The sequence below is a fragment of the Gordonia terrae genome, assembly GCF_001698225.1.
Lineage (GTDB): Bacteria > Actinomycetota > Actinomycetes > Mycobacteriales > Mycobacteriaceae > Gordonia > Gordonia terrae.
Genome location: NZ_CP016594.1, coordinates 1,721,010 through 1,778,680 on the forward strand (window position 1 = coordinate 1,721,010; position 57,671 = coordinate 1,778,680).

The window sequence follows — 57,671 nt, forward strand, 5'->3', positions numbered from 1 at the left end:
CAGCGCATCGGGGTCGGCGGAGGCGGGCAGGGTGCCCTTGATCGGCGACGACGAGATGATGTTGCCGGCCCGGCGCAGGTACGTCTCCGGCGACAGGCTCGCCACCGCCCCCCAGTCACCTTGCAGGAAAGCGGCTTTCGCCGGCGCGGTGGCGCCGGCGAGTCCGGTGAAGAACTCGACGGGCCGGCCGCTCAGCGTGCCGGTGAAGCGGGTGCACACGCACGCCTGATAGACCTCACCGGCGCGGATGGCGTCGAGGCACTGTGCGATGGCATCCAGATGTGAACTGCGTTCGGGCGCATGCCATTCCACCGTCGGTGCAGCGGTGGATCCGCGCCGCGTGACGGGGTCCGCCCGGTCTCCGGCGGCGCGCACGGCCGCCTTCGCCCAGTCGGGTACACCGGTGCCGGTGCAACTCCAGCGTCCATCGCGGAGTACGAGCACGCCGTCGGTGTGTCCGCCGACGTTCGGCGGCAGCGACGCGTCGTGCGGCCGCACCGGAAACCCGAGGTACCCGAACCAGAACCGGTCGGGGTCATCCGGGGGCAGGCAGCCGGGTGTCAGTTCGATCGACGGTGCGATGACGGCGTCGGCGTCGTACCAGTCACCGATCAGCGCGGCCGGCGGCGGCAGGCGACGGGCGGCGGTCTCGGCGTGCAGTGCACGCAGTACGTCGAGTGCCGGCGCCACCGCGTCCGGGCCGAGCGAGTCCGACCCCACCCCGTCCCACGCGACCATTCTCGATGTGCGGGTTCAGTTCTCGTACCGGGGGAACACCGGAGTCGGCTTCGGCAGCGCGGTACCGGGTTCCAACCGGGTGGCGGCTGCGGTGAACTGCCGATCGTCGCCGACGACGAGGAGGTCCAGGATCTTGTTGGACGACTCCGGCATGACCGGTTGGCTCAGCAGCGCGACGATGCGCACCACCTCGGCGCAGACGTAGAGAACCGTGCCGGTGCGGTCGAGGTCGGTCTTGGCGAGCTTCCACGGTTCCTGTGCCGAGATGTACCGGTTGGTCTCGGCCAGCGTCGACCAGAGCGCCTCGAGCGCCAGGTGGATGGCCTGGTTGTCGATGTGGGCGCGCACGATGTCGAGCAGGGAATCCGCACGTGTCAGCAGCGCGGTGTCGGTGTCGGTGAACTCGCCCGGTGCCGGCAGGGTGCCGTCGAAGTACTTGCCGATCATCGACAGGGTGCGCTGCGCCAAGTTGCCGAATTCGTTGGCGAGGTCGGCGTTGATGCGGGACACGATCGCCTCGGCCGAGTACGAACCGTCCTGACCATAGGACACCTCGCGGAGGAAGAAGTAGCGCACCGGGTCGAGACCGAACTCGACGATCAGGTTCTCCGGGTCGACGACGTTGCCGACCGACTTGCTCATCTTCTCGCCCTTGTTGAACAGGAATCCGTGCGCGAACACGCGCTTGGGCAACTCGATCCCGGCGCTCATCAGGAACGCGGGCCAGTAGACGCAGTGGAATCGGATGATGTCCTTGCCGATGATGTGCAGGTCGGCAGGCCAGAACCGCGCGAAGGTCTCCGGGTCGTCGGCGAACCCGACGCCGGTGAGGTAGTTGGTCAGGGCGTCGACCCACACGTACATGACGTGTTCGGGATGTCCGGGTACCGGGACGCCCCAGTCGAAGGTGGTGCGCGAGACCGACAGGTCGGTGAGGCCGCCCTTGACGAAACTGATGACCTCGTTGCGCCGGACGTCGGGACCGACGAACTCCGGCCGGGACTCGTAGAGCTCCAGCAGTTTGTCCTGATACGCCGAGAGGCGGAAGAAATAGGTCTCTTCCTCGGTCCAGGTGAGGACATGCCCGGTGTCGGTGGCGACGCGGTCGCCGGACTCGTCGACCCGGGTGTCGGCCTCGGCGTAGAACGTCTCGTCCCGGACGTCGTACCAGCCCGAGTACTTGTCCAGGTAGATGTCGCCGCGGTCGCTCATCCGCTTCCACAGTTCTTCCGAGGCGCGCTTGTGGTCCTCGTCGGAGGTGCGGATGAAGCGCTCGAAGCTGGACCCGAGGCGTTCCTGCAGCGACTGGAAACGGTCGGAGTTCCGCTTCGCGAGTTCGGCGGTGGGGATGCCCTCCGCGGCGGCGGTCTGCTGCATCTTCTGCCCGTGGACGTCGGTGCCGGTGAGGAACCGGACGTCGAACCCGTCGAGCCGCTTGAACCGCGCGAGCGCATCGGCGGAGATGTACTCGTAGGCGTGCCCGATGTGCGGAGCGCCGTTGGGGTAGGCGATCGCGGTGGTGATGTAGTACGGGCGTCCGTCGCCGTGGGATGCGCCGGACGGATCGGGGCTGGTCAGATCGGGTGCCATAGTGCCCAACAGACTACCGACCGGCCGGGACGGCACCCAATTGCGGTCCAGACGATTTCTGGTCGGCACTGTGTCGATCCTGCGCGCGGCGCTGGGTCTCCGGAAGGCTGCGGAGGCCGTGGGAGCTGCGGAACGGTCAGCACCAGCTCGCTGACCATCGTGCTGGTCCATGAACGGGCTCATGCGCCGACCCAGGTGCAGAACCATGCATTGTCCGAGGTGGCGAGGGCCAGACCCGCGTGGTGGCGGCACACACGACCGAGACGGTGACGGCTGAGGCGACCGGGACGGCGGCGACTGACGCGACCAAGACCGCGACGACTGATGCGTCAAGTAACGCGTCGAGTAACGCGGATTCGTTGCGGTCCATCTCCCGAAGATCCAGGAGACGGACCGCAACGACGCCCACGCCGTGCTCGGCTTTCACACTGTGGAGTTGTCAAGGAACGCCGCGACGGCCATGCCGTCAGGATCTGTGGTCGTGAGGTGTTGTCGTGTCGGGTGCTCGGTCCCGTCTGAGATGGCTTGTCCCGCAGTGCGTGCGGTGGCGCAGGACCTACACGAAGACGTCGTCGAGTCGCATCGTGCGTCGGTTGTAGGCGGGCCGCGGGCGGCGTTGTGGGTCGATGTCAGCAGGCGGGATCAGCCAGGGGTGGCGGTCATATCCCATCGTCACTTCCCAGCCGTGATGATGTACCTGCGTGTGGCAGCGTTGGCAGAGCAGGCACCCGTTGTCGAGGTCGGTGGGGCCGCCATCTACCCACGGCACTATGTGATGCACCTGCGTATGTGCCGCGGGCGCACCACATTTGATACAGCACAGGTCGCGGACGATGATGGCCTTGCGTAAGTGGGACGGGAAGAGTCGCCTACTTGTCCCCATCTGTAAGGGCACGCCTTCCCCGTCCAGGACGATTTCGCTCACAAGGGCGTCGCACGCGAGTCGCTTGGCGGTGGTCTGCGACACCGGACCGACCCATGGCAGTCGCGCCGGATCTTTCGCATCGGCCGGGATCGTCACCAACAGCTGGGTTCGAGGCGAACCGCTGGTGTCGAGGGTCGCTCCGATCGCCGCCTGATCCATCAACAACTCGAAGCCGTCGGCCCACCGCTGGTCCCGCGTCCGTCGATCCTCGCTGCCGTCGGGTTCGGGTCGCGGGCAGGATCGTTCGTCGATCATGGACAGGAACTTCTCACCGACCACAGCGGTGAGGTCGGCCTTGATCTCCACACGGCCATCGTCGGTGATGCGCGAGTTCACCACGTTCAGCGAGGCGTCCTCGGCAACCGGGATGGCGTCGTCGGCGGTGTCGGCGTTGCGGTGGGCGATGGTGCGTGCGTGGTCGGCGATCTCGGTGGGGGTGGCACCCGAGAATGCTTGAGCCAGCAGCTCGGACTCATACGCCGCCCGGTCCTCGTCGGAAAGTACTGTGGGTGTTTGCTTCTCGATGACGGTCAGGCCGCGGACAACCGCGTCGACGCATTCGGTCGCCAGATGCCCGTCGGAGGCGCAGTCGCCGAGCTTCGGCAACGAGTCGATCCGCTCTCCGATCCGTATGCTGCGGTGGGCGACAGCCGGCGCGAAACCCATCTCGATCAGCACCCCGCGTGTGGTCGACCCCACCCTGTCTGCCGCGCCGGTCGCTTCGAACGATGCTGCGTGCACGGCGATCTGATGACCGACGACGTTGTACAGCAACCGAAGTTCGTCCAGGCGGTCGAAAATCTCCCGGCCGGTCGGGTCGGTGGGTGGTTCGAGGGTGATCACGAAGTCTCGCATCTCGGCGATCGGGGTCATGCCACCAAGGTACTCGACAATCCGTTCGAAGACGAGCGGTTTCCACAACTACATCCAGTCAAAGATGTTCTACGACAGCGATTTTCACATCAGAACCATCAGTGAACAGGAGCACCTTCAGTGAACCGCAGTGAACCGCAGTGAACCGCAGTGAACCGCGGTGAACAGAAGTCCCACGAGTCACACAGTTTTCGTCGACTTGTTGAGCTATCAGCCCTGCGGCCGCCGATCGAGCAATACGGTCGCGGTGCGCGCGACCATTTCGTCGGCGTCACCGGTGCACGCCCGCAGCGCCGAAGCTGCTGCGGTACCGGGGATCTCGGCGAGAGCCTGCACCAGGCGCGATCGAACGGACGCGTCGGGGTCGGCACCCAGGCGGTCGACGAGAAGGTCGACGATCCGCTCGCGGTGGGCTTCGTGGCCGGCGAGGACCTCGGCGGCCTCGACATCGCGGTCGCCGGCACCGATGAGCTCGACCAGGGCATCGACCGCGACCGCGGCACCGCGGCGTCCGAGGGTCAGGGCAGCGGTGCGTCGGACGGCGGGATCGGGATCGGCGAGCAGTCCCTCGAGAACCGACGTGACGTGTGTGGTCTCCTCGATCGCGGCGAGCGCGGTGACCGCCCGGCGTCGAACAACCGGATCGGGGTCGGCCGCACCGTCGACGAGGCGGTCGACACCGCCCGGTCTCTGCGCGAGCGCCCACCGAAGGGCACCGGCGACGTTGGGATCCGGCTCCTTCAGGAGTGCGTCCGCCAGCGAGTCCCCGGACACCCTGACCTCGCCGGCCAGCATCGCGGCAGTCTGACGATCGGCCGCGTTGTCGGACTGGACGGCACGGAGCAGTCTGACCACTCCCAGCACCGCGGACCACTCGGTGGGCCCGGCACCCCGCACGTCCTGCAGACGCGCGAGGAGCTGGGCATCGGCAGCCATCCTCGCCTCGGTGTCGTCGATGAGGCGGTCCATGAGCGTGTCCGGTGCGAACCCCGGCTCGTCGAGCGCGCGGCCGACGTCGCGCAGCGAGAGTCCGAGCGATCGGAGGCTCTCGACGTGCAGGAGCCGCTCGAGGTCGGCCTCGGAGTACTCCCGGTAGCCGCCCGACGTCCGGCCGGTCGGTCGCACGAGTCCGAGTGAGTCGTAGTGGCGCAGCATCCGGCTGCTTAAGCCGGTGTGCCGCGCCACCTCGCCGATCAGCACCGCTACGTTCCGTCCGTTGTTTCGACAGCCGAATCGTCGTCGGGGACAGTGTTGGTCGTCGGCGCGACGAAGTCCGACGCAGCGGCGAAGTCACTGTCCGGGTCGTCGATCAGCCGTTCGGTGGCCACGACGTGTGCGCGCACCGCGCTGTTGCCCCGCTGTTTCGCGACGGCAAGCGGTCCGACCGTGGCGTCGCCGAGTCCGGCCAGGGCACGGCTGAGACTCCGTCGGACGTCGGTGCTCCCGCGGCCGAGTTCGCCGGCCAGTTCGTTCGCGAGCCAGGCCTCCCGGCCCGCCGGGACCAGGACGACCGCGGTCCGCCAGGCGGCGCGAGCCACCTCGTCGTCCGCATCGTGCAGGAGCGCGGGTGTGATCGACGTCCACACCGACCGGTCACCGATCTTCGACAGGGTGTGTAGTGCCTGTGCCCGCGCCTGCGGAGACGCGGACGCCAGCTCGGGAATGAGGCCGGGCACCGTCAGTTCGGCGGGCAACCGCGTCAGGGCCCAGGTCAACATGTCCCGCACGAAGAAGTCCGGTTCCACGCCGCAGCGTCGGATCAGCTCCTCGGCATACCCGGGATGCGGGTTGCTGCCCGCCGCCATCGCGGCCCGCAGCCGCATCGACGCGTCATCGGCCGACAATGCTGCCATCAGGGCCGGATCGAGTGGGCGGGTTGTCTGGTCGGTCATGATCGACCACCTCCTTCACCACCCACCTGACCGCTTGACACCGTGTCAAGGTCAAGCGTCGGGGGCCTTAGATCTCCCGACGATACGGATCACACCCGGGCGGGGCCTTGGGCGGCTCGCGATATTCCAGTTCCGGGATGTGCATGGTCATCGGGGCGGACTCGAGAGTGAACTTCTCGCCGTGATGCGCGAGGTCGATCGGCGGGCCCGACAGCAACCGATAGGTCGCGTTGTCCTTGTCGACGGCCACGACGATCTTCGAGTCACGGATGATCATGCGGAACGACATGTAGGTCAGCCGCTTCGGGAGCCGGGGCGCGAACGTGATGTTCCCGCCGAAGTCGCGCATGCCGCCGAAGCCGGCCACGCAGTCGGTCCAGGCACCCGCGAGCGCCGCGATGTGCAGTCCGCTGCTGACGTTGTTGTGCAGGTCGTGCAGGTCGGTGAACACCGACTCGGCGAGCAGATCGTAGGCGAGATCGGGGTAGCCGACCTCGGCCGCGGTGACCGCCTCACAGCACGCCGACAGGGACGAGTCGCGGACGGTGAGCGGGTAGTAGTAGTCGAAGTTGCGCAGTTTCTGCTCGGGGGTGAAGGCATCGCCGAACAGATAGGTCGCGAAGACCAGGTCGGCCTGCTTGACCACCTGCTTGCGGTAGAGGTCGTAGTACGGATAGTTCAGCAGCAGCGGATACCGCCCGACCGAGGACTCGAAATCCCAGGCGCCCAGCAGGGTGAACGACTCGCACTGCTGGTGGACGCCGAGGGCGTCGTCGTAGGGGATCGTCATGTCGTCGGCGCACGCCTCCCAGTGCGCCGCCTCGGCGGTCGTGACCCCGAGATGCTCGGCGAGATCGGGCCGGCGGTGCACGGCGGCCACCGCGTCCCGCAGGTTCTGTTGCGCTGCGAGATTGGTGAAGGTGTTGTTGTTCACGACCGCGGTGTACTCGTCGGGACCCGTCACCCCGTCGATGCGGAACTTCCCGTTCACATCGTGGTGACCCAGCCCGGCGAACAGTCGCGCGGTCTCCACGAGCAGTTCGACGCCGCACTCGGTTTCGAACTGCTCGTCGTTGGTCGCTCGCAGGTAGCGAGCGGTGGCGTTGGCGATGTCGGCGGACACGTGCACGCCTGCGGTGCCGGCGGGCCAGTAGCCCGAACACTCGTCGCCGTTGATCGACCGCCACGGGAACATCGCCCCACGCTGGCCGAGCTCGGCGGCGCGGGACTTCGCCTTGTCCATGGTGGAGTGGCGCCACCGCAGTTCCTCGCCGGCGGCGGCGGGGACCGTGTAGGTGAGCATCGGCAGGATGAAACTCTCGGTGTCCCAGAAGGTGTGACCGTCGTAGCCGGGGCCGGTGAGGCCCTTGGCCGGGATGGCGCGGGACTGACCGCGTGCGCCGGCCTGCAACACGTGGAAGAGCGCGAACCGGACGGCCTGCTGCAGCTCCGGATCGCCGTCGAGTTCGACATCGGCGTCGCGCCAGAAGTCCTCGAGGTAGCGGACCTGGTCGGCCTTGAGTGAGTCCCAGCCGGTCTCCATCGCCATCGCGAGGGCCGCGTCGACCTGGGCGCGCAGTGCCGGCACCGAACGCCGCGCCGACCAGCCGTACCCCATGTACTTGGTCAGCGTGAGGCTCTTGCCCTTCGGCACGTTCGCCGCGATGGTGAGCCGGGCGAGGTCGCCGTCGGCGCGGATGAACGTGTCCGCCTTGTCCGGGAAGTAGATCTCGTGATCCATCCCGGCCGCGATGTGCAGGCCGGACTTCTTGGTGTGGTGGACCAGCATGCCCCAGTAGTTGCGGCATGTCGCGAGATCGGAGACGAGGGGTGCGTCGAGCGCGGCCGCCAGACGCGGGTCGTTCCCGGGGGCGGGCACCGGCTCGTTGGCGAGGAGGTCCGACTGCAGGACGAGCTTCATGTCCTCGTCGACCGGCTCGACCTCATACCGGATCGCGGCGATGGTGCGCTTGGTGAACGACACGAGCCGCTCGGATTTGATGCGCACCTTGCGGCCCGTGGGTGAGGTCCAGACGGTGTGGCGACGCAGTGTGCCGGTACGGAAGTCGAGGGTCCGCTCGTGTTCTTCGGTACGCCCGTACCGGAGGTCCATCGGCTCGTCCTCGACGAGCAGCCGGATGATCTTGCCGTCGGTCACGTTGACGACGGTCTGTCCCGACTCGGGGTAACCGTAACCGCTCTCCGCGTAGGGCAGGCCGCGCAGTTCGTAGAAGCCGTTGAGATAGGTGCCGGGATGATCGACGGGCTCGCCCTCTTCGAACGACCCGCGTAAACCGATGTGTCCGTTGGACAGTGCGAAGAGTGTCTCGGTCCGGCCGAGCATGTCGAGGTCGACTCCGCCGCGCCACTTGAGCTGCCACGGGTGGATCTCGAAGCCGAAGTCGTGGCCGTGCTCGGCGGTCATGCGGGGAGCAATTCGTCGAGGTCCGTCACGACGACGTCGGCGCCGGCCGCGCGCATCGCCTCGGCCTGCCCACCGCCGACACGGTCGACGCCGACGACGTAGCCGAATTCGCCCGCGCTGCCGGCCCGGATGCCGGAGATGGCGTCTTCGAAGACCGCTGCCGCAGCGGGTTCGACGCCCATCTGCTCGGCGCCCAGGAGGAACGAGTCGGGAGCGGGTTTGCCGTTCAGGCCCTTCGACACGATGTCGAGCCCGTCCACCCGGACCTCGACGAATCTCGACAGATCCGCTGCATCCAGCACTGCTGCTCCGTTCTTCGAGGAGGTCACGACCGCGATCCGGAGACCCGCGTCACGAGCCGCCTCGAGGTACCGCACCGAACCCGGATATGCCTGCCCGCCGTCCTCGGCCAGGGACACCAGGAACATGTCGTTCTTCCCGTTCCCGATGGCGGTCACGGTCTGCGGGTCGACGTCGTCGATGCCGCGGGAGGCGAGGAAGGCTCGCACGCCGTCTTCCCGGGGACGTCCGTCGACGTAGTCGAGGTAGTCCTGGTCGGTGAACTCGACGAAATCGGCATGGTCCGCGCCGCCCGCACGCGCGGCGAGGAAGGCGTCGAACGCCTTCTTCCATGCCTTGCGGTGCAACACCGCGGTCTCGGTGAGAACCCCGTCGAGGTCGAACAGTGCGACGGTGATCGAATCTGGCAATCCCAACACGCTTCGCCACGCTACCCGTCCCGGACGACTCCGGCGCGATTTGCGCGGCCGGGCGAACCGTTTTCCCGCGGTGGTGGTGCTCGCGGCGGCGGGCGACCGCTCGCCGTCCCGGGGTGACGGGCCCGAAAAACCTTTGACCGGGCTGCAACTGAGGGTGAGACGATGAACCGATGACCCGACGTTTCGCCCAGATCGATGTGTTCTCCGCCACCGGAACCGGTGGTAACCCGGTGGCCGTGGTGCTCGATGCCGCCGACATCCCCGACGACCGGATGGCGGCATTCGCCCGCTGGACCAATCTGTCGGAGACGACGTTCGTGCTGCCGCCGACCGACGCCGCAGCCGACTACCGCCTGCGGATCTTCACCCCGGACGGGGAGTTGCCCTTCGCCGGTCACCCCACGCTCGGTTCCGCGCATGCGTGGCTGACGACGGGCGGCCGCCCTGCGGGGGAGGACATCGTGCAGGAGTGCGGCGTCGGCCTGGTTCGACTCCGCCGTTCGGGTGCACGGCTGGCCTTCGCGGCACCGCCGTTGCGACGATCCGGCCCCGTCGAGTCCGCGGTCGTCGCCGAGGTCGCCGCCGCACTGGGGATCGCGGCCGGCGAGGTCCTCGCGGCCGAGTGGGTCGACAACGGGCCGGAATGGATGGTGCTGCAACTCGCGTCCGGGGAGCGGGTGCTCGAGGTGACGCCGGACATCCCGGCGCTCGGCGATCACAAGGTCGGATTGTTCGGGATGTACGACTCGGACGGTGAGGTCTTCGGAGAGGTCCGGGCCTTCGTGCCGGGCATCGGCGTCCCCGAGGACCCGGTGACGGGCAGTCTCAACGCGGGTATCGCGATGTGGCTGCGTGCGAACGGTCACGCCCCGGCGTCGTATGTCGCGGCCCAGGGCGCCGCACTTGGCCGTGCCGGACGCGTTCACGTCCACGACGACGGCGAGAACATCTGGATCGGTGGCGACACGACGACGGTGATCGAGGGCACGGTGACGCTCTGACCCGGATGCCCGGGTGTGAGGGCCGCAACCGGAGGGTGTCGGCGCGCTGTGCCAAGGTGGTGCCATGAGCGACGCCCCTGGCGCCCCGGACAAGAGCGATCCCGAGACGAGCGGCGACGAATCTCTGAGCAACAAGGCCGCCAGGAAGCGGCGTCGACGCGAACCACCGCCCGACCCGGCGCCCCTGCCCGGCCTCGTCGACGCCCACACCCACCTGGCCGCGTGTGGCGGGCGCGATGCCGAGACGGTCCGTGCGATCTGCGACCACGCGCAGACCGTCGGTGTCGACCATGTCGTCACGGTTGCCGACGACATGGTCGACGCGCGCTGGGCGGTCGCCGCCGCGGACTGGGACGACCGGGTGTACGCGGCGGTGGCCCTGCACCCGATGCACGCCGGCGATCTGAACGACGAGACTGCCGCCGAACTCGAGCAGATGGTTCGTCATCCGCGCGTCGTCGCCGTGGGCGAGACCGGGCTCGACTACTACTGGCCCGGGAAGTCGGACGAGTGCGCGCCGCCCGAGGTGCAGCACGAGGCCTTCCGCTGGCACATCGACCTCGCGAAGCGTGTGGGCAAACCCCTGATGATCCACAACCGCGAGGCCGACCGCGACCTGCTGGACATCTTGGCCGCGGAGGGGGCACCCGACTCCGTGATCATGCACTGCTTCTCCGGTGACCGAAACGTTGCCCGCGAATGTGTCGACCGTGGCTTCATGCTCAGCTTCGCCGGCACTGTGAGCTTCGCCAACGCCGACGAGCTCCGGGTCGCGGCCGAACTCGTGCCCGACGACCAGATCCTCGTCGAGACCGACGCCCCGTTCCTGACCCCGCATCCCTACCGTGGCCAGCCGAATCAGTCCTACTGCCTCCCGTACACGGCGCGAGCGCTCGCCGAGGTGCGCGGCGTGACCGATGTGGAGATGGCGCGTCTTCTCGGAGCCAACGCGCGACGGGTCTACGGCATCCCTTTGCCATAATCTGGCCGGTTCGTTATCGTACTGTGATCCGCCTGGCCGACGTGCTGATCCACTCGGCGGGCGTGGTGCCAGTGTTGCCTATCAGGATGTCGTGCCCTTGTCTTCCTTGCCCAATTCAGAGTCGTCCGAGCCGGTGTCGTCCAAGTCGGTGTTCGCCAAGATCAACGGATCGAACTCGTTGCGTGTCCGCGTCGCGGTCGGCGCCGTCTGCGCCACTGTCGCGGCCGGCGGGATCATGGGCGTCACCATGCACAAGAACGTCGCGATCGACGTCGACGGCGACGTCCGGCACGTGTCCACCATGGCGATGTCCGTCGAGAGCCTCCTCGAGTCCGAGGGGCTGGCGCCCGCCGACGGTGACAAGGTGAGCCCCGCGCCCGACTCCGGCTTCGGCGACGGCCAGACCATCCGGGTGAACAAGCTCAAGCAGCTCACCCTCGACATCGAGGGCAAGCGCGAGACCATCGTCACCAACGCCTCGACCGTGGACCAGCTGATGGCCGAGCGTGGGTTGACCCACGCCGCCGAGGAGACCGCGTTCGGCCAGGAGCTGCCGGTCGGCGGCGGCCAGATCGAGGTCGCACTGCCCAAGCCGGTGAACCTCGTCGACGGGCCGGCCAAGAAGCGTCCGACCGTCGCCGCGCACACCGTCAAGGATCTGCTCGAGTCGCTCGGGACGCCGCTGGGCGCCGAGGACAAGGTCACTCCCGCGGCCGACACCAAGGTCACCCCGAATCTGAAGATCGTCGTCACGCGGATCAAGACCGAGGACGTCACGCTCACCGAGCCGGTCGCGCCGCCGGAGGTCAAGAAGGAAGATCCGACCCTCATCCGCGATCGCAAGGTGGTCGAGAAGAAGGGCACGCCCGGTGAGGCGCGCGTGACGTACAAGGTCACCACCGTCAACGGCCGAGTTGTCAAGCGCGACAAGCTGACCAGTGAAGTGCTCACCGAACCGGTCGCGGCCACCGTCCGCATCGGCACCAAACCGGGCGCGCCGTTCGTGCCGTTCGGGTCCGTCTGGGACGCTCTCGCCGCGTGCGAGGCGACCGGGAACTGGGCCATCAACACGGGCAACGGTTTCTACGGCGGGGTGCAGTTCGACCAGAACACCTGGGAACGCTGGGGCGGTCTCGAGTATGCGCCGCGCGCCGACCTCGCCAGCCGCGAGGAGCAGATCGCCGTCGCCAGCAAGACCCAGGCGGTCCAGGGCTGGGGCGCGTGGCCGTCCTGCTCGTCCAAGCTGGGCCTGCGCTGATCGACGAGACGCCGGCACCTGACGAGACGCCCGCGGGCAAGCCCGACGAGGCTCCCCGTCTGCTCGGTCCCGCACAGATCCGGGAACTCGCGGCCGAGGTCGGCGTCCGGCCGACCAAGACGCTGGGACAGAACTTCGTCCACGACGCGAACACGGTCCGGCGGATCGTCGCCGCGTCGGGTGTCGGTCCCGAGGACACCGTTCTCGAGGTCGGTCCGGGGTTGGGCTCGCTCACCCTCGCGCTCCTCGGAACCGCCGGCAAGGTCGTCGCGATCGAGATCGATCCGGTTCTCGCCCAACGTCTTCCGGCGACGATCGTGGAGTACGCGCCGGGCCGTCAGGACAATTTTCAGGTCATTCTCGCCGATGCGCTGCAGGTGACGCGCGACGACCTCCCCGCGGTGCCCACCGCGCTCGTCGCGAACCTGCCGTACAACGTGTCGGTGCCGGTCCTGTTGCACCTGCTCGGTCTCTTCCCCGAGATCACCACCGCCCTGGTGATGGTGCAGGCGGAGGTCGCCGACCGCCTCGCCGCGGGCCCGGGCAGCCGGACCTACGGCGTGCCGAGCGTCAAGGCGCGTTACCACGGGCGCGTGAGCCGCGCCGGTGCGGTGGGACGCAACGTGTTCTGGCCCGAACCCAAGGTCGAATCGGGGCTCGTCCGTATCGAACGCACCGACGATCACTCCACCGATCCGGTCGAACGCGCGCGGGTGTTCGCGGCGATCGACGCGGCATTCGCCCAGCGCCGCAAGACGATGCGGTCGGCACTGGCCGGATGGGCCGGGTCGGCGGCCGAGGCCGAACGCCGACTGCGCGAAGCAGATATCGATCCCGGCGTGCGCGGCGAGAAACTCGACGTCGACGATTTCGTCCGGCTCGCCCGCACGACCGCTGGTCTCTGAACCAGCCAGGAGCGACGACTCATTCCGCTCGATGCACCAGCGCGAGCGACGTCTCACTCTGCTCGATTTGCCAGCGCGAGCGACGTCTGACTCTGCTCCCTGAGGTGCGAGGAGCGATAGCGACGAGCCTCGAAGGGTCTGGCGACTCACGCTGCGAAAAACCCTTCGTGACGCTCGCAAGCTCGCTCCTCAGGGAGCATGGAAATCGCGGGACTCAGTTCGACGCGGCGCGCAGTTTCTCCAGCAGCTCGGGAGCGGCGTCGCGCAGGAACTCCTCCTGGGTGTCGCCGCCGATCTGGACGAGCGCGATGTCGGTGAAACCGGCCTCCCAGAAGGGTTTCACCGCCTCGACGATCTGATCGAGGTCGGGGCCACACGGGATGTTGCCCGCCACGTCGTCCGGCGTCACGAACTGGGTCGCGGCGGCGAATCCCGCGGTGGTGCGCAGGTCGGCGTTGACATCCCAGCCGCCGGCGAACCAGCGGAACTGATCGTGAGCGCGCTCGATCGCCTTGTCGCGATTGCGATCCCAGCTGATCGGGATCTGTCCGATCGCGCGCGAGCCCTGCCCGTCGACGGTCGGGGTCGACGAATGGGCGTTCCAGGCGTTGATGAAATCGGCGTCGGGTTCGACGGCGATCAGGTGGTCGGCGAGGGGACCGAACGTCTCGATACCCGCGTTGCCCGCGACCGCGACACCGATCGGGACCGGCTGATCGGGGAGGTCCCAGATCCGGGCCGCGTCGACCTGGAAGAACTCGCCGCGGAAGTCGACGAGCTCGCCGGTGTGCAGCTTGCGGATGATCTCGATCGCCTCGGCGAGCATGTCCTGACGGTCGGCGACCGACGGCCAGCCCTCGCCGACGACGTGTTCATTGAGGTTCTCCCCGGAGCCCAGGCCGAGGGTGAAGCGACCGTCGGCGAGGATCTGCAGTGTCGCGGCCTTCTGGGCGATGATCGCCGGGTGATAGCGGATCGTCGGGCATGTCACGTAGGTCATCAGGTCGACCCGCTCGGTCGCGTGGGCCACGGCGCCGAGGACCGTCCACGCGTACGGGGCGTGTCCCTGGGCCGAGAGCCATGGGAAGTAGTGGTCGCTCGACACCTCGAAGTCGAAGCCGGCGTCTTCGGCGCCGACTGCGTACCGCACCAGCTCTTTCGGGCCGGCCTGCTCGGTCATCAAGGTGTAGCCGAATCGGGTTGCCATGGGGTTCTCCTCTGCGAGATCGGTCGCGTCGGTGTAGGCGTTGAGTCGTAGGTCCGAAACCTGGGCGCTCGAGACGGTGGTGCCCGGGCAGGCGGACATTCGACGACGGGGCGCGGTTCTCGACCCCGGAAACGAGGTGCAGATGCCTGACCACAGAGCGGATGGGTCGATCGACACCGTGCTTCTCGATGTCGACGGTACGCTCGTCGACTCCACCTACCTCCACGCGTTGGCGTGGATGCGGGCCTTCGCCGGCCACGACCTGACCCCGCAGTGGTGGCAGGTGCACCGGGCGATCGGCATGGGTGGTGATCGTCTGGTCGGCGAGATCCTCGGCGACGACGTGGAGGAATCGCTGGGGGACACCCTCCGGGACGAGTGGGAGAGCGCGTACCGTGACCTGCTGCCCGACGTGCGGCCGCTGCCGGGCGCTGCCCACCTGGTCCGCGGGTTGCTCGACGCCGGGTATCGGGTCGCTCTGGCGTCGTCGGGCAAGTCGGAGTTCACCGACGCGGCGCTCGAGTCGATGGGTTTGTCCCGGAACGACTTCGCCGCCGTGACCACGTCAGACGACGCCGATTCGTCCAAGCCGGCACCCGACATCCTGTCGGTCGCCCTCGACGAGGCCGGCGGCGGCAAGGCCGTCGTCGTCGGCGACACGGTGTGGGACGTGGCGTCGGCGCACCGACTGCCTGCGGACTGCGTGGCGGTGCGGTCCGGTGGGTTCGCGGAGGGGGAGTTGCGCGATGCGGGCGCGGTGCTCGTCGTCGAGCATGTCGGCGAACTCGTGGACCGCGGATGGCGCCCCTGACCGACCCCGGCTGGGCCCCCGACCGGTTGCGGCGGTGGGCACGGGGCCGACCCCGGGGCGCTAGGCTGGATCATTGTGTCGCGAACGTCGCTGTCGGTGGTGTCGGACTCCGTCACCGCGCGGGCTCCGTCGAAGGTCAATCTGCACCTCGGGGTGGGTCCGCGCCGCGATGACGGCTACCACGACCTGGTCACCGTCTTCCAGGCGCTGTCCCTGCACGACGACGTCAGGGTGGCCCGTGCCAACGAGATGACCGTCACCGTCCGCGGCGAGGGCGCCGCGTCGGTCCCGGCCGACGAGTCCAACCTCGCGGTTCGGGCGGCACTGGCACTGGCCGACTGGGCGGACCGTTCCGGCAAGGTCGCCATCGACATCGACAAGACGATCCCGGTTGCCGGCGGCATGGCCGGCGGCAGCGCCGACGCCGCGGGGGCGCTCGTCGCACTGGCCGCGCTGTGGAAACTCGACATCGGCCGGGACGACCTCGCCGCGATCGCCGCGGGTCTGGGCAGTGACGTGCCGTTCGCGCTGCACGGCAACACCGCACTCGGCACCGGACGCGGCGAGCGGCTGATGCAGGTCCTCTCCCGCGGAGAATTCCACTGGGTCCTGGCCCTCGCGCGGGAGGGGCTGTCCACGCCGGCGGTGTATGGCGAGCTGGATCGGTTGCGCGACAGCCGATCTGGCGAGTGCGCCGACGACGCCGGGCGCGATCTGCTGCGTCGTCCCGACGAACTGATGCAGGCGCTGGCGTCGGGTGACCCGCACGCGGTGGCGCCGCTCCTGCACAACGACCTGCAACCCGCCGCGCTCTCACTGCAGCCGACCCTCCGCCGGACCCTGCGCGCCGGGGTCGATGCCGGGGCGCTGGGCGGCATCGTCTCGGGCTCGGGTCCGACGTGTGCCTTCCTCTGCGCCGACGAGACCAGCGCGGTGAACGTTGCCGCGGAACTGTCCGGCGCCGGCGTCGCGCGCTCGGTCCGCACCGCCAGCGGTCCGGCAGCCGGGGCGCGAGTGCTCGGGGCCGACCGAACCTGACCGTTCGTGCCGGCGCCCGCACGTGACCCTTCGACGAGGCGCGGGCAACAGCCAGCCGTCGAGTTCGACGAGGACGGTTATCGTCTGTCGGTCTGCGTCGTGCTGTCCAGTTCGTGGGGCGCAGGTCGGGATTCGCGACCGATCAGTGACCGCAGATGTGCGAGTTCGTCGGCGAGTTCACGCACAGCGGGGTCGGGGGAGTGCGCTTCGCGTGCGGGTGGTGTCGGGGTACGGCGTGCGCGGTGCTCGGCGGTGACCTGATGGTCGAGGTCGGCGAGCTCGCCGGCGAGGACCGAGAGTTCGTCGGCGTCGGGGGTCGTCGCCGGTGGTGTCCGCGCTGCGGATGCGCTTGTGACCCGGTCGGCGACGCGCTCCGTCGCGCTGACCACCGGAATCCAGGCCCAGGCTTCAGCTCCCGCCGGGGGAGGCTCGGAGAGGGTGCGCTGCAACGAGGTTCGCGCATCCGATAGCCGTCGATACACGATCCGGCGATCGGCGGTCACGACGTCTGGTGACGCATTGCCCGCCACGTCTTGGGCGTACCGTGCGAGAACGGTCAGCGTGGCGCCGAATGACTCGACCATGTGCACGCGGCGAGCCCCCGGCCAGACGAGGTAGCCGACGACGATCACGATGACACAGCCGATCACCGTCGTGGCCACCCGCGCTTCACTGAGATGGAGGATCGATGCGTGGGGTACGACCACATCGAGCAGAATCATGATCAGCGGTGTGAGCACCAATGCTTGCCCCAGATATGACCGCGTCATGGCCCAGGGCAAGGTTGCCGCAAGGACCGCGATGACAAGCCCGGAGATGATCGGTTGATGAGGGAGAACACCGACCGCGACGGCGACGCAGGCGCCGCCGACGGTGCCGATGCCACGAAGGACCGCACGACCGAATACCGAACCGAGGTCGGGCTTCATCACCAGCGCGACGGTCAGCGCGATCCAGTACCCATGTGCGACGGGCAGGACGAAGTACATGGCGTAGGCGATGGCTGTGCACAAGGCCAGTCGGCCGGCCGACGCGAGCAAGGCCGGACCCGGCGGGGACGGCGTGGTGCGTTCGGGCGGTGCGGTCGATACCGGCGAGGGCGCGTCGCCGAAGATCGCGTCCTCCAGCATGCCGAGGCGGATCAACGTCCCGTCCGGTGGGCGAGCCCCGGGTCGGCGCCGATGGGTGAGTGCAGCGGCGCATTCGGCCAGCCGCGGCGCCGTCTGTACGGATAGGTCCCGATCTGCATCGTCGGCGAGCAGGCGGGCCATCAGCTGATCGGCAGCCCGCGAGATGGCCGCTGCCCGGTCGTACTCGGGGGTCGGTCCACCTGCGGTACCGCGCCCGGTGATGGCCATGTGATCGAAGGCGTCGAGCGCACTGATGGCCTGCGCCCGCTCCACGGCGAGATCGGTGTTGCCGGCAGCTTGTGCGCGAGCGAGCACGGACAGTGACCGCAGCAGGGTCACCAATGAGTCTCGCTGGGGCCGAGACCGGCTGATGGCCACCTCGACCGCAAGTCCCGCGGCATAGAGAACCGCCCCGGCGAGGAACAGTACCGCCGGTTCCCAATAGGGTCGAGCTGCTGGGACCCCGATCGCGATCGCCGCGATCACCATCGCCTGCATCGTCGCCACCGACACTGTTCCCGAGTACCCGCTGACGATGCCGGAGACGCCGGCGATCACGGCCATCACGGCCACGGTGACCGGGGCCGGTGCGGTGGACAGGACTCCGAGACAGTACGCGGCGGCCGCGAGTGGTGTGGTCGTCGCGAACTGTCGGAAGCGGGCCCGGTACGCCACCGACTTCTCGCCGGCCGCGAGCAGCAGCGTTCCCATGCTGATCCACATCCCGACCAAAGGGTGACCGGTCAGCGCACCGAGGGTCACCGGGGCAGCAACGGTCACCGCGCCCCGGATCGACCGGCCCAGCGGCCATGTCGCCGACGGTGTGGCGAGGAGGGCCCGCATCCACACCGTCGGCTGCCAGCCGGGCAGATCGGTGGTCACGACTGGTGCGACGGATCCTGCAGTGTGGCGAGTTGGGCGAGGAGTGCGAAGGAAAGGAACGTCATCGGACCCTGATCGGCGAACTGTCCGCTGACGTTGCCGGCGATCCCGCCTTCGACCGACAGTTTGCCCTGCAGGTCGAGTTTGAGTTGCGGAGAGTCCTCGGCGAAGTCGAGATCCGCGAGGTCGACCCAGACGATGTTCGGCCGTGTGGTCGACTCGAAGACGAAACGCTTGTTCGTCAGGTCGGTCACCGTCTGCCAAATCGTCTGGGAGGCATCGGGTTTTCCGGGATCGGGCAACCGGAAGGGTTGCGCAGCATTGCGGATGACGCTGAACATCCCGGCGATAGCCTCGACCTTGCTCTTCGGCTGGGGTAGTCGCCCGGAGTAGTACGCCGCGCGCGCGAATCGGTGCTCTGCCTCGGTGTCACCGGGGAGGGGCTGGTCGCCGCCGAGGCCCTCCCAACGCCGGAGAAGCTCGACCTGCTTGTCATAGGTCGGTGAATTCGTCATCACCCGGAAGGAGCTGTCGTGATAGACACGCGGCTTCCCGTCGATGTACTCGATGATCGCCGAGTCGCCGGTTGCATCGTCGAGCGCGAGATGAATGGTCGGCGGGTTCCCGCCGGTCGGATCCGGCATCTGGATGACCTGAACATTGGTGTCCTCGACCCACTGCACGGCATCGGCGACGGTTGCGAAGTTGTCGAGGAAGTACTGCAGCCAGACCGCCTGGCTGAGCGCAGGCCTGGATTTGTCGTGCTCGCCGTATGTGGATTCTGCCAGCCAGAGGACGTGACCGGCGAGTCCTGCTTCGTTGATGCCATCGACCGAGATGATGTCGAACGCAGCAGCGATCACGCTCCCGTACTTCGAGGTCCAGGTCAGCTCTCCCTCGACGCCGTCGTCGCGACTGATCCCACGGGGCTGGGTCCACAGGTTGGTCATCAAGTCCTTGTGGAAATCCATGTTGCGGCCCACGAGCACTGCGCCCGCGGCGTCAGGCCAAATGACTCGGGTGCACATACTTGATCACCACTTTCTTTATAAGACGAGCGAATTGACTCGAAGGAGCTGGCGGTACGCGAAGATGTCAACGGGTGATGTCGCTGAATGGATGCGATCAACCCTGCAAGGTATCGACTTTCGCGAATCCGTGACCATCTCGGTCGATCAGGACATTAATACTCGGGAACCGTCCTGCCGGTGGTTCGAGACCCATCTGGCACAGATTCGCTGCGTTGTGGTCACAGAATGCAGACGCGAATATGTGTCCGGTGTCGACGGTTGGGTTTGGGACATTTCAGGCACGGATTCGTGCCCTGTTTGGGTTGGTCGGGTACGACCGTCGGGGTGCCCGACCGGTGGGCACCCGCCCGATTCCGGTCGCTGCCCGGAGCGCCCGGTTTCGATGCGAAGGTTGTGAAAAGCGCTGTACAACAGCACTTTCTGTCGATGTTGGTTTCGGTTCGCCTACCCCGGTTCGGTGTTTCTCGACGACGGGGGATCGTTCGAGGCGACGACCTGACGCCGGCCTGATGTCGATTGATCGATAGCGGACTTCCGCTGTGACGCGACGCAATTCGACGCTAATCTCCGGCCGTGACGAATGCTGAGCCAGGCATGTGGATGTCTCAATCGAAGCGTTGTCCGAACAGGTTCACGTCCCGATGAACGGGCCGAGGATTCTGTGTCGTGTGCCGTCGGGGCCGAACGAGGGGCTGATCTCCGCGTCATTCCATCGCGGAACGCCACTCCTGATGAGAGGTCCATCATGAGCGCGACCGGAGATTCCGGAGAGGGAGGGCCTGGTCCGATCGGCGTCGCGGACGAATTCCGCGACTCGGATGAGTTCCTGATTGTCGCCGAGGGGGTGGCGGTACGTGCCTCCTGGGGGCCGATCTTCGGACCCACCGACGTGGCGATCCGCGCGGGCGGGGTCACGGTCCTGCAGGGTTCGGGCGGTCGTGGACGAACGGCACTCCTGCTCACACTGGCCGGGCGGATGGCACCCACCAGCGGCTCACTCACCGCTTTCGGGAGGACGAACGACGCCCGAAAGCTCTTCAAGAACGCGGCGATCGCCGACATCGACGAGGTCGACGGCATCGACCAGACGATCAGGGTAAGTGACGTCCTGACCGAGCAGATCCGCTGGCAGGCCCCGTGGTTCCGATGGGTGGGGCAGTCGACGGCCGACGATCTGGAGCGGTTGTGCCGACCGGTGTTCGGGCCGCTGACCCTTCCGCACCTCGATGCCTTCGTCGAGGAACTGCCCGAACTGACGGCTGCACTGTTCCGCATCGCGATGGCGAACCTGCGACGACCGCCACTGCTCGTCACCGGCGGCGTCGACCGGATGACGCGGACCAGCAGCGCGCACCGGCTACTCGAGCGGTTGGTCGACCTCGGGCGTGAACAGACGGTCATCACCGCCGACGTCAACGGTGTCCATCCAGGTGTCGGCATACGTGAGGTCCTCCTGGTCGACAACCTCACCGACCACGAGTTCGTGCGAATCGTCTCAGAAGATCGGAACTGAACATGCTTGCCGCATTCTCTCCGGGCAGCGACTTCAAGCGTTACTACCGGGGCCGCATGCCCCGACTCGCGCTGATCGTCATCATCCTCATGCCGCTGATGTACGGCGCGCTCTACCTGTGGGCATTCTGGAATCCGTTCAACGCCGTCGACAAGATTCCCGTGGCCCTTGTGAACGCAGACAGCGGTGCCGTCGTCCAGGGGGAGCCTCTCAAAGCCGGTGATCAGGTCGCGGCAGGTCTGATTGCTTCCAAGCAACTCGACCTCCACCCCGTCTCGGCAAAGGAGGCCGAGGAAGGCGTCGCGAACGGGACCTACTACTTCTCGATCACCCTGCCCGAGGACTTCAGCGAGGCCCTGGCGTCCCCGACGAGCGGCACGCCGCGATCGGCCGAGCTGATCTTCACTTACAACGACGCGAACAACTACCTGTCGACGGTCATGGGACAGGACGCCGCCCAGCAAGTTGTCAACCAGGTCGGTGCGCAGGTCGGCGCGCAGACCTTCGACATCGTCCTGAACGACGTCAGCCAGATGATCCCGAAGCTGCGACAGGCGCAGGCCGGTGCGAACGAGCTGAACGCCGGGATGAAGACTGCGAACACCGGTGCCGGGGAACTGGCCACCAACCTGGTGACGGCGCGGGACGGCAGTCAGCAGCTGGCCGGCGCCCTCGATGAGCTCGACACGGTCGTCCAGCGCGCGACGACCCCGCTGATCGCCGCACTCGGTCAGGGCCCTGGTTCCGGACCGAGTCCGCAGGAACTCGCGGCGACCGCGTCTCGGCTGGGCGCCACGAGCGGGTCCATCGCCGAGCAGCTCGGAGCAGTGTCCTCACGGCAGTCACAGGCGAGTCGACTGCTGTCCGACGCTGTGAACCGCCTGCGGTCCAGTCCTGACCCCAACGTGCGTGCCATCGCCGACACCATCGCACCAGCCCAATCGCTGCTCGACACCGGCGGATCGAGTCCCGACGCGAACAACCAGCTCACCCAGCTGCGAACCGACGCGCAACTGTTGTCCGGCCAGTTGTCGAACCCGCAGAGCCCGACGCGGATCGCGCTGGGCCTGTTCGCCGACGACGGCCTGCGCAATGACGTTCTCGCCGCGCGCTCGGCGTCCTCGCAACTGAGCTCCGGCGCCGACCAACTGAGTACCGGTCTGGTCGAGCTCAGCAACGGCGCCGACCAGCTCGCGGCGGGTACCGTCCGACTCGCGGCCGGTACCCAGCAACTGGCGAACGGGATCAACGAGGGCGTCGCGGCGATTCCCGCGTGGTCACAACAGCAGAAGGACGAACTGACCGCCACTCTGGCACGCCCGGTCGCGCTCAAGGAGAACACCCTCAACGAGGCCAAGACCTTCGGCACCGGCTTCACCCCGTTCTTCTTCGGGCTCGCGCTCTTCGTCGGCAGCATCATCGCCTGGATGCTGTTCAACCCGTTGCAATCCCGGCCGATCGCGCAGGGTCTCAATTCGTTCCGCGTGGTCCTGGCGTCGTTCGCGCCGACCTTCATGGTCGGACTGCTGCAAGCGACCATCCTCTATCTCGTGGTGGTCTTCGCGATCGGTCTGCGACCGGCGTATCCCGTTGCCACATATGGCTTCATGCTGCTTATGGTCGCCATGTTCCTCGCGATGATCCAGATGTTCAACGCGCTGTTCGGTCCGGCGGTCGGACGAGTGGTGACCTTGGCGTTCCTGATGATCATGCTCACCTCGGCGGGAGGTATCTATCCCGTCCCGACCACCACGAAACCGTTCCAATACATCCACTGGGTGGATCCGATGACGTACACCGTCAACGGCCTGCGGCAACTGACGGTCGGCGGCGTCGATCATCGCCTGTGGATCGCGGTCGGTGTGGTGGCCGGACTCACGGCGGTGTTCCTCGCCGTGTCCACCTGGGCGGCACGCCGAAACCGCCAGTACAACATGGACCGTCTCTACCCGCCGGTCGAGGTCTAGATAGCCAGGTCACCCACGGACTGCCCGAGTACGTCAATCCGACTGAAACCCCTACTCCCAAGGAGAGAGAGTATGACCACCACCGAGCATTCGAATGCCAGAACAACCACCAACGCAACCGATTCGCTGTTCATCAACCCGGTCTTCGTGCGGCCCGGCGAGGCGACCGAGCTGCCGAAGTTCCAGATCCCGGACGGAATGAGCCTGCCCCAGACGGCGTATCAGATCGTGCACGATGAGGCGATGCTCGACGGCAACGCACGCCTCAACCTCGCCACGTTCGTCACCACCTGGATGGACGACGAGGCGCGACAGCTCTATAGCGAGACCTATGACAAGAACATGATCGACAAGGACGAGTACCCGCAGACCGCGGCGATCGAGGACCGGTGCTGGAAGATCCTCGCCGACCTGTGGCACGTGCCCGACGTGGAGAGTTCGATCGGGACATCGACCATCGGCTCGTCGGAGGCGGCGATGCTCGGGGGCTTGGCACTCAAGCGGCACTGGCAGGCGCGTCGCAAGGCCGAGGGCAAGTCGACCGAATCGCCGAACCTCGTGCTGTCCACCGCGGTTCAGGTCTGCTGGGAGAAGTTCCTCAACTACTTCGAGGTGGAGCCGCGGTGGGTTCCGGTCACCGAGGACCACGTCGTCTTGGACGGTCACGACCTCGAGAAGTACGTCGACGAGAACACGATCGGTGTCGTGGCGATCATGGGTGTCACCTACAACGGGTTGTACGAGCCCGTGAAAGCGATCTCGGAGAAGCTCGACGAGATCCAGGCGTCGACCGGGCTGGACGTGAAGATCCACGTCGACGGTGCGTCGGGCGCGATGATCGCCCCGTTCTGTCAGCCGGAACTGGAATGGGACTTCCGGGTACCGCGGGTGGTGTCGATCAACACCTCCGGGCACAAGTACGGCCTCGTCTACCCGGGCCTCGGCTGGATCATCTGGCGCGACACCGAAGCCCTGCCGGAGAGCATGGTGTTCCACTGCAGCTACCTGGGCGGTGACATGCCCACCCTCGCGCTCAACTTCTCGCGTCCGGGCGCACAGGTTCTGTTGCAGTACTACAACTTCCTGCGCCTCGGGCGGGAGGGGTATCGCCAGATCCAGCAGAGCTCACTGGACGTCGCGCAATACCTGTCCGGGAAGATCGCCGAGATCGGACCGTTCGAGCTGGTGAGTCGAGGCGACACCATCCCGGTCTTCGCGTGGCGACTCAAGTCCGATCACACCGACAACTGGACACTGTTCGACCTGTCCGACCGACTCCGGATGAAGGGCTGGCTCGTACCCGCCTACCCGATGGCGGACAACCTCGCGTCGATGACCCTGCAGCGCATCGTCGTACGAGCGGGATTGAGCCATGATCTGGCGACCGCGCTGCTGACCGACATCGTGGCCGAGGTCGACTTCCTCGACAGTCTCGACGCTCCGATGCCGCGCGTGTCCGACACCGGTTCGCACTTCCACCACTGATGTCCCGGTGCCGGGGCGCCGTCGACGCCCCGGCACCGGTACGTGTGGTGTCCGACTCCTGAGGACGCACAACACATGAGCATCGCTGTCGAGCCACGGCACTGGCGCCATCTCCTGCTCGAACCGACCCTCAACAAGCAGTGCTGGGGTTTCGTCATCGGCTCCGCACTGTTCGCACTCGGATCGGCCCCCGGCTTCGGCGCCTGGGCGGGGGCGTCGAACTCCAACCTGTGCTACTTCGTCGGTGCCTGGTTCTTCACCGCGGCCGGACTGGTCCAGCTGCTCCGCAGCGGACCCGCCATCGTCTCCGTCGGTTACGGTTCGGGCACGATGGTGCGTGCGGAATGGCTTGCCGCATCGACCCAATCGGCCGGCACTATCATGTTCAACGTGAGTACAGCCTCCGCGCTCACCGCCCATACCGCCGCGGCCGACAAGCATTTCGTCTGGTCTCCCGACGCGGCAGGTTCGGTGGCGTTCCTCATCAGCGGTGTCGCCGCGAGCATTGCCTACACCCGCACCGACCGATGGTGGAATCCGCGGAGCGTCGAATGGTGGTCGACCCAGATCAACTGGGTCGGCTGCGTCGCGTTCGCGGTGTCCGCGGTGGGTGCCTACGTCCTCGCCGACGGCAACAGCCTGGACAACACCCTCGCCAACACCGGTACGTTCGTCGGCGCGCTGTGCTTCATGTTCGCGTCGCTCATCGTCGCGCCGGTCTGGAAGCGGGACAGGGGATGACACCTTCTGGGCAGTCACCCGACACGGCTTCGGTATTCGCGGACGATGTCGTCGAGCAGTGGTACGGGGAGATCGGAGCATTCAGCCCGGTGGGCCAGAGCGCGACCCGCCATGTCTACCGGGCAGGTAGGGAAGGTGCCGCGCAGTACCTGCCGGCAGCACTTACGGTCTCCGGACCGGAGGGAGTCGAGAGCTTCGCCGAGATCGTTTTCTGGCGTCCCCTCTCGCTGATCTGCGCCTTCGCCGCGCTGCGTACGCCCTGCACGATGGTCGGCAAGGGCCCGCCCGATACGACCGGACGCGAGTCCTATGTCATCGTCGGCACCCAGTCCATGCCTACCACGGGGCTCATCACCCAGGGTCGCCGTTCGACGTCGTATCGAGGAGAGGACTTTCTCGCCGTACTCAATACGTCGCGCAGATTCACGCACACGTCCTTCGACATCAGTGATCCAGTCGGGGTGTGGATACCCTCCGCGCTGCTGGCCGAGGATGCCGGAGAGGATGTACCCCCCATCATCGAGACCCCGCTCGCCCGCTCCGCCGCTGCGTTCGTGCGGAACTTCGCCCACGAGGTCGCGGTACGCGGGGCGGAAACCGACGCGGAGGCAGAGCTCGCCGCGATCGACGTCGTCCGTAGCGCCCTGCGCAGTGTGCGGACGGAGACCGCACAGATCGGCAACAACGTCACGAGCACCCAGGAGGCCGCGGTGGCACTTATCGAACAGAACTACCGCGACCCTGAGTTCACCGTCGACTCGATCGTCCGCAGCATGCATGTCAGCCGACGCCATCTGTACCGGATGTTCACCGGGGTCGGTGAGTCACCGGCAGCACTGATCGCCCGGCGTCGGCTCGAGAGGGCCCGGACCCTGTTGGAGACGCAGGGCGACATCACCATCGACAGAGTTGCCGCGGCCTCGGGGTTCACGTCGGCGGCCATCCTGCGCAACAGATTTCGCGCTGAGTTCGGCGTGACCCCGGACCTCTTCCGTCGCAACAGTTGTCAGACCGCAGGAGCGGATGGGTGAAGGTGCGCGGATGAACGGCCGAGGCTACTCCCGCAGGGGCCTTGAACCCGCCGTCGTAGATGCTTGGTACGACCGGTGGGGGGTGCGGCATCCGGACGAGTTGCCCGACCCCATTCGCCTCCGCGGACGGGCAGGTCTCGCGGCCTATTCGTCGGCATTCAGTTCGGTCAACGCTGAGTTTCCAGAGGGCTACGAGTCGATCATCTATCACCGCAAGATGTCGATGATGATGGCGCACTGCGAGTTACACACACCAAGAACGACGGAGCTGACCAGGGCGGCGATCCGAGAGATGCCGATCGACCTGGTGATCGTCGCCGCTCATGTTCTCGAGTCCGATCTCCGTATCACCCAGTACGGCACGGAGATGGCATACGGCGAGGGGCAGTTGGTCGTCCTGGCGTTGGACAGTCCGTTCGTGAACGTCGTCGACTGTGTCGCAGACAGCGCGATGTTGCTCATCCCCAAGCGGTTGCTCGGTCTCAGCAGCGAGTCCGGATCGGCGCCGCGCCTCCCGGTTGCCGCTGACTCACTCGTATCGAGGTCGACGGCGCAGTTCGTGCGTCGGTTCGCCAGTGACGCTGCGATGCTGGGACGAGAGGTCACCACGGAGATGGAGCTCGCGGCGATCCGGATGATCCGGGAGGCGATCGGTATGCACAGCTACCACGAGCGTCATCCCCAGCGCGACAGCGTCATGGTGCGCGAGGCCGCTGCCGAGCTGATCGAACAACACTTCGCAGATCCGCGCTATTCGGCGGATTCGATCGCGTCGGCGCTGCACATGAGCCGCCGCCATCTCTATCGGCACTTCGCCGACGCGGATACCTCGCCAGCGATCTTGCTCAAGCGACGTCGACTTGCGCACGCTATGGAGTTGCTCGCCGCCGAGCCGGACCTACCGCTCGACGCGGTCGCCGGACGGTCGGGTTTCCTGTCGGTCGCCGCCCTGCGCGGCCGATTGCGGGCGGAATTCGGGGCGGGGTGGACCGAAATTCGCACTCCGGTTCACCCACCGCGTCCGCCGGCATCTCCGAAATCATCGGGACATCACCGCGCGCAAGGACCGACCGGGGGCTGACCCGCTTCTGCAGGTTTCCATAGCCGGTACAGTCGGTCGATGCTCTGCCGACCACCGCGGACCGCGACGCCAACCCTCATCGTTCTGCTGCTCTGGCTCGGGTCCCTCGTCGTGACCGGCCCTGCCACCGCCGCCGCCCCCGCCGACGGGTTCGTGTTCACCACCACCGACGTCGTTGCCGACGAACTCCCCTCGGCGGCCGCATCGGGCACCCGGCTCACCTACGCGACGCGCGATCAGAACGGCCGCCCGGCGATGTCGAGCGGCGTGTACTGGGTGCCGAAGGGGACGCCGCCGGCCGGTGGCTGGCCGATCGTCTCCTGGGCACACGGGACGGTGGGCCTGGCCGATGAGTGCGCGCCGACCCTGCACCGGCTCGGCGATGGCGTCGAAGCGCCCGTGCGGGCGGCACTCGCAGCCGGTTATGCCGTGACCGCAACCGATTACGCCGGGCTCGGATCGGCGGGGGAGACGGAGTACCTCGGCGGCCGGGCGGCGGCGTATTCGGTGCTCGACATGATCCGCGCGGCGCGATCGGTCGATCCCTCACTCGGGTCGCGATGGGTGTCGACCGGCCATTCGCAAGGCGGGCACGCCGCGCTGCAGGCGGGCCGCCTCGCCGCGGACCACGCACCCGAGCTGCCGGTGGCCGGCATCGTCGCGATCGCCCCGGTCTCGTCGCTGGAGAACCTGTTCGGATTGTTCGGCCCCCGCGTCCCCGGTCTCGGCGCGCTCAACGTCCTCAGTGCGCCGTTCCTGTTCACCCTCGCCGGACTCGACCACGCCCACCCGGAGCTCGGTGTCGCCGACTTCCTGACCTCCGACGGCAAGCGTTTCCTCGACCGCGCGCGAGCCCGGTGCAACGGCGATCTCGTCGACGCGCTGCGGTCGGTGTCCCCGGGCTCGCTCGTCGCGTCCTCGTTCACCGCCGAGCCGGAGTTCCGCAACGCCTTGCGCGAGTATGCCGAGGTCCCCACCTCCGGGTATCCGGCGAAGGTCACTCTCGCACATGGGCTTCTCGATCCGGTGCTGCCCTATCCGCTCAGTCGCTCCCTGCGGTCGGCGATGCGCGAGGCCGGTACCGATGTCGACCTCAAGACCTACGCACGCGCCGACCACAGCAGTGTCGTCGACGAGTCGCTGCCCGACGTGATGACCGCGATCCGGGAGTCGTTCGGCCGGTAGCGATCACTCGAGCGCTTCGCCGAGTTCCATCCAGCGTTCCTCGACCTCGGCCAGCTCGGTCTCCATCGCGCGGATGCTCTCCGTCTCCGCGGCGAGCCCCTGGTAATCGGAGTGATCGTGGTCGGCCAGCGCGGCTCGGGCGGAGTCGATCTTGCTGTGCAGCTTGTCGATCCGACGTTCCAGCGAGGCCAGCTCCTTGTTGGCCGCGCGGAGCTCGGCGCCACTGAGAGACGGGCTCGAGTTCCCGCCGGCAGGGGTCGACGCGGTCGCCGAGGCCACCGCCGAGTTGCTCTTCGACTGTGCTGCACGCAGTTTCAGGAACTCGTCGACCCCGTTCGGGAGGTGACGCAGCTTGCCGTCGAGGACGGCGAACTGCTGATCGGTGACGCGTTCGAGGAAGTACCGGTCGTGCGAGACGACGATGAGCGTGCCCGGCCAGGAGTCGAGGAGATCCTCGAGCGCGGCGAGCATGTCGGTGTCGAGGTCGTTGGTCGGCTCGTCGAGAATCAGCACGTTGGGGGCGGCGAGCAGGATGAGGAGCAGCTGCAGCCGACGCTTCTGCCCGCCGGACAGGTCTTTGACGGGGGTGGAGAGCTGGGCGGTGTCGAAGCCCAGTCGTTCGAGGAGTTGCGACGGCGAGAGCTCCTGCGCCTTCGACCCCGAGCCGAAGGTGTAGGTGGTCTGTAGTTCGGCGATCACCTTCCGGACCGGGTCGTCGAGGTACCGGTCGAGATCGTCGAGGCGTTGGGTCAGCGTCGCGACCTTGACGGTCTTGCCACGCTTGACCCGTCCGCCGGTCGGCTCCACGGTGCCGGCGATGAGGCCGAGGAGCGTCGACTTGCCGGCGCCGTTGACGCCGAGGATGCCGGTTCGCTCACCCGGGGCGAGTCGCCACTCGACGCCGTCGAGGACGTCGCGGTCGCCATAGGACACCGACACGTCGAGGAGGTCCACGACGTCTTTGCCCAGACGCGCGGTGGCCAGGGACTGCAGGGCGACCGTGTCGCGCACCGGCGGGACGTCGGCGATCAGCGCGTTGGCGGCGTCGATGCGGAACTTCGGCTTGGAGGTCCGCGCGGGGGCCCCGCGACGCAGCCAGGCGAGTTCCTTGCGGGCGAGGTTCTGCCGACGCGCCTCGACGGCCGCGGCCTGCCGGTCGCGTTCGACGCGCTGCAGGATGTAGGCGGCATAACCGCCTTCAAACGGTTCGACGATCCGGTCGTGCACCTCCCAGGTGACGGTGCAGACCTCGTCGAGGAACCACCGATCGTGGGTGACGACCATCAGTCCGCCGGCGTTGACCGGCCAGCGCCGCTTGAGGTGCTCGGCGAGCCAGGTGATGGCCTCGACGTCGAGGTGGTTGGTCGGCTCGTCCAGCGCGAGGACGTCGTGCTCGCCGGCGAGCAGCCGGGCCAGCGACACCCGACGGCGCTGACCGCCCGACAGCGAACTGGTGGGCGCCGCCCATTCGACGTCCCCGAGCAGTCCGCCGATGACGTCGCGGACCTTGGCGTCGCCCGCCCATTCGTGTTCGGGGCGGTCGCCGACGACTGCATGCCCGACGGTCTCGTCCTCGTCGAAGACGTCGACCTGGTCCAGGACACCGATCCGCACTCCGCCACGCACGGTGACGCGACCGGAATCCGGCTGCATCCGTCCGGCGAGCATCGCCATCAGGCTCGACTTGCCGTCGCCGTTGCGGCCGACGATCCCGATGCGGTCGCCCTCGTTGACCCCGAGGGACACCGACTCGAAGACCTTGGTGGTCGGGTATTCCAGGCCTAGGGTTTCCGCGCCGAGTAGATGAGCCACCCGTCAGACGCTAGTGGGTGGCCGGTGCCGGGCTAACGGCGGATGGCCCCGTTGACCATGGCCGCGAACGCGACGGCGCCCGCCTGGTTGACGTGGAAGGGCAGCGCGATGCGATTCGACAGCGAGCTCTCGTACCAGGGGTTGATCAGGTTGCACGCATCGTGGCCCGCCGATCGCCGGTTCGCGTCGATGAAGGTGCCGCCGACCTTGGTCGACGCCCGCCAGAGCGCGCCGTTGGCACGATTGAAGACCTCGCGCATCCATCGGGCGTCGGGGTCGCTCAGGGGTACGAGCGGCCAGCATCCGCTGAAGCCGATGAAACCACCGAGCCCGACGACGATGATCTGGGCCTTCGGCGCCTTCTGCCGGATCGCACGCAGCGCCGGTGTCACCCGGTTCTCCATCAGGTCGATCCGCCACCGGACCTCGTTTTCGAGAGCGCGGTTGTGGCGACAGCGGCGGTCGGTGAACGCGGGGGTCCGGCACTGGTTCAGGATCGCGTTCCACCGCATGTCGTTGCCGCCGATACTCACGGTGATCACTTGCGCATCACGGGGGACCAGGTGCAGCTGAATCGGTTTGGTACCGCCGCTGGTGTGCTGCGGGGACCGGTACAGGTGTGTCGCCTGCGCGCCCGCACACGAGGCGTCGATGAAACGCCGCGGCAGGGTCGCCCCGGCGACGAGGGTCGGGTAGTTGAACGCCGACCGCTTACATCCCGCGAAGTACGCGGGGGTCGGGGTGTAGAAACTCCCGGACGCACGCGAATCTCCGAGCGCCACGTAGGTGCCGCCGGTGTAGCGCACGGGGGCGGCCTGCGCGGGCGCGGCCACCGCCGCCATCATCGACACCACGAACGCGGTGACCAACACCGTCGCCAACACCTGGAATCCGCCCCGGACAAACCCCACCACGCACACCACTTCCGCTACCCGCCGATTGCTCAGGAAATCTTAAGGCAACGACCCCGGGTCCGGCCGCAGAGTGCGGGATCGGTCTCGGAAGTCGGCACAGATACCGCACTCTGCCGCGGACGTGGAACCTGCACGGTTCGGCGTGCGTCTACCTGTGCATGGCCACTGCACCTGCCTTGCGGGCATTCGCTCTGGCGCGCGACGGCGTTGTCACCGCGGCCGAAGCCGGCGAGCACGGTCTCGTGACCACACGGCCGGCGACGACAACCGTCACCGCTTCGCGGAGTTGGCACGGTTCGCCGGTGAAGGGGACGCTCGTCGTGCGAAGAAACCTCGACGAGTCCGACATCGTGGTCGAGAAGGGCCTCACGGTGACGACCGTGCCGCTGTCCGTCCTCGAGGGTGCCATCGAAGGAAAGATCGACGTGCTCGACCGCGCCTTGCAGGACAAGAGGGTCACCGTCGATGCTCTGGTGCAGACGTATCAGCGTCGACGACGCTGCCGAGGTGCACACGAGATGGCGAAGATGCTCGCGCTCCTGGGTTCTGGTGCTCGTTCGGTCGCCGAGCGATCGCCTGATAGTCCTCACAGAGTGCGGGATTCGTACTGGAAACCGGCACGAATCCCGCACTCTGCGGACGCGGGTCCTACACCTACAGGCCGAGATCCTTGGCGATGATCGTCTTCATGACCTCGCTGGTGCCGCCGTAGATGCGGGTGACACGGGTGTCGGCGTACAGCCGGGCGATCGGGTACTCCAGGACGTAGCCGTACCCGCCGTGCAACTGCAGGCACTTGTCGATGACCTTGCCCGCCGTCTCGGTGGCGAACAGCTTCGCGCGGGCCGCGTCCGGGACGGTGAGCTCGCCCTCGTTGTGGAGTTCGAGTGCCCGGTCGACGAATTGCCGGATGGCCTCCACCTCGGCGGAGCACTCGGCGAGTACGAACTTGGTGTTTTGGAACGCGGCAACGGGTTTGCCGAAGACGTCGCGCTCCTTGGTGTAGGCGATCGCGTGCTGGACGGCGGCGGCCGCGGTGGCCGACGCCCCGATGGCGATGGTCAGCCGTTCCTGCGCGAGGTTGTGCGCCAGGTAGGAGAAGCCCGCGCCCTCCTCGCCGAGCCGATCCTCGACGGGAACCCGGACCGAGCTGAACGAGAGCTCGGCGGTGTCGGAGGCCTTGAGTCCGATCTTCTCGATCTTGCGACCCACCGCGAAACCCTCGGATGCGGTGTCGACGACCAGGATCGACAGCCCCGCACGACGATTCGACTCGTCGAACGCCGCGGTTCGGGCGACCACCAGGATGCGATCGGCCAGCGCTCCACCCGTGATGAACGTCTTCGCGCCGTCGAGTACGTAGTGCGACCCGTCCTCGGACAGCTTGGCCGTGGTCGAGATGTTGGCGAGGTCCGAGCCGGTTCCGGGTTCGGTCATCGCAATGGCGAACATGAGTTCGCCGGAACAGAATCCGGGCAGCCAGCGCTGCTTCTGCTCGTCGGTGGCGTACTCGACGAGGTAGGGGAGGATCAGGTTGGAGTGCACCGAGTAGCTGCCGAAGGTGACACCCGCGGCCGAGGTCTCCTCGGCGATCACCATCGAGTAGGTGAAGTCCGAGACACCTCCGCCGCCGAACTCCTCGGGCGCTTCGATACCCAGGACGCCGAGTTCGCCCAGCCGGTTGTAGAACTCGCGCGGCGGATGCCCCTGCTTCTCCCAGTCGTGGTAGACGGGCGCAACCTCTTTGGCGATGAAGTCCCTGATCGTCTTGCGGAAGGATTCGTGGTCCTCGGTGAAGATGCGGCGCTGCATGTGATCCCTCGAAACTGTTGTGGGCGGGTGGTTCTGACGACGTTCATCCCTGCGGCGGTCATCGCTCCCGATACTCGCGCAGCAGTCCCTTGGAGATGATCTGTTTCTGGATTTCGCTGGTGCCCTCGCCGATCAGCAGGAAGGGCGCGTCGCGCATCAGCCGCTCGATCTCGAATTCCTTCGAATAGCCGTAGCCACCGTGGATTCGGAAGCTGGCCTGCGTGACCTCGGCGCAGTACTCGCTGCACAGGTACTTGGCCATCCCGGCGGCGACGTCGTTGCGCTCGCCGGAGTCTTTCAATCGCGCCGCGTTGACCATCATCAGGTGCGCCGCCTCGACCTTGGTCGCCATCTCGGCCAGCGAGAACGCGATGGCCTGATGTTCGGCGATGGGTTTGCCGAACGTGGATCGCTGCTGTGCGTACTTCACGCCGAGTTCGAATGCGCGCTGGGCGATTCCGCAGGCGCGCGCCGACACGTTGACCCGCCCGACCTCGACGCCGTCCATCATGTGCGCGAAACCGCGGCCGGGTTCGCCGCCGAGGATGTCCGTGGCCGGCGCGCGATAACCGTCGAAGATCAGCTCGGTGGTGTCGATGCCCTTGTAGCCCATCTTGTCCAGCTTGCGCGGGATCGTCAGGCCGGGCAGCACCTCGCCGAATCCGGCGGGTTTCTCCACCAGGAACGCCGTGAGGTTCTTGTGCGGCCGTTCGCTGCCCTCGTCGGTACGGACCAGGGCGGCAACGAGAGTCGACGACCCGCCGTTCGTCAGCCACATCTTCTGCCCGCTGATGACGTATGCGTCGGCTCCGTCCCGCTTCGCGGTGGTCTTGATCGCCGCCACGTCCGACCCGAGTTCCGGTTCGGACATCGAGAACGCGCCGCGGACCTCACCGGTCGCCATGCGTGGCAGGAACCGTCGCTTCTGGTCGTCGGTCCCGTGCTGGCGGATCATGTACGCCACGATGAAATGGGTGTTGATCACCCCGGACACGCTCATCCACCCGCGAGCGAGTTCTTCGACGCACAGGGCGTAGGTGAGCAGTGACTCGCCCAGCCCGCCGTACTCCTCGGGGATCATCAGGCCGAACAGGCCCATCTCGGCCATGCCGTCGACGATGGCCTGTGGATACTCGTCGGCGTGCTCGAGCTCCTGCGCGGCGGGGATGATCTGTTTGTCGACGAACGAGCGGACGTTGGCCAGGATCTCCGTCTGGATCTCGGTGAGGCCCAGGGTCTGCGCGAGGCGGGTCATGGTGGTGGCTTGTCTCCGAAGTCGGTCGGGGTGCGAACGCACCATCGGCGGCGAAGTGGCGTGCGACTCCACACGGTCCGTCTCACAGCATGCACGCCTCGACCTCGGCGAGGTAGTCGCCGTGAACTAAGGGAGCGATAGCGCGTGCCAATGAAACGAGGCGTGCCGAACGCACCAACGCTAAGTCTCCGATAGGGCCTGCCAATGACCCCAGCTCGCGCCGGGGCGGGCCTGGACACATAGGCAGGCGCAGTCGGATCGTTTGCCGAGCGAACGTTGTCAGTGGTGTTCACGCGCGGTTTGAATCAGGACAGATGTGATCCACCCCACTCGGCGATCACGTCGTCACCCAGACCACCCGTCGGAAGAGGTATCACCATGCCGGTCACGACCACCTCCGGATCAGGACCCGGGAAGAGGCCTGGGTTCGCGGCGCGCGCCTCATCCGGAGAGGCCACGCAGACCACCGACTTCGAAGCGGGCCGCACCCCGCGGGGCCTCGGCCCGCGCGGCGAATCCCGCGCCGGCGCCTGGGGTCTCACGGCTCTGCTGGTGAGCCTCTACGTGATCAACTACGCCGACAAGGCGGTGCTGGGCATCATCGCGCAACCGCTCCGCGAAGAGCTGGGCCTGAGCTCGTCCCAGATCGGTCTCGTCGGCAGCCTGTTCTTCCTGACGTTCACGATCGGCGGCTTCTTCGCGGGACTGCTCAACCGCTGGATGACCCTGCGCTGGTCGCTGGTCCTGCTGGCGCTGTGCTGGGCCGCGGCGATGCTACCGATGGTCATGGTGGCGTCGTTCGCGGTCCTCATCCTCAGCCGGCTGTTCCTCGGTCTCGCCGAAGGTCCGAGTTCGGCGCTCCTGCACACCGCTGCCTACTCCTGGCACCCCCCGGCCCGACGCGCGCTGCCCGGCGCACTCCTCGCCGGGGCGGCGTCGATCTCGAAGATCGCGATCGCTCCGCTGCTCGCCGTGATCACCGTGAGCTTCGGGTGGCGTTGGGCGCTGATCTCCCTCGCCGCCGGCGGCCTCGTCTGGTGCGTCGTCTGGCTGTCGACCTGGCGCAACGGCCCGTACATCGCGAGCGGCAAGGCGTCCAAGAAGACGCCCGCCGCGAGCGCCGACGCCGAACCGGCGACGCCGTGGATCTCGATCTTCCGCTCGCGCACCTTCGTCACCGGAGCCCTCGTGGTCATGAGTGTCTACGCGCTGGTCAGCGTCGTGCTGACCTGGCTGCCGTCGTACTTCGAAGAAGGACTGGGCTACAGCCGGCTGCAGTCCGGGTCGATGTTCGCGTTCCCCTCGATCGTCGGCCTGGTCCTGATGGTGCTGAGTTCGATCACGAGTGACCGGATGATCTCGAAGGGGGCGACGTCGCGGATGCTGCGCATCGTCGTGCCGTCGGTCGGGGTCCTCGTCTCGGGCGTCCTGCTGTTCCTGCTGCCCTCGGTCGGCACCCCGATCATCGCGGTAGCGATCCTGTCGATCGGCTATGGCTTCGCGGCCACGGTGTTCCCGCTGTTCAACGCGGCGGTCGCCGAGATCTGCCCGCCCCGGCAGACCGCGGGCACGCTGGGTGTCTTCCTGGCGATCATGGCGATCGGCGGTCTCGTCGCGCCGTACGCCACGGGTGTCATCGTCGACGCGGCCGCCACACCCGCCGAGGGCTACGCCACCGCGTTCCAGGTGCTCGGGATCGTCGCCGCGGTGTGCGCGCTACTCGCCCTGGTGTTCGCCGATCCCGAGCGGGACCGTGCCCGGTTGCGTCCGCACGCGCCGGCCGTCGAAGGCGCCACACCGTGACCTACGCGTCCCATAGGCAGGGCCTCATCGACTGTGAGTGTGAATCGACTTGTCTGCCAAGCGCCCCGGTGGTCGGCTCGTCACAACGGGCGATCGGCGTCCGCCGGCGTCGTGCACGTCGGACACAACCACATCCCTTGCCCTGACCTCGAGGAGTCCCCATGCGTGATGCAGTGATCGTCGACGCGGTCCGCGCGCCCATCGGCCGCCGCCGCGGCGCCCTGTCCGGTATCCATCCCGCCGATTTGTCGGCCCACGTACTCGAGGCGCTCGTCGAGCGGACCGGCCTCGATCCGGCCGTCGTCGACGATGTGGTGTGGGGTTGTGTCAGCCAGGCCGCCGAACAGGCGGGCAATGTCGCGCGGACGGCCGTACTCGCCGCCGGCTGGCCCGAGAGTGTCCCCGGGACCACCGTGACCCGGGCCTGCGGATCGAGCCAGCAGGCGGTCAGTATGGCGGCCGCGGCGGTTGCATCGGGTCAGCAGGACGTCGTGATCGCCGGCGGTGTCGAGTCGATGAGTCGGGTGCCGATGGGCAGCGCTGCACCGAACGGCGAGCATCAGCCGCCCACGGTCCTCGACCGCTACGGCGTCGACAAGTTCAGCCAGGGGACCGGCGCGGAGATGGTCGCCGCGAAATGGGGATTGGATCGCACGCGTCTCGACGAATACTCCTTGCGATCGCACGAACTCGCCGCACAGGCAGCCGACCGCGGCGCCTTCGACGCCCAGCTGGCCCCGATCCCAGGAGTGCTCGAGGGCGATGAGGGAATCCGGCGCGGTGGCACCCTCGAGTCGCTCGCCAAGCTCAAGCCGGCCTTCAGCGAGGACGGTGTCATCCACGCCGGCAACTCCTCGCAGATCTCCGACGGATCGGCTGCCCTGCTGATCATGTCCGCCGAGACGGCGAAGTCGCACGGTCTCACGCCGATCGCCCGAATCCACACCGCGGTCGTCGCCGCCGACGACCCGGTGATCATGCTGACCGGACCGATCCCGGCCACGGCGAAGGCACTCAAGCGCTCCGGGCTGTCGATCGACGACATCGGGGCCTTCGAGATCAACGAGGCATTCGCCCCGGTGCCCCTGGCCTGGCAGGCCGAGACCGGCGCCGACATCGAGCGTCTCAACCCACTCGGCGGTGCGATCGCCGTCGGCCATCCCCTCGGCGGATCCGGCGCGATCCTCATGACGCGGCTCGTCCACCACATGCGCGACAACGGCATCCGGTACGGGCTGCAGTCGATGTGCGAAGCCGGCGGCATGGCCAACACCACCATCCTCGAACTGCTCTGATACGGAAGAAGCGCAGAACCCCTGGGCCTTCTGCTCCCGAATCCGAAAGAAGCGACCCCATTTGCTCCCTGAGGTGCGAGGAGCGCAAGCGACGAGCCTCGAAGGGCCTGGTGAGGCACCTTGCGAGGCCCTTCGAGGCTCGCTTCGCTCGCACCTCAGGGAGCAACGGGGGCTCGCTTCGCTCGCACCTCAGGGAGCAACGGGGGCTCGCTTCGCTCGCACCTCAGGGAGCAACGGGGGCTCGCAAGATCGCACCTCAGGGAGCGGCAAAATATTTCATCGAAAGGTACTGCAATACAATGGAACTCAAGGGACTCTCCGTCGCGATCACCGGTGGCGCATCCGGTCTCGGTCTCGCAACGGCCCAACGTGTCGTCGACGCCGGCGGCCTGGTCACCCTGATCGATCTGCCGAACTCGGACGGGCAGGCCGTGGCCGACGGACTCGGCACCGCTGCCTCGTTCGCCGCCGCCGACATCACCGATGCCGAACAGTTCGCCGCCGCACTCGATGTCGCCGACGACCGCGGAGGTCTGCGCGGACTCGTGCACTGTGCCGGAGCCGGCCGGCGCATGCGCATCCTCGACAAGGAGGGCAAGGCGGGTTCGGTCGAGGACTTCGAATTCGTCATCAAGCTCAACCTCGTCGGGTCGTTCCATGCGCTCGCGCTCGGCGCGGAACGCATCGCGCGGCAGGAACCGGTCGACGGCGAACGCGGCGCCATCGTCATGACCGCGTCGGTCGCGGCGTTCGAGGGACAGATAGGCCAGATCAACTACGCGGCGTCGAAGGCGGGCATCGTCGGGATGACGCTGGTCGCCGCGCGGGACCTGGCCAGCAAGCTCATCCGTGTCAACACCATCGCGCCGGGCACGATGGACACGCCGCTGCTCGCGCGTCTGCGCGACGACGTGCGCGATGCGCTGGCCGCGAGCATCCCCAACCCCGCACGGCTGGGGCGTCCGGAGGAGTTCGGCCGGCTCGCGGCCTCGATCCTGGAGAACTCCTACCTCAACGGCGAGACCATCCGCCTCGACGGGGCGATCCGGATGGCGCCGCGGTAGCCGGAGCCGGCATGAACGGTTCGGCACTCCCACAACGCCTCTCGAGAGGAACATCGCGATGTCTGCCCCGACGCCCACCACTCTCCGCTATCCCGAGACCACGATGGCGGTACTGCCGGCGAGTATGGCGGCCCTGTACGGCGATCGTGCAGCCGTCGTCGACGGCGCGACGACGCTCACGTTCGCCGGGCTCGACGCACGGTCGGCCGCGGTGGCGTCGGCGTTGCGCTCCGCGGGGGTCGCCGATCGCGATGTGGTCCTGCTGTACCTGACCAACAGCGTCGAGTTCGTCGTCGCCTACTACGGGTCGTTGCGCGCGGGCGCATCCGTGACCCTGGTCAATCCGTTGCAGCCCGTACCGGGTCTGCGGCGTCAGATCGCGGAAACCGGTGCGGTGGTGGGTTTCACGCAGGTCGAACAGTCCGGGCGTCTCCTGGAAGCCGCCATCGGTACGAGGTTGACGACGGTGGTGACGGTGGACGGGGCCGCGGATGCGCGGGACGGCATCGACGCCGTCCCCCTCGCGGAGTTCGTCGCCGGGCATGGTGCGGCACCGCAGGTTTCGACCACGAGCGACGACGTCGCGCATCTGGCCTTCACCGGTGGCACCACGGGTGTGTCCAAGGGTGTGCGGGTCCTGCATCGCAACGTCCTCGGCAACGTCACGCAGATGATCGGGTGGCGGGCGGGACATTCCGTCGAGGTGGGTGCCGACGGGCTCCTGACGTTGGCACCCCGGTCGGCGGAGAACCCGGGGGTCGTCCCCGGGCACGCGGCGACGGTCGTGGTGTCCCCGCTGTTCCACGCGCATGCCCTCATCAACATGTCGTTTCTCCTTCTGTGCGGCGCCACGCACGTGTTCGCCGGTCGTTTCGAACCCGGACGGATGCTGGCCCTCATCGAGGAGCACCGGGCGTCGTACATGACGGGTAGCCCAGCGATGTGGCACGCGCTCGCCGTGCACCCCGACGTCCCCGCGCGGGACCTGACCTCGGTGCGGGTCGTCTCCTCCGGCGCCGCACCGATCGACCATGTGACTCTCGAGCAGCTCGAAAAGGCGTTCCCGGCAGCGGCGATCGTGGAGGGCTACGGCCTCACCGAGGCGACATGCCTGGTGTCCTCGGCGCCCCTGACGTCCGCGGGACGATACCGGCTCGGCAGTGTGGGTCTGCCGACGTTCGACACCGAGATCGAGATCCGCGCCGTCGACGATCCGACCGTCGTCCTCGCGCCGGGGGAGAAGGGGCAGTTGTGGGTGCGTGGACCGCAGGTCACCGATGGTTACCTCGATCACCCCGACAAGACGGCCGAACAGTTCGTCGACGGGTGGCTCGACACCGGTGACATCGCCTACCGCGACGCCGACGGGTACCTCTACATCTGCGACCGTGCCAAGGACATGCTGATCTACAAGGGCTACAACGTGTATCCGCGCGAGCTCGAGGAGATCCTGGTGACGCATCCCGACGTCGAGGCGGCCGCGGTCGTCGCCCGGGAGGCGGGTGCGGTGGGTCAGGAACCGGTCGCCTTTCTCGTCGCCCGGGGCGGTCATGTCATCGACGCCGATGCGGTGTCGGACTTCGTCGCGGCACAGGTTTTGCCGTACAAGAAGATTCGCGAGGTATTCGTCGTCGACGAGCTGCCAACGTCGGCGGCGGGCAAGGTCCAGAAGGTGGCGTTGCGGGAGCGCCTGACGAAAGCCTGAGGTCCCGGGCGCCGGCGCACGAACGAGGCGCCGGCGCGGCGCACACCGGCGGGGTCAGCGTTGCGCGCGCTTGACCAGGTTGCGCCCGATGATGAGTCGCTGGATCTCGCTGGTGCCCTCGTACAGGCGGAGCAATCGCACCTCGCGGTAGATGCGCTCGACCGGGACGTCGCGCATGTAGCCGCTGCCGCCGTGGATCTGCACGGCGAGATCGGCGACCTTGCCGACCATCTCGGTGCAGAACAGTTTGGCAGCCGACGGGGCGATGCGCCGGTCGGTGTCGTCGACCCAGGCACGGGCCGCCTCCCGGACCAGTGCGCGCCCGGCCATGACACCGGATTGCTGATCGGCGAGCATCGCCTGGACCAATTGGAACTCGCCGATGGCGGTACCGCCCTGGGTGGCGGTCGCGGCCCACGAGACAGACTCGTCGAGCGCCCGCTGGGCGGTGCCCACCGAGAGTGCGGCGATATGGACCCGGCCGCGGGCGAGGCTCATCATCGCGGCCTTGTAGCCCACGTCATCACTGCCGCCGACGAGGGCCGAATCCGGCACACGGACACCGTCGAAGTGCACGTCGGAGGTCCAGGCGCCCTCCTGGCCCATCTTGCGATCCTTGGCTCCGACGCTGAGCCCCGCGGCATCGGCGGGGACGAGGAACACCGCGATGCCGGTGCCGGCGTCGTCGGCCGGCCGGGTTCGCGCGAACACGACGAACAGATCGGCCAGCGGGGCGTTGGTGATGAACCGCTTCTCGCCGGTGATCACCCAGTCATCACCGTCGCGGACGGCTTTCGTGCGCAGTCCGGCCGGGTCGGACCCGGCCCCCGGTTCCGTCAGCGCGAACGAGGCGACCACCTCGCCGGACGCGATCTTCTCCAGCCAGGCGGTCTTCTGTTCGTCGGTGCCGAAGTGGACGAGGACCTGGCCGGCGATGCCGTTGTTGGTGCCGAACATCGACCGCAGCGCCAGGGACGTGTAGCCCAGTTCCATCGCGAGTTCGACGTCCTGGGTGAGATCGAGGCCGAGGCCGCCCCATTCCTGTGGGATGGCGTAGCCGAAAAGGCCCATGTCCTTGGCTGTTTGGCGGATGTCGTCGGGGATCGCGTCGGTGTCGAGGATCTCCTGCTCACGGGGGACCACCGCCTCGCGGACGAACGCACGCGTCGCGGCGAGGATGTCGGCGAAATCCTCGGGGCCCACCTGGGAGGTCGTGGCTGGTTGCATCACACCGGTCATGAAACCACTCTGGCGTGTCCGCCTGCGACCGTCCAATACGAAACCGGGATCGATCCGATAGCCGCTGCGTATGAGCGCGGAGGGGTTCGACGGCGCCGGATCTCGATAGATTGAGGTCACTCAACCGTTCCCGGAAGGACGACACCACACATGGCTCCCAGCACCACCGCCGAGTTGCTGCTCGAAGGACGCACCGCCGTCGTGACCGGCGGCGCGCAGGGCATCGGTCTCGAGATCGCCCGGTCGTTCGTCGGCGCAGGCGCCCGGGTCGTCCTCGGTGATCTCAGCCTCGACGCCGCGCAGGCCGCCGTCGACGAACTCGGCGGCAGCGAGGTGGCCCGGGCGGTACGGTGCGACGTCGTCGACGCGGGCGAGGTCGACACACTGCTCGCGGCGGCGGTCGAGGGCTTCGGATCCCTCGACGTCCTGGTGAACAACGCGGGGATCACCCGGGACGCGACGATGCGGACGATGACCGAAGACGACTTCGACCAGGTCATCTCCGTGCATCTCAAGGGCACCTGGAACGGGACGCGCAAGGCGGCGGCGATCATGCGCGAGGCCAAGCGCGGTGCGATCGTGAACATCTCGTCGTTGTCCGGCAAGGTCGGCATGGTGGGACAGACCAACTACTCGGCGGCCAAGGCGGGCATCGTCGGACTGACCAAGGCCGCGGCCAAGGAGATGGCCCATCACGGTGTGCGGGTCAACGCGATCCAGCCCGGCCTGATCCGGTCGGCGATGACCGAGGCGATGCCGCAGAAGGCGTGGGACCAGAAGATGGCGGAGATCCCGATGCGACGCGCCGGTGAGGTCGGTGAGGTCGCGAGCGTGGCCCTGTTCCTCGCCTCGGACATGTCGTCGTACATGACGGGCACCGTCCTCGAGGTCACCGGCGGTCGCTTCATGTGACGGTCCGCGCCCACCGAACCCCGCACGCTTCTCTTCACTCGAAAGGTCACCCATGCGCGACGTCGTCATCTGCGAACCGGTACGCACCCCTATCGGCCGCTACGGCGGAATGTTCACGAGCCTCACCGCCGTCGACCTCGGGGTCGCCGCGCTGACCGGAATGCTCGACCGCACGGGGCTCGACCCGGAGAAGGTCGAGGACGTCATCCTCGGACATTGCAACGGCAACAGCGAGGCGCCGGCGCTCGGTCGTGTGATAGCACTCGACGCCGGATTGCCGATCACGGTGGGCGGCATGCACATCGATCGACGATGCGGCTCGGGCCTGCAAGCCGTCATCCAGGCCGCCTACCAGGTGTCCGCGGGCGACAACGACCTCGTCGTCGCGGGCGGGGCCGAATCGATGAGCAATGCGTCGTTCTACTCCGTCGACATGCGGTGGGGTGGGGCCCGCACCGGTATCGCGATGCACGACAGCCTCGTTCGTGCTCGCTCGACCGCCGGCGGCAAGAACTATCCGGTGCCCGGCGGGATGATCGAGACGGCCGAGAACCTGCGCAAGGAGTACGAGATCTCCCGCGCGGAGCAGGACGAGCTGGCTGTGGCATCGCACGAACGAGCGGTCCGCGCCCAGAAGGACGGCGTGCTGGCCGAGGAGATCATCCCGGTCACGGTGCCCGGCCGCAAAGGCGATCAGGTCATCGACACCGACGAACATCCGCGCCCCGATGTCTCGGTCGAATCGCTGTCGAAACTGAAGCCGATCATGGGCACGATCGATCCGGACGCGACCGTGACGGCGGGCAACGCCAGTGGCCAGAACGACGCCGCGTCGATGGCGATCGTGACCACACCCGAGGTCGCGGAGAAGCTGGGCCTACGTCCACTGGTGAAGCTGGTGTCCTGGGGTCTGGCGGGGGTACCGCCGCGCACCATGGGGATCGGACCGGTACCCGCGACCGAAAAGGCGCTCGCGAAGGCCGGACTGACACTCGCCGACATCGACGTGATCGAGTTGAACGAGGCCTTCGCGGCGCAAGCGCTGGCGGTGACGCGCGAGTGGGGATTCGGCCGGTTCGGCGCCGGTGGCGACTTCGAGCGCACCAACGTCAACGGTTCGGGTATCTCCCTGGGACACCCCGTCGGCGCGACCGGCGGCCGCATGCTGGCCTCGCTGGCCCGCGAACTGCACCGTCGAGATGCGCGCTACGGGCTGGAGACCATGTGTATCGGCGGCGGCCAGGGACTCGCGGCGGTCTTCGAGCGCGTCGCCTGACACCGAGACTCGCCGGGCCCCACCTGATCCGCACCGGTGGGGCCCGGAGTTCCACCCGTCATCCCGCCGATTCGCGCACGAGGTCGACGAATGCCTGGCCAACGGCCGACAGCGACGGCGGGTGGAAAGCGATCGCGAAGGGACGCACTACATTCGGCTCGATCTCGCGGATGACGACCGGTCCGTCGGCCGACTCCGCGACCGACCGCTCGAGGAGCGTACCGCCGATCCCGGACTCCACCATGGGAAGCCGTTCCTCGCGGATCTCCGACAGTACGGCCAGCGGTGGCCGGACGCCCGCGACTCGGATGGCCTCCTCGAACTCGTCGGCCACCGAGTAGCCGCGCGGCACGAAGACCATCGGGATCGACGGCAGGTTGTTCAGCGGGATCGGGCCATCGGGCACCTCGGTACCGGGTGGGTAGACCAGCACGTGTTCGTGTTCGCCGATCACGATCACCTCGAGATCGTCACCGGCGATGGGCAGGTGGGCGACGGCGAACTCGCAGTGACCGTCCTCGATGGCCGACGCGGCCCTGGTCTCGTCGCGCAATTCGCCGAGCCGCACCGACACTCGCGGATACGTGGCCCGGAACCGGGCGACGAGATCGACGACGGGCCCGACGGCGGTCGCGGCGAAGGCGAGAATGTCCAGGTGGCCGGTGAGTTCGTCCGCCGATGCGGAGAGCAGATCGTCGACGGCGTCCATGTCCCGCACGATCTGCCGTGCGGGACCGACCATCGTGCGCCCGGCCGCCGACAGGACCATCCCCCGACCTATGCGGTGGAACAGCTGAACCCCGAGTTCGCGTTCGAGCGCCCGGAGTGCCTGGGACACAGTGGGTTGGGCGACACCCAGGGCCGATGCCGCACCACCGATGCCCTTGTTCTCGACCACTGCCAGGAAGTATTCGACCTGCCGCAATTCCATGGTGGAACTCACCAATCCCGTGGTTCGGCGGGATCGGGAGCGATCCCGCAGTGGACCTTCGCCGCGGAGATGAAGGCGAGTGCGGCCGGCGAGGGGAGCCCCGATCGCAGGACGAGGCCCCACGGTCGGGTCAGGGGCGGGTCGAGTGCCAGGCGCCGGAGTCCCGCGAGCTGCCGGTCGGCCACGGTGCGCGGGAGAACCGTTGCCCCGGTTCCCTTCTTGACCAGGCTCCACACCGCGGACGGCAACTGGCAGTCGACCACCACGTTCTTGCCGTCGTCGTCGAGGAGCCCGTCGAGAAGCGCCGCGGTGATCGGGTCGCTGTGATCGATGACGAGAGGTAACGAGCGGACCGCCGCGTGCGGCATCGGATCGTGCAGGCTGTCGGCGAGCGTGGCCGGCGCCGCCACGACCAGCTCCTGCTCGGCCATCGGGATGGCCGTGAACGTCGCGTGCTCGGCGGCCGAGTCCATGATCCCGACCTCGGCGTCGCCCGATCGCAACGCCGACAGCACTCCGGCGGGGCTGTCGGCGGAGACGACCCGAACCGACAAGCGCGGGAAACGTTCCCGGAACAGGCGGACGACGTTGACCACCGGATCCACACTGAACGCCGCGTAGGTCACGACGTCGACGCGGCCGGCGCGCAACTCGCGAACCGCATCGACCTTGGCCTTGGCTCGGTCGACGTCGGCCAGGATGCGCCGGGCGGCGACGTCGAGTTTGCGACCGGCCTCGGTGAGTTCGAGACGACGGCCGGTGCGGTCGAACAGGGTGACGCCGAGTCGCTTCTCGAGTGTCCGGATGGCCTGGGAGAGCGAGGGTTGTGAGATGTACAGCGACTGGGCGGCCTTCGTGATGCCGCCGTGGTCGACCACGGCGACGAAGTAGGTCACGAGGTGCAGGTCCACCCCGGTCACCTTATCCGGCGCCGGGAGCGGAGCGAGCGGGCCGAGTGGATCCGGCGCCGGGAGCGGAGCGAGCGGGCCGAGTGGATCCGGCGCCGGGAGCGGAGCGAGCGGGCCGAGTGGATCCGGCGCCGGGAGCGGAGCGAGCGGGCCGAGTCGATACGGCGTCCGGGGAGGTCACTTACCCGTCCATCGCGGCGCCCGCTTCTCGGCGAAGGCGATGGCGCCCTCCTTGGCGTCGTCGGAGGCGAACACCGGGCCGAGGAAGTCCCACTGCTTCTTGATCAGTTCGGGATCGGTGTAGCGGATCGCCATCGAGGTGACCTGTTTGGTCGCCCGGACGGCGAGGGGGCCGTTCGCGGCGATGACGGCGGCCAGTTCGCGGGCGCCGGCGAGTGCCTCACCCGGTTCGGTGACCCGGTTGACCAGCCCGAACTGGTGCGCGCGTTCGGCGGTGAGCGGTTCGCCGGTCAATGCGAGTTCCATCGCGACCTGGTACGGCAGGATCTTCGGCAGGCGGAGCAGCCCACCTGCTGCGGCGGCGAGCCCGCGCTTGACCTCGGGGATGCCGAATTTGGAGTTGTTCGCCGCGACGACGAGGTCGGCCGACAACGCGAGTTCGCACCCACCTGCCAGCGCCCAGCCTTCGACGGCGGCGATGAGTGGCTTGGTCGGCGGCGAATCGGCGAGCCCGCCGAATCCGCGGCCTTCCAGCGACACCACTTCGCCGCGCGTGAAGGCCTTCAGGTCCATCCCTGCGCAGAACGTCCCGCCGGCGCCGGTGAGGATGCCGATGGTGAGGTCGTCGCGTGCCTCGAGTTCGTCGATGGCGGCGGCGATGCCCTCGGAGACCTCGCGGTTGACGGCGTTCTTCGCTTCGGGGCGGTTGATCGTGATGACGGCGACGCCGTCGGCGAACTCGGTGAGCACTGCACTCATGGGGACTCCTGGATCGGTGGGTGGAGCGGGATGTCAGGTGTTCTCGGTCATGGAGATCGGTTGCGGCTCAGCCGATGTGGCGCTATCGGTGAGGAACCAGCGAACCGGGTTCGTGGCAGCCGTGTCGTCGTCGGGAGCACCGGCGGGCACGCGTGCGTCGAGGATCCCGCGTTCCTGCAGGACGACCAGATGGGCGTGTGTCTCCCGCAGTGCCAGGCGGCTGAGCGTGAGCGACAGCTCCTCGAACGGGCGCGACCAGGTCACCGATCGGGTGATCTCCCACGCCGTGCTCTCCGGATGCCGGGCCACCGTCTCGGTGATCTCACCGAGTCGTTCCTCGTGATGCGTGAGCAGCCCCGTCACCCGGTTGCCGAGGCCCCGGAATCGGTACTCGTGGGACGGCAGCGCCTCGTGGTCGCGCATCTTCTCGGTGTTGGCCAGCGAGATCAGGTAGTCGGCGAGGGGGCTGTCGGTCTGCATGGGATTGGTCGAGATGTTCGGACTGATCCGCGGCAGCAGGTGGTCGCCGGTGAAGATGACGCCGGCGGTGTCGTCGGCGAAGCAGAGGTGTCCTGCGGTGTGGCCGGGGGTCCAAATGGCGCGGAGATCCCAGCCGGGGATGTCGAGCGGGGCGTCGCCGGTCAGCTCGCGGTCGACCGTCCGGCCGTCGGGCATGCGGATGAAACCCACCAGGCCCTCGTCGGCGACCTCGGCCGGTGCGCCGAGCAGCCGGAGTTCCGACCGCGCCTGCTCCAGCTGGCTCTCGACCTCGTCGTCGGAGTGGTGACGCAGATACCGGGCGTCGTCGCGATGCATCCACAGCTCGGCGTCGACGTGTTCGAGCAGGCGCGGCACGAGCCCGAAGTGGTCGGGATGGAGGTGGGTCACACCGATCGAGCGCACGTCGGTGAGGTCGTGGCCGGTGGAGCGGATGCCGGCGACGAGGACATCCCATGACTCGTCGGACGGCCAGCCGGCATCGATGAGCGCGAGACCGCCGTCGGGCAGTCCGAGGGCGTAGACGAGGACGTATCGCAGCGGATTGGGACCCATGGGTACCGGGATCGACCACAGCTGCGGCCGGACCTCCTCGACCGGCGGCAGGACCTTGTCGGCCCAGGCCTGCTTCTGCAGTACGCCGGTGACCTCGATCGGGACCATCCAGCCTCCTCCTCGGGTGCGTCGTTCGCGCCGGGCACCGCGACGAGTGGTGCAGTGAACTGCTGTCATCCGATCACGAGACGACTTCGACGCTCAAACTGGGTGCGGCTCAGACACCCTGAGGTAGGACCTATGTGTCGAGTTCGGCGACGCACACGGGTCGGCCGTCGGCCGGGTCGATGGGGCGGCCTTCGGCCGGGCGACCACCGGCGGCCTCCGCGGACCCACCGAGTGCGGCGGTGTCACACGCCGCCGCGACCTCGCCGATGAGACGACCGGCGAGTTCCGGCTGGATGAGCGGGAAGAGGTGACTCGCACCGGGAATGACGGTGAGCGATCCATTCTGGGCCGCCTCGACGAACCGCTGCTCGTGCATCCGGAACTGGTCATGGCTCCCGTTGACGAACACCGTGCGACCCGGATAGCGCCGGATCTCACCGAGAGCGTCGAATCGCTTGATCCCGGCGACGACGTCGGCGATCGAACCCAGGGCGAGCCCGCCGATCTCCATGTCCGCCGACACCTGCCGCCCGACGGCGAGGCGGGTGGCCACCTGGCTGATGATGGCGGCCTGACGCGGGAGGAACGCTGTCACCGCCCCGAAAGTCTCGAACGGGGCGGCGAGCAGCGGACTCGGTTGCGTGGTCGCGCACATCGGCACCAGGGCCGCGGCAGCCTCCGGGTGGTGTCCGGCGACCGCCATCGCCACATAACCGCCCATCGACATCCCGGCGACGACCGCGGGTCGGCCCAGTCGGCGGATCTCGGTGAGCACCGTGTCCACCGCACCGGACATCGAGAACGTCTCATCGCGTCGCGCACCGTGGCCGGGGAGGTCCGGGGTGGCGACCTCCCGCCCCGGTGCGGCAGAACCGGCGACTGCCTCGGCGACGCGGTGCAGCGTTGCGCCGCTCACTCGTAAGCCGTGGACGAGGACGACAGGTGTGGGCTCGTCCACCGGGGAATCGACGGTGACGGGTGCGGGCGCGGCCATCGCACGCAGTATGCAGGCGAATCGGCCTCCACGCCGCGCGCGTCATCGACTGTTCGTCAGCGGGCTGCTTCGGAGTCCGTTTGTTCGGTGTCTGTTCGTTCGAGATCTGCTTCCGCGGCGGGCGGGGACACCCGCCGCTCGATCCCGATCCGATCCAGGAACCCGGCGTCGTGGGAGACCACCAGGAGCGCACCGGTCCAGGCCTCCAGAGCGTCGACGAGTTGCGTGACGGTGTCGAGGTCGAGGTTGTTCGTCGGTTCGTCGAGGATCAGGAGCCGCGGTGTGGGGTCGCCGAGCAGGGCGTCGGCCAGGGCGACGCGTAGTCGTTCCCCGCCGGACAGTTCGGCGAGTGCGCGATCCGCGCGGGCCCCCCGGAACAGGAACCGCGCGAGGTGCGCCCGCACCTCCTGGGTGGAGATGTCCGGGTGGGTCCGCGCCAGGTGTTCGGCGATCGATCGCGCCGGGTCGGGGAAGGCGATCCGTTGAGGCACCGATGCGTACGGCACGACGACGGATTCGCGCGCGATGACGTCGGCGATCAGCGTAGATTTCCCGGAACCGTTGGGACCGACGAGGGCCACCCGCTCGGGTCCGTCGACGCGCAGACGGTCGTCGACGATGATCTGGGCGCGCGGGGCCACCTCCGGCGTCGGCACGACGATCCGGGCGGTCCGGTCGGCGCGGATGTCCTCGCGCGCCTCGTCGAGACGTGTTGCCGCGGAGGCGACGTCGTCGCGATGGGCGTTGCGGAGCTTGCCCGCCGACACCTGTGCCTCACTCTTCCGATTGTGCGCGACGATCTTCGGTACCCGCTTCTCGCGTTCGGCGGTGGCGCCGGTCCGGGCCCGCCGGTCGAGTTTGATCAACGCCTCGGACATCTCCCGGCGCTGTTTGCGCAAGTCGCCGGCCGCGGTGGCGAGCGCGGCCTCGGCGGCTTCCTGCTCGGCGTCGACGATCTCGCGGTACTGCGAGTACGGGCCGCCGAACAGTCGCACGCGACCGTGGTACAGCTCCACCGTTGCGTCGACGCGCTCGAGGAGCTCGAGGTCGTGACTCGCCACGACCACCGTGCCCGTGAACGCGGTGATGGCGTCGAAAAGCCGTGCGCGCGAGTCGGTGTCCAGGTTGTTGGTCGGCTCGTCGAGAAGCAGGATCGTCGGATTGGCGAGAAGCGCGGCGACGATCGCCAGCAGGGTGGCCTCACCGCCGGACATGGCGCCGACCGGGCGGTCGAGGTCGCGCGGCAGGCCCATCTGCTCGAGGAGTCCGACGGCGCGCTCCTCGACGCCCCAGTCGTCCCCGACGGCGTCGAAGTCCGCCGGATCGACCGAACCGTTCTCGATTCGCGCTATGGCGCAGCGGATCTCGTGGATGCCGAGAGCCTGCGCCACGGTGGACGACGGATCGGATTGCGGGTCCTGTGCGACCACGCCGACCTCGGTTGTCGACGCCCCGCCCGCGAGGGTGACACTGCCGGACGCCGGCCGCAAACGGCCCGCGATCAGGCCCAGGAGCGTCGACTTGCCCGCACCGTTCGCACCGATGAGAGCGTAGGTCTCGGCACCGAGAGCGAGGTCGAGGTGATCGAAGACGACGGTCCCGTCAGGCCAGGCGAACGAGACGTCGGACAGCACGATGGAAGATGGCATGAGCACTCCTGAAGTGGATCGGGTACACCGACGAGGGCGTCGATGATGTCCGCCGGCGGTGCCGACGGGCCGGGGCCACTTCAGTTCTTCATCGCGGTGGATCACTCCTGACAGGTCTACGTGCAGTGGTGACCACCGTAGCGGACGAGTCCGGCGTTGCCAACGGAATTACGGCCGGAGTGTTCTGGTCCGGGGTCACCGCTACGGTTGGGGTATGTCTCACCTCCGAACCTCGGTGTCCAACGGCGTCGGCGAGATCGTCCTGGACCGGCCCAGGGCTCTCAATGCGTTGGACCAGAGCATGATCGACGACATGTACGTCACCCTCGGCGAATGGGGCGACGACGACGCGATCGACACGGTCCTGATCACCTCGGCGAGCGACCGCGCATTCTGCGCGGGCGGCGACATCCGCGCGATCCGCGAGCACGCCATCGACGGCGACGCCGCGGCCATCAGCAGGTACTTCGGCAGCGAGTATCGACTCGATCAGCTCGTCGCCGACTACCCGAAGCCCTACATCAGCCTCATAGACGGGGCGGCGATGGGCGGCGGGCTGGGGATCAGCGTGCACGGCGAGATCCGGGTGGTGACCGAGAAGGCGATGATCGCTATGCCCGAGACCGCGATCGGCTTCTTCCCCGACATCGGCTCGACCTACTTCCTCCCGCGACTCCCCGAAGGCGTGGGCATGTGGCTCGGCCTCACCGGCGCCCGGATTCGCGGCGTCGACGCGGTGGCCGTCGGCCTGGCAACGCATTTCGTGTCCTCCGCGGACCTGCCGGCGGTCGCCGACAGCATCCGTTCGGGTGCTCCGCTCGCCGACGCGCTCGCCACCTCCGGGACCGAGGACATGAGCGACGTGCCCCTGCGAAAGATCGGTGAGTACTTCGCCGACGACAACGTCAACGCGATCCTCGGGGGTCTGCGCGGTGCGGTCGGCGACGACTGGGCCCAGGAGATGGTGCGCCTCCTCGAGAGCGCCTCACCCACCAGCCTCTGGGTGACCGCGGCGATGATCAGTGCCGGCGCGAAGTCGGGGATCGACGAGTGCTTCGACCGCGAACTGTATGCGGCAGAACAGATCACGCAGACCCATGACTTCCGCGAAGGCGTGCGGGCGGTACTCGTGGACAAGGACCGCAGCCCCGCGTTCGACCCGGCCACCATCGACGACGTCGACCCCGCCCTCGTGGCGCGGATCGTTGGTGCCGCCGCTGGTTGAGTCGGTCGCCCCCGCTGGTCGAGCCCTGTCGAGACCACCTGGCGACACCCGTGTCAGGGCGTGAGTTGGAACCACCCCGACAGTGCGACACTGTCTGTCGAATTGCCCTCGGCGTCCGGTTGTTTCGTCGTCGACGACTCGTCGAGGTCGTAGGCGACGTCATCGTTCGGGGCGAGTGGGTTGGCGTCGACCCGCGTCGCCGTCGGGCAGGAGAACGACCCGGCCGCGAGTGTGCCCGACATCCCGCTGACACTGAGCTGGCAGGTGGACGAGTGGTGATAGACGCCGTTGATCGAGACACCGATCTGGGCGTTGATCGGCCTGGTCAACGGCCCGACGGTGGGGCGGGTCGCGCCAACGGGCGGTAACAGGCCGCCGGTCAGTTCACTGATCAGGAACTCGATCTGTGCGCCGCCGGCACCGGCGTCCTTGAACACGAACAGCAGCGAGTCCGGTGGCACGTCGGGCCGTGCGGGTCCCCACCGGTCGAATTCGTAGCAGCTCGAGTCGGCGGCGCGGCTCGGACCCGCCGCGGGCCCGCGGCCGGAGTCCGCCGGGGTCTTCGTGACCGCGACCTTGATGTCGCCGTGGCGGAATTCGAAGTTCTGGCCGCTGCGGTCGACGCTGCCCTGGGGTGGCTTCTCGGCGCAGATCGCGGAGTCGACCGGTCGTGCGGTGGGCGTCGGGGTCGAGGTGGTGGTCGTCGACTGCGGCGGGGTGTCCGAGCCGCAGGCGGCGATGAGTGCCGACACCGCCGCGCCCATCAGCACGGCAGCGCGTACGGGCCGTCCCCGGGAACCCACCGTCCGGTCAGTCCGCAGCCGCGACAAGGGGTTCGAGAGTGAGGTCGGGGTGTTCCTTCTCGATGTACTGCAGGCGCCACTTGTCACTGAAGAGGGCCAGCACCGCGCCGTCGGTGCGCGTGAAGACCTCCACGCCGCGTTGCCGGTTCAGTTCGGCCGCGCTGTCGGCGTCCGTGCGCCGGGCGAGGGTGTAGCCGAGGGGTTCGATGATCGTGTCGACGTTGTACTCGGCCTTCATCCGGGCCGTCACGACCTCGAACTGCATCGGTCCGACCGCGGCGAGCACCGGTGACGCCTCACCGCGGGTGTCGTTGCGCAACACCTGGACCACGCCCTCGCTCTCGAGTTGGTCCATGCCCTTGCGGAACTGCTTGTACTTGTCGGCCGTGGTGGCGCGCAGCGTCGAGAAGTGTTCGGGCGCAAACGACGGGATGGGCGGGAACTGCACCTTGGGGCCGTCGTAGAGGGTGTCGCCGGGGGCGAGCGCGGTGGCGTTGACCAGGCCGACCACATCGCCCGGATAGGCGGTGTCGACCGTCGAGCGGTCGCGACCGAACACGGCCTGGGCGTACTTGGTGGCGAACGGTTTTCCGGTCTGGGCGTGGGTGACGACCATGCCGCGTTCGAACTCACCGGACACGATCCGCATGTAGGCCAGGCGATCCCGATGACTCGAGTCCATCCCGGCCTGCACCTTGAAGACCACCGCGCTGAACGGATCCGTCACCGGCCGGTCGGTGCCGTCGACATCGGCTCGGGGGCCGGGCGGGGGAGCGAGCTCCACCAGGACCTCGAGGAGTTGCCGCACACCGAAGTTGAGCATCGCCGAGGCGAAGATCATCGGCGAGGTCTGTCCGGCGAGGAACAGTTCCTGATCGTGGTCCTGGCCCATCTCGGTGAGAAGTTCGCTCTCCTCGAGTGCCGATGTCCACTCGTCGCCTTCGCGGGCCTGCGCGTCGTCGGCGGACATGATCTCCTCGGGCGCGATCTTGGCGCCGCCTGCGGTGCGGGTGAAGTGCACGTATTCGCCGGTGCGTCGATCGAGGAGACCGCGGAAGTCGCCCGCGATGCCGACCGGGAAGAACAGTGGGGTCGGCGTGAGGCCGATGCGCTCGGTGATCTCGTCGATCAGCTCGAGCGGACTCTGCCCGGGCCGGTCCCACTTGTTGATGACCGTGATCACCGGGATGCCGCGGTGGCGGCACACCTGGAAGAGTTTCAGGGTCTGCGGCTCGAGTCCCTTGGCGGCGTCGATCAGCATCACCGCCGCGTCGACGGCGGTGAGCACCCGATAGGTGTCCTCGGAGAAGTCGGCGTGACCCGGGGTGTCGACGAGGTTGATCACACTCGGGATCTCGGGGTCCGGCTGAGCGGCCGCGGAGTAGTTGAACTGCAGCGCCGTCGAACTCACTGAGATGCCGCGTGCCTTCTCCATCTCCATCCAGTCGGAGACGGTCGACTTGCGGCCCGCCTTGCCGTGGACGGCGCCGGCCTCGCTGATCATCCGCGCATGCAGCGCCAACGCCTCGGTCATCGTCGATTTACCGGCGTCGGGGTGGGAGATGATGGCGAAGGTTCGACGACGCGTCACTTCGCGACTGATCACCTCGGAACTCACGAGGTTCCAGGCTACCGGGCGTGCAGAGGGCGGCCAAACTCGCTCGCGGTCGAGCGCCCGGGGGCAGGTTGTGCCGGTATGCGGCATCTGATGCCCCCGCGCCAGAAGCCGGGAACCCGTCACCCGTGCTGCGCGTCTGATCATCGTGCAGCTTCCCCCGGGCCTTCGGCGCCGCGCTCTCGTCCGTGACGGCGTACTGACCATGGCCGATGCGCTCGACTTCGGCCTCACGCGGTCCGCGGTCCGGCGTCGAGTCGATTGCGGGGACTGGCTGCGGTACTCACGTGGGGTGTATTCGCTCGCCGATCATCCGGCGACGCCGGCCACCCGTGCGCGGCTGGCGGTCGCGACCGTGGGCCGCGGTGCGGCGCTGTCCGGAGCCGGAGCCGCGTGGTGGCACGGGCTGATGGACGAGCCGCCGAAGAAGTTCACGGTCACCGCGCCGCGATCGCGGCATGGCACTCCGGTCGAGGGCGTTCGGGTCCGGCGCCGCCGCCTCACGGACGCGGAGGTGGTGACCCGCAAGGAGCTGCTCGTGACAGCGTTGCCGCTGTCCGTGCTGGAAGCCGCGATCGAGAGCGACAGCGGAGTCCTCGACAACGCTCTGCTCGTTCGCAAGGTCTCGCTGCGTCAGCTACGAGTCGCCGCTGAACGTCGACGCGGTAAGGAGGACGGACCCGCGATCGCGGCCCTTGTCGACGGGGTCGAATCCGGTGCGCGCTCGGTGGCGGAGCGGCTCGCCGTCGACGCGTTGAGCGCCGGGGGCGTGAGCGGTTGGTCGTGCGGTCATCCGGCCGGCGGCTACTTCATCGACCTGGCGTTCCCGGATCGGCTGCTGGCGGTGGAGATCGACGGGATGGCATTCCATCGCGACGCGGAGACGTTCCAGCGAGACCGCCGACGCCGAAACGACCTCATCGCATTGGGTTGGACCGTCCTCAACTTCACATGGAGTGACCTGCGGGAGCGGCCCGACGACGTCGTGGCGCGTGTCCGCCAAGCGCTGGGCCTGCAGCGCGACCGGCCGGCATGACAAATCCGGGGGCACCGTGAACCGCTGAGCGGACCAGATTGCCCCCGGACGCGATACGCCGCCCTACTCGAACGGCACCGGCGGCATGGTGACGACCTGCGCGGCGTAGGAGAGTCCGGCGCCGAAGCCGAGGAGAAGCGCGGTCTGCCCGGGCTGCGCCTTGCCGGTGGACAGCAGGTCCTCCATGGCGAGCGGGATCGAGGCGGCGCTGGTGTTGCCGGTGTACTCGATGTCCTTGGCCACCACGGCGTCGTCGCGCAGTTTGAGGTTCTTCGCGAGCAGTTCGTTGATGCGGGCGTTCGCCTGGTGGGGGACGAACACGTCGAGGTCCTCGGAGCCGAGCTTCGCTGCCTCGAGGGCGCGGTGGGCGACCTTGCCCATCTCGAACGCGGCCCAGCGGAACACCGCGGTGCCCTCCATGCGCAGGTACGGACGCTGGGTGCGGTCGCTGTCGAGGAAGGTGACCCAGTCGAAGTCCTGGCGGATGGCGTTGAACTGCGAGCCGTCGGAGCCCCAGATCACCGGGCCGAGCTGCTGCTGCTCGGTGGGTCCGACGACGACCGCGCCGGCGCCGTCGCCGAAGATGAAACAGTTGGTGCGGTCGGTCATGTCCATGGTCACCGAGAGCTGTTCGGCTCCGATGACCAGAACGTGCGTGGCGCTTCCGCCGCGGATCATGTCGGAGGCGAGGGCCATTCCGTAGCCGAAGCCGGCACAGCCGACGGTCACGTCGAAGGCGGGGACGCCGTTGCAGCCGAGTTCGGTGGCGACCTTGGTCGCGCCGGCCGGGGTCAGCAGCAGGTGGGTGTTGGTGGCGAGGATGACGGCGTCGATGTCGGAACCCTGCAGCAGCGCGTTGGCGATCGCCTTGCGCCCGGCGTTGACCGACATCTCCATGACGCTCTCGTCGCGACGCGCGAACCGGCGGGTCTTGATTCCCGTTCGGGTGTAGATCCACTCGTCGGACGAGTCGATGTGCTGACAGATCTCCTCGTTGGTGACGACGCGTTCGGGGCGGTACGCGCCGATGCCGAGCATGCCGATGTTGTTGATGCCAGTGGTGTCTGCGATGACCGCCATGGTGAACCCTTCCCGAAAACGTGCCCGGCGAATATGTGACCCGACATACGACGGTACTCACACGGTCTCTTACTGGGAAGTAGCGGGACCCCGCCCGTATTCGTTACGGACTTGCGAAATGCGGACCGAATTCGTCCTCGATGCGGTGGAACCTGGTCGGTAGGTCGATCGACCACCGTCGGGGCGTCGGAAAGTCGCCCCGAGGTCCGACGATCAGCACACGACGACGTGCGTGCACCGCACAGCGCGCCCGTCGACACACCGTTCAGGCATCGAGAAGGGGAGTCCGCATGATCCACGCACGCGGGTTGGTCCAGGTGTTCCACACCGGGAAAGGAAAGAAGAAGCGCGAGGTGAGGGCCGTCGACGGTGTCGACCTCGACATCGCGGAAGGAGAGGTGGTCGGGTTCCTGGGTCCCAACGGCGCGGGCAAGACCACGACGCTGCGAATGCTGACGACCCTGCTGCGACCGACCGCGGGAACCGCGACGGTCAACGGTTTCGACGTGGTCGCCGACCCGGTCTCGGTCCGGCGCAGCATCGGCTATGTCTCGCAGGCCGGCGGCACCTTCAGTCAGGCGCAGGCCGGCGACGAGATCGTCGACCACGGCATGCTCTACGGGCTGTCCCGTGCCGAGGCGACCCGCCGCGGTCACGATCTGTTCTCCCAGCTCCAGCTCGACGGTCTGTGGGAGCGGCAGCCCAAGAACATGTCCGGCGGCCAGAAGCGCCGGCTCGACATCGTCATGGGGCTGGTCCACGAACCGTCCCTGGTCTTCCTCGACGAGCCCACGACCGGTCTCGACCCGCAGGCGCGCGCGAACCTGTGGGACCACATCCGGCGCCTTCGCACCGAGCGTGGCGCAACGGTCTTCCTCACGACCCACTACCTCGACGAGGCAGACGAGCTGTCCGACCGGATCATCATCATCGACAACGGCCGCATCGTCGCGGCGGACACCGCCGACAACCTGAAGGCACAGGTTTCCGGTGATCTGGTGGCACTCGAGGTCGCCGACTCCGCGGCCGTGTCCACGGCTGCGGAGAAACTGGCCGCGGTCACCGGTGGTGGGGGCGAAGGCCGGATCGAGATCGACGGCCGACATGTCCGAAGCCGTGTGCCACGGGCCGGCCGGGCGGTTCCCGGGTTGCTGCGCGACCTCGACGCCGCGGGCATCACCCTGGACTCCATCGAGGTCATCCGGCCGACCCTCGACGACGTGTTCCTCACCCTCACCGGCCGGTCGCTTCGCGACGCCGAAACCGAGCGAGGCGACGACATCGCTTCGCAGACAACCGAAACCGAATCCGACTCGGCCGCCGCCGCGTCGTCCGAACTCGATCAGCAGGGGGCCAACCGATGACCACGTTCCTCCGCGAGAGCACCATCGTGTTCCGCCGACAGATCCGCATGAACCTGCGGAACCCGGCCTGGGTTCTCATCGGCGTGATGCAGCCGATCCTCTATCTCGTACTGTTCGGGCCTCTGCTGAAGCCGCTTGTCGCGCAGTTCCCGGGCGGGGCGGACAATCCGTACACGTTCCTGGTGCCCGGTCTGCTCGTGCAGCTGGGCCTGTTCGGTGCGCTGTTCGCCGGCTTCAGCCTGATCGGCGAATGGCGCGAAGGTGTCATCGAGGCCGAACGGGTGACTCCCGCAAGCCGCACGGCCCTGCTCACCGGCCGGCTCATGCGGGACATGCTGCAGCTGCTCGTGCAGGCGCTGATCCTGGTGGTGCTCGGCTACCTGATGGGCATGCGCGGTTCGGTGGTCGGCGTGATCCTCGGCATCATCATCACGATGCTGATCGGTGGCGCGTGCGCCGCGGCGTCGAA

Annotated in this window: 48 protein-coding genes (2 of these 48 cut by a window edge); 24 read left to right on the plus strand and 24 right to left on the minus strand. The window is 67.8% G+C overall.

The window, feature by feature from the left end; translation table 11 throughout:
* From BCM27_RS07815 to BCM27_RS07845, 7 genes are all read right to left on the minus strand, one after another.
* Nucleotides 1–738, minus strand: partial view of an aminodeoxychorismate synthase component I gene (locus BCM27_RS07815; protein ID WP_052369247.1) — the 5' portion only. It extends 489 nt beyond the left edge of the window; the window shows 738 of its 1,227 coding nt (coding positions 1–738); it begins with the start codon at nt 736–738; its stop codon lies beyond the left edge, outside the window.
* A gap of 15 nt (nt 739–753) precedes the next feature.
* Complete coding sequence (gene metG, locus BCM27_RS07820) at nt 754–2,328, minus strand: methionine--tRNA ligase (protein WP_004019677.1); 1,575 nt, start codon at nt 2,326–2,328, stop codon at nt 754–756.
* Nucleotides 2,329–2,884: 556 nt separating this feature from the next.
* Entirely contained in the window at nt 2,885–4,126 is a 1,242-nt protein-coding gene (locus tag BCM27_RS07825) for an HNH endonuclease signature motif containing protein (protein ID WP_033203665.1), read from the minus strand.
* Nucleotides 4,127–4,336: 210 nt separating this feature from the next.
* Nucleotides 4,337–5,326 carry a HEAT repeat domain-containing protein gene (locus BCM27_RS07830; protein WP_004019675.1) on the minus strand — a complete coding sequence of 330 codons (990 nt, stop codon included), beginning with the start codon at nt 5,324–5,326 and terminating at the stop codon, nt 4,337–4,339.
* 2 nt (nt 5,327–5,328) lie between these two features.
* Nucleotides 5,329–6,018: a HEAT repeat domain-containing protein gene (locus BCM27_RS07835; RefSeq protein ID WP_004019673.1), complete on the minus strand. Its 690-nt coding sequence runs from the start codon at nt 6,016–6,018 to the stop codon at nt 5,329–5,331.
* 67 nt (nt 6,019–6,085) lie between these two features.
* Nucleotides 6,086–8,443 (minus strand): glycoside hydrolase family 65 protein, encoded by a 2,358-nt coding sequence (locus BCM27_RS07840; RefSeq protein ID WP_004019672.1) that lies wholly within the window; start codon nt 8,441–8,443, stop codon nt 6,086–6,088.
* A complete protein-coding gene (locus tag BCM27_RS07845) occupies nt 8,440–9,162 on the minus strand; it encodes a beta-phosphoglucomutase family hydrolase (protein ID WP_004019671.1) in 723 nt (240 codons plus the stop codon). Before BCM27_RS07845 ends, BCM27_RS07840 begins: the two co-directional genes overlap by 4 nt.
* Before the next feature lie 170 nt (nt 9,163–9,332).
* Between BCM27_RS07845 and BCM27_RS07850 the strand changes: the two genes are divergently transcribed.
* The 4 genes from BCM27_RS07850 (at nt 9,333) to rsmA (ending at nt 13,308) form a co-directional block, all read left to right on the plus strand.
* Entirely contained in the window at nt 9,333–10,163 is an 831-nt protein-coding gene (locus tag BCM27_RS07850) for a PhzF family phenazine biosynthesis protein (protein ID WP_004019669.1), read from the plus strand.
* Nucleotides 10,164–10,227: 64 nt separating this feature from the next.
* Nucleotides 10,228–11,145, plus strand: a complete 918-nt coding sequence (locus BCM27_RS07855; RefSeq protein WP_004019667.1) for a TatD family hydrolase — start codon at nt 10,228–10,230, stop codon at nt 11,143–11,145.
* Between the two features lie 133 nt (nt 11,146–11,278).
* Nucleotides 11,279–12,403, plus strand: coding sequence for a resuscitation-promoting factor (locus BCM27_RS07860; protein WP_064569339.1), 1,125 nt, complete (start codon nt 11,279–11,281; stop codon nt 12,401–12,403).
* On the plus strand, nt 12,367–13,308 hold the full coding sequence (gene rsmA, locus BCM27_RS07865) for a 16S rRNA (adenine(1518)-N(6)/adenine(1519)-N(6))-dimethyltransferase RsmA (protein WP_004019665.1): 942 nt from the start codon (nt 12,367–12,369) through the stop codon (nt 13,306–13,308). Before BCM27_RS07860 ends, rsmA begins: the two co-directional genes overlap by 37 nt.
* Before the next feature lie 214 nt (nt 13,309–13,522).
* Here rsmA and BCM27_RS07870 read toward each other — a convergent pair whose 3' ends face one another.
* Nucleotides 13,523–14,515, minus strand: a complete 993-nt coding sequence (locus BCM27_RS07870) for an LLM class F420-dependent oxidoreductase (RefSeq protein WP_033203797.1) — start codon at nt 14,513–14,515, stop codon at nt 13,523–13,525.
* Nucleotides 14,516–14,657: 142 nt separating this feature from the next.
* Here BCM27_RS07870 and BCM27_RS07875 point away from each other — a divergent pair, with 142 nt between their 5' ends.
* On the plus strand, nt 14,658–15,326 hold the full coding sequence (locus BCM27_RS07875; protein WP_004019663.1) for an HAD family hydrolase: 669 nt from the start codon (nt 14,658–14,660) through the stop codon (nt 15,324–15,326).
* Between the two features lie 75 nt (nt 15,327–15,401).
* Nucleotides 15,402–16,364, plus strand: coding sequence for a 4-(cytidine 5'-diphospho)-2-C-methyl-D-erythritol kinase (locus tag BCM27_RS07880; protein ID WP_004019662.1), 963 nt, complete (start codon nt 15,402–15,404; stop codon nt 16,362–16,364).
* A 77-nt stretch (nt 16,365–16,441) separates the two neighbouring features.
* Here BCM27_RS07880 and BCM27_RS07885 read toward each other — a convergent pair whose 3' ends face one another.
* The gene (locus BCM27_RS07885; RefSeq protein WP_004019661.1) at nt 16,442–18,376 is read right to left on the minus strand and encodes an FUSC family protein; all 1,935 of its coding nucleotides are present in this window, start codon (nt 18,374–18,376) and stop codon (nt 16,442–16,444) included.
* Nucleotides 18,373–19,404 carry a linear amide C-N hydrolase gene (locus BCM27_RS07890; protein WP_004019660.1) on the minus strand — a complete coding sequence of 344 codons (1,032 nt, stop codon included), beginning with the start codon at nt 19,402–19,404 and terminating at the stop codon, nt 18,373–18,375. The genes BCM27_RS07885 and BCM27_RS07890 overlap by 4 nt, the downstream gene beginning before the upstream one ends.
* A gap of 748 nt (nt 19,405–20,152) precedes the next feature.
* Between BCM27_RS07890 and BCM27_RS07895 the strand changes: the two genes are divergently transcribed.
* The 7 genes from BCM27_RS07895 to BCM27_RS07925 all read left to right on the plus strand — a co-directional run bounded on the left by BCM27_RS07895 (nt 20,153) and on the right by BCM27_RS07925 (nt 28,410).
* Nucleotides 20,153–20,920 carry a hypothetical protein gene (locus BCM27_RS07895; RefSeq protein WP_004019659.1) on the plus strand — a complete coding sequence of 256 codons (768 nt, stop codon included), beginning with the start codon at nt 20,153–20,155 and terminating at the stop codon, nt 20,918–20,920.
* Between the two features lie 2 nt (nt 20,921–20,922).
* Nucleotides 20,923–22,887 (plus strand): YhgE/Pip family protein, encoded by a 1,965-nt coding sequence (locus tag BCM27_RS07900; RefSeq protein ID WP_004019658.1) that lies wholly within the window; start codon nt 20,923–20,925, stop codon nt 22,885–22,887.
* 72 nt (nt 22,888–22,959) lie between these two features.
* Complete coding sequence (gene gad / locus BCM27_RS07905; protein WP_004019657.1) at nt 22,960–24,372, plus strand: glutamate decarboxylase; 1,413 nt, start codon at nt 22,960–22,962, stop codon at nt 24,370–24,372.
* Between the two features lie 75 nt (nt 24,373–24,447).
* Nucleotides 24,448–25,113, plus strand: coding sequence for a hypothetical protein (locus BCM27_RS07910; RefSeq protein WP_004019656.1), 666 nt, complete (start codon nt 24,448–24,450; stop codon nt 25,111–25,113).
* On the plus strand, nt 25,110–26,144 hold the full coding sequence (locus tag BCM27_RS07915; protein ID WP_052369246.1) for a helix-turn-helix domain-containing protein: 1,035 nt from the start codon (nt 25,110–25,112) through the stop codon (nt 26,142–26,144). Before BCM27_RS07910 ends, BCM27_RS07915 begins: the two co-directional genes overlap by 4 nt.
* Before the next feature lie 10 nt (nt 26,145–26,154).
* Nucleotides 26,155–27,225 carry a helix-turn-helix domain-containing protein gene (locus tag BCM27_RS07920; protein ID WP_157781279.1) on the plus strand — a complete coding sequence of 357 codons (1,071 nt, stop codon included), beginning with the start codon at nt 26,155–26,157 and terminating at the stop codon, nt 27,223–27,225.
* Nucleotides 27,226–27,264: 39 nt separating this feature from the next.
* Nucleotides 27,265–28,410 carry an alpha/beta hydrolase gene (locus BCM27_RS07925; RefSeq protein WP_004021899.1) on the plus strand — a complete coding sequence of 382 codons (1,146 nt, stop codon included), beginning with the start codon at nt 27,265–27,267 and terminating at the stop codon, nt 28,408–28,410.
* Between the two features lie 3 nt (nt 28,411–28,413).
* On the opposite strand, the gene BCM27_RS07930 is transcribed toward BCM27_RS07925, so the two are convergent.
* Nucleotides 28,414–30,222 carry an ABC-F family ATP-binding cassette domain-containing protein gene (locus tag BCM27_RS07930; protein WP_004021900.1) on the minus strand — a complete coding sequence of 603 codons (1,809 nt, stop codon included), beginning with the start codon at nt 30,220–30,222 and terminating at the stop codon, nt 28,414–28,416.
* A gap of 32 nt (nt 30,223–30,254) precedes the next feature.
* Nucleotides 30,255–31,067 (minus strand): SGNH/GDSL hydrolase family protein, encoded by an 813-nt coding sequence (locus BCM27_RS07935; RefSeq protein ID WP_373278291.1) that lies wholly within the window; start codon nt 31,065–31,067, stop codon nt 30,255–30,257.
* A 227-nt stretch (nt 31,068–31,294) separates the two neighbouring features.
* On the opposite strand from BCM27_RS07935, the gene BCM27_RS07940 reads away from it, so the two are divergent.
* A complete protein-coding gene (locus BCM27_RS07940) occupies nt 31,295–31,816 on the plus strand; it encodes a hypothetical protein (RefSeq protein ID WP_004021902.1) in 522 nt (173 codons plus the stop codon).
* Here BCM27_RS07940 and BCM27_RS07945 read toward each other — a convergent pair.
* Nucleotides 31,791–32,948 carry an acyl-CoA dehydrogenase family protein gene (locus BCM27_RS07945; RefSeq protein WP_004021903.1) on the minus strand — a complete coding sequence of 386 codons (1,158 nt, stop codon included), beginning with the start codon at nt 32,946–32,948 and terminating at the stop codon, nt 31,791–31,793. The genes BCM27_RS07940 and BCM27_RS07945 overlap by 26 nt on opposite strands.
* 58 nt (nt 32,949–33,006) lie before the next feature.
* Nucleotides 33,007–34,203 (minus strand): acyl-CoA dehydrogenase family protein, encoded by a 1,197-nt coding sequence (locus tag BCM27_RS07950; RefSeq protein WP_004021904.1) that lies wholly within the window; start codon nt 34,201–34,203, stop codon nt 33,007–33,009.
* Between the two features lie 378 nt (nt 34,204–34,581).
* Here BCM27_RS07950 and BCM27_RS07955 point away from each other — a divergent pair, with 378 nt between their 5' ends.
* The 4 genes from BCM27_RS07955 to BCM27_RS07970 all read left to right on the plus strand — a co-directional run bounded on the left by BCM27_RS07955 (nt 34,582) and on the right by BCM27_RS07970 (nt 40,070).
* Nucleotides 34,582–36,006 (plus strand): MFS transporter, encoded by a 1,425-nt coding sequence (locus BCM27_RS07955; RefSeq protein WP_004021905.1) that lies wholly within the window; start codon nt 34,582–34,584, stop codon nt 36,004–36,006.
* Nucleotides 36,007–36,167: 161 nt separating this feature from the next.
* Nucleotides 36,168–37,301: a thiolase family protein gene (locus BCM27_RS07960; RefSeq protein ID WP_004021906.1), complete on the plus strand. Its 1,134-nt coding sequence runs from the start codon at nt 36,168–36,170 to the stop codon at nt 37,299–37,301.
* Between the two features lie 299 nt (nt 37,302–37,600).
* Nucleotides 37,601–38,365 (plus strand): SDR family NAD(P)-dependent oxidoreductase, encoded by a 765-nt coding sequence (locus BCM27_RS07965; protein ID WP_033203663.1) that lies wholly within the window; start codon nt 37,601–37,603, stop codon nt 38,363–38,365.
* A gap of 58 nt (nt 38,366–38,423) precedes the next feature.
* A complete protein-coding gene (locus tag BCM27_RS07970) occupies nt 38,424–40,070 on the plus strand; it encodes a class I adenylate-forming enzyme family protein (protein ID WP_004023360.1) in 1,647 nt (548 codons plus the stop codon).
* A 54-nt stretch (nt 40,071–40,124) separates the two neighbouring features.
* Here the strand turns inward: BCM27_RS07970 and BCM27_RS07975 are convergent, their stop codons facing one another.
* Nucleotides 40,125–41,309, minus strand: coding sequence for an acyl-CoA dehydrogenase family protein (locus tag BCM27_RS07975; RefSeq protein ID WP_004023361.1), 1,185 nt, complete (start codon nt 41,307–41,309; stop codon nt 40,125–40,127).
* 150 nt (nt 41,310–41,459) lie between these two features.
* Between BCM27_RS07975 and fabG the strand changes: the two genes are divergently transcribed.
* Together fabG and BCM27_RS07985 are read left to right on the plus strand one after the other, a co-directional pair.
* On the plus strand, nt 41,460–42,221 hold the full coding sequence (gene fabG, locus BCM27_RS07980) for a 3-oxoacyl-ACP reductase FabG (RefSeq protein WP_004023362.1): 762 nt from the start codon (nt 41,460–41,462) through the stop codon (nt 42,219–42,221).
* A gap of 52 nt (nt 42,222–42,273) precedes the next feature.
* Nucleotides 42,274–43,497, plus strand: coding sequence for an acetyl-CoA C-acetyltransferase (locus BCM27_RS07985; protein WP_033203660.1), 1,224 nt, complete (start codon nt 42,274–42,276; stop codon nt 43,495–43,497).
* A gap of 58 nt (nt 43,498–43,555) precedes the next feature.
* On the opposite strand, the gene BCM27_RS07990 is transcribed toward BCM27_RS07985, so the two are convergent.
* The 6 genes from BCM27_RS07990 to BCM27_RS08015 form a co-directional block, all read right to left on the minus strand.
* A complete protein-coding gene (locus BCM27_RS07990) occupies nt 43,556–44,428 on the minus strand; it encodes a LysR family transcriptional regulator (protein WP_004022625.1) in 873 nt (290 codons plus the stop codon).
* An 8-nt stretch (nt 44,429–44,436) separates the two neighbouring features.
* A complete protein-coding gene (locus tag BCM27_RS07995) occupies nt 44,437–45,339 on the minus strand; it encodes a LysR family transcriptional regulator (RefSeq protein WP_004022626.1) in 903 nt (300 codons plus the stop codon).
* 174 nt (nt 45,340–45,513) lie between these two features.
* Nucleotides 45,514–46,275, minus strand: a complete 762-nt coding sequence (locus tag BCM27_RS08000) for a crotonase/enoyl-CoA hydratase family protein (protein ID WP_004022627.1) — start codon at nt 46,273–46,275, stop codon at nt 45,514–45,516.
* A gap of 33 nt (nt 46,276–46,308) precedes the next feature.
* On the minus strand, nt 46,309–47,436 hold the full coding sequence (locus BCM27_RS08005) for an MBL fold metallo-hydrolase (RefSeq protein ID WP_004022628.1): 1,128 nt from the start codon (nt 47,434–47,436) through the stop codon (nt 46,309–46,311).
* Between the two features lie 130 nt (nt 47,437–47,566).
* Nucleotides 47,567–48,430: an alpha/beta fold hydrolase gene (locus BCM27_RS08010; protein WP_004022629.1), complete on the minus strand. Its 864-nt coding sequence runs from the start codon at nt 48,428–48,430 to the stop codon at nt 47,567–47,569.
* A gap of 56 nt (nt 48,431–48,486) precedes the next feature.
* Complete coding sequence (locus BCM27_RS08015) at nt 48,487–50,079, minus strand: ABC-F family ATP-binding cassette domain-containing protein (RefSeq protein WP_004022630.1); 1,593 nt, start codon at nt 50,077–50,079, stop codon at nt 48,487–48,489.
* A 214-nt stretch (nt 50,080–50,293) separates the two neighbouring features.
* Between BCM27_RS08015 and BCM27_RS08020 the strand changes: the two genes are divergently transcribed.
* On the plus strand, nt 50,294–51,304 hold the full coding sequence (locus BCM27_RS08020; protein WP_004022631.1) for an enoyl-CoA hydratase/isomerase family protein: 1,011 nt from the start codon (nt 50,294–50,296) through the stop codon (nt 51,302–51,304).
* Nucleotides 51,305–51,357: 53 nt separating this feature from the next.
* Here the strand turns inward: BCM27_RS08020 and BCM27_RS08025 are convergent, their stop codons facing one another.
* Nucleotides 51,358–52,107, minus strand: a complete 750-nt coding sequence (locus BCM27_RS08025; protein ID WP_004022632.1) for a hypothetical protein — start codon at nt 52,105–52,107, stop codon at nt 51,358–51,360.
* A 7-nt stretch (nt 52,108–52,114) separates the two neighbouring features.
* Nucleotides 52,115–53,725 (minus strand): peptide chain release factor 3, encoded by a 1,611-nt coding sequence (locus BCM27_RS08030; RefSeq protein ID WP_033203656.1) that lies wholly within the window; start codon nt 53,723–53,725, stop codon nt 52,115–52,117.
* A 145-nt stretch (nt 53,726–53,870) separates the two neighbouring features.
* Here BCM27_RS08030 and BCM27_RS08035 point away from each other — a divergent pair, with 145 nt between their 5' ends.
* Nucleotides 53,871–54,758 (plus strand): DUF559 domain-containing protein, encoded by an 888-nt coding sequence (locus BCM27_RS08035; RefSeq protein ID WP_004022634.1) that lies wholly within the window; start codon nt 53,871–53,873, stop codon nt 54,756–54,758.
* A gap of 63 nt (nt 54,759–54,821) precedes the next feature.
* Here BCM27_RS08035 and BCM27_RS08040 read toward each other — a convergent pair whose 3' ends face one another.
* Nucleotides 54,822–55,838, minus strand: a complete 1,017-nt coding sequence (locus BCM27_RS08040; RefSeq protein ID WP_004022635.1) for a beta-ketoacyl-ACP synthase III — start codon at nt 55,836–55,838, stop codon at nt 54,822–54,824.
* A gap of 290 nt (nt 55,839–56,128) precedes the next feature.
* On the opposite strand from BCM27_RS08040, the gene BCM27_RS08045 reads away from it, so the two are divergent.
* Both BCM27_RS08045 and BCM27_RS08050 read left to right on the plus strand, forming a co-directional pair.
* Nucleotides 56,129–57,202, plus strand: a complete 1,074-nt coding sequence (locus BCM27_RS08045) for a daunorubicin resistance protein DrrA family ABC transporter ATP-binding protein (RefSeq protein WP_004022636.1) — start codon at nt 56,129–56,131, stop codon at nt 57,200–57,202.
* A protein-coding gene (locus BCM27_RS08050; protein WP_004022637.1) for an ABC transporter permease crosses the window boundary here: on the plus strand, nt 57,199–57,671 show its 5' portion. Its footprint extends 292 nt past the window's final position; only the first 473 of its 765 coding nucleotides appear in the window; the start codon lies at nt 57,199–57,201; its stop codon lies off the right edge, out of view. Before BCM27_RS08045 ends, BCM27_RS08050 begins: the two co-directional genes overlap by 4 nt.

Excerpts from the sequence above, each read along its gene's own strand:
- metG (WP_004019677.1), bottom strand. The coding sequence starts at position 2,328 with ATGGCACCCGATCTGACCAGCCCCGATCCGTCCGGCGCATCCCACGGC.
- BCM27_RS07825 (WP_033203665.1), bottom strand. The coding sequence starts at position 4,126 with ATGACCCCGATCGCCGAGATGCGAGACTTCGTGATCACCCTCGAACCA.
- BCM27_RS07835 (WP_004019673.1), bottom strand. The coding sequence starts at position 6,018 with ATGACCGACCAGACAACCCGCCCACTCGATCCGGCCCTGATGGCAGCA.
- BCM27_RS07840 (WP_004019672.1), bottom strand. The coding sequence starts at position 8,443 with ATGACCGCCGAGCACGGCCACGACTTCGGCTTCGAGATCCACCCGTGG.
- BCM27_RS07850 (WP_004019669.1), top strand. The coding sequence starts at position 9,333 with ATGACCCGACGTTTCGCCCAGATCGATGTGTTCTCCGCCACCGGAACC.
- BCM27_RS07855 (WP_004019667.1), top strand. The coding sequence starts at position 10,228 with ATGAGCGACGCCCCTGGCGCCCCGGACAAGAGCGATCCCGAGACGAGC.
- BCM27_RS07870 (WP_033203797.1), bottom strand. The coding sequence starts at position 14,515 with ATGGCAACCCGATTCGGCTACACCTTGATGACCGAGCAGGCCGGCCCG.
- BCM27_RS07875 (WP_004019663.1), top strand. The coding sequence starts at position 14,658 with ATGCCTGACCACAGAGCGGATGGGTCGATCGACACCGTGCTTCTCGAT.
- BCM27_RS07890 (WP_004019660.1), bottom strand. The coding sequence starts at position 19,404 with ATGTGCACCCGAGTCATTTGGCCTGACGCCGCGGGCGCAGTGCTCGTG.
- BCM27_RS07895 (WP_004019659.1), top strand. The coding sequence starts at position 20,153 with ATGAGCGCGACCGGAGATTCCGGAGAGGGAGGGCCTGGTCCGATCGGC.
- BCM27_RS07900 (WP_004019658.1), top strand. The coding sequence starts at position 20,923 with ATGCTTGCCGCATTCTCTCCGGGCAGCGACTTCAAGCGTTACTACCGG.
- gad (WP_004019657.1), top strand. The coding sequence starts at position 22,960 with ATGACCACCACCGAGCATTCGAATGCCAGAACAACCACCAACGCAACC.
- BCM27_RS07910 (WP_004019656.1), top strand. The coding sequence starts at position 24,448 with ATGAGCATCGCTGTCGAGCCACGGCACTGGCGCCATCTCCTGCTCGAA.
- BCM27_RS07915 (WP_052369246.1), top strand. The coding sequence starts at position 25,110 with ATGACACCTTCTGGGCAGTCACCCGACACGGCTTCGGTATTCGCGGAC.
- BCM27_RS07920 (WP_157781279.1), top strand. The coding sequence starts at position 26,155 with ATGAACGGCCGAGGCTACTCCCGCAGGGGCCTTGAACCCGCCGTCGTA.
- BCM27_RS07925 (WP_004021899.1), top strand. The coding sequence starts at position 27,265 with ATGCTCTGCCGACCACCGCGGACCGCGACGCCAACCCTCATCGTTCTG.
- BCM27_RS07935 (WP_373278291.1), bottom strand. The coding sequence starts at position 31,067 with ATGATGGCGGCGGTGGCCGCGCCCGCGCAGGCCGCCCCCGTGCGCTAC.
- BCM27_RS07940 (WP_004021902.1), top strand. The coding sequence starts at position 31,295 with ATGGCCACTGCACCTGCCTTGCGGGCATTCGCTCTGGCGCGCGACGGC.
- BCM27_RS07945 (WP_004021903.1), bottom strand. The coding sequence starts at position 32,948 with ATGCAGCGCCGCATCTTCACCGAGGACCACGAATCCTTCCGCAAGACG.
- BCM27_RS07950 (WP_004021904.1), bottom strand. The coding sequence starts at position 34,203 with ATGACCCGCCTCGCGCAGACCCTGGGCCTCACCGAGATCCAGACGGAG.
- BCM27_RS07955 (WP_004021905.1), top strand. The coding sequence starts at position 34,582 with ATGCCGGTCACGACCACCTCCGGATCAGGACCCGGGAAGAGGCCTGGG.
- BCM27_RS07960 (WP_004021906.1), top strand. The coding sequence starts at position 36,168 with ATGCGTGATGCAGTGATCGTCGACGCGGTCCGCGCGCCCATCGGCCGC.
- BCM27_RS07965 (WP_033203663.1), top strand. The coding sequence starts at position 37,601 with ATGGAACTCAAGGGACTCTCCGTCGCGATCACCGGTGGCGCATCCGGT.
- BCM27_RS07970 (WP_004023360.1), top strand. The coding sequence starts at position 38,424 with ATGTCTGCCCCGACGCCCACCACTCTCCGCTATCCCGAGACCACGATG.
- BCM27_RS07975 (WP_004023361.1), bottom strand. The coding sequence starts at position 41,309 with ATGACCGGTGTGATGCAACCAGCCACGACCTCCCAGGTGGGCCCCGAG.
- fabG (WP_004023362.1), top strand. The coding sequence starts at position 41,460 with ATGGCTCCCAGCACCACCGCCGAGTTGCTGCTCGAAGGACGCACCGCC.
- BCM27_RS07985 (WP_033203660.1), top strand. The coding sequence starts at position 42,274 with ATGCGCGACGTCGTCATCTGCGAACCGGTACGCACCCCTATCGGCCGC.
- BCM27_RS07990 (WP_004022625.1), bottom strand. The coding sequence starts at position 44,428 with ATGGAATTGCGGCAGGTCGAATACTTCCTGGCAGTGGTCGAGAACAAG.
- BCM27_RS08000 (WP_004022627.1), bottom strand. The coding sequence starts at position 46,275 with ATGAGTGCAGTGCTCACCGAGTTCGCCGACGGCGTCGCCGTCATCACG.
- BCM27_RS08005 (WP_004022628.1), bottom strand. The coding sequence starts at position 47,436 with ATGGTCCCGATCGAGGTCACCGGCGTACTGCAGAAGCAGGCCTGGGCC.
- BCM27_RS08010 (WP_004022629.1), bottom strand. The coding sequence starts at position 48,430 with ATGGCCGCGCCCGCACCCGTCACCGTCGATTCCCCGGTGGACGAGCCC.
- BCM27_RS08015 (WP_004022630.1), bottom strand. The coding sequence starts at position 50,079 with ATGCCATCTTCCATCGTGCTGTCCGACGTCTCGTTCGCCTGGCCTGAC.
- BCM27_RS08020 (WP_004022631.1), top strand. The coding sequence starts at position 50,294 with ATGTCTCACCTCCGAACCTCGGTGTCCAACGGCGTCGGCGAGATCGTC.
- BCM27_RS08040 (WP_004022635.1), bottom strand. The coding sequence starts at position 55,838 with ATGGCGGTCATCGCAGACACCACTGGCATCAACAACATCGGCATGCTC.
- BCM27_RS08045 (WP_004022636.1), top strand. The coding sequence starts at position 56,129 with ATGATCCACGCACGCGGGTTGGTCCAGGTGTTCCACACCGGGAAAGGA.